The organism is Bradyrhizobium sp. R2.2-H (assembly GCF_004346455.1).
Classification (GTDB): Bacteria; Pseudomonadota; Alphaproteobacteria; order Rhizobiales; family Xanthobacteraceae; genus Bradyrhizobium; species Bradyrhizobium diversitatis.
This window is the reverse complement of sequence record NZ_SMBR01000005.1, coordinates 395,858-451,284: the sequence shown is the minus strand read 5'-3', so window position 1 is coordinate 451,284 and position 55,427 is coordinate 395,858. Positions and strand designations below refer to the sequence as shown.

General features: G+C 64.7%; 55 protein-coding genes (1 of these 55 cut by a window edge). 29 read left to right on the top strand and 26 right to left on the bottom strand.

Annotated elements, in window-relative coordinates; genetic code table 11:
- On the top strand, positions 1-406 hold the 3' portion of the coding sequence (locus EDE08_RS16260; RefSeq protein ID WP_165935972.1) for a GNAT family N-acetyltransferase. The gene continues 92 nt to the left of window position 1, outside the view; the window shows 406 of its 498 coding nt (coding positions 93-498); its start codon lies beyond the left edge, outside the window; it ends in the stop codon at positions 404-406.
- Positions 407-499: 93 nt separating this feature from the next.
- On the opposite strand, the gene EDE08_RS16255 is transcribed toward EDE08_RS16260, so the two are convergent.
- The 5 genes from EDE08_RS16255 to soxC form a co-directional block, all read right to left on the bottom strand.
- Entirely contained in the window at positions 500-985 is a 486-nt protein-coding gene (locus tag EDE08_RS16255) for a YkgB family protein (RefSeq protein ID WP_131869796.1), read from the bottom strand.
- A 236-nt stretch (positions 986-1,221) separates the two neighbouring features.
- Positions 1,222-1,539 carry a hypothetical protein gene (locus tag EDE08_RS16250; RefSeq protein ID WP_131869795.1) on the bottom strand — a complete coding sequence of 106 codons (318 nt, stop codon included), beginning with the start codon at positions 1,537-1,539 and terminating at the stop codon, positions 1,222-1,224.
- 15 nt (positions 1,540-1,554) lie between these two features.
- Positions 1,555-2,025 (bottom strand): DUF302 domain-containing protein, encoded by a 471-nt coding sequence (locus EDE08_RS16245; RefSeq protein WP_131869794.1) that lies wholly within the window; start codon positions 2,023-2,025, stop codon positions 1,555-1,557.
- 6 nt (positions 2,026-2,031) lie between these two features.
- Positions 2,032-2,580 (bottom strand): c-type cytochrome, encoded by a 549-nt coding sequence (locus tag EDE08_RS16240; protein WP_131869793.1) that lies wholly within the window; start codon positions 2,578-2,580, stop codon positions 2,032-2,034.
- The gene (gene soxC / locus EDE08_RS16235; protein WP_131869792.1) at positions 2,567-3,835 is read right to left on the bottom strand and encodes a sulfite dehydrogenase; all 1,269 of its coding nucleotides are present in this window, start codon (positions 3,833-3,835) and stop codon (positions 2,567-2,569) included. The genes EDE08_RS16240 and soxC overlap by 14 nt, the downstream gene beginning before the upstream one ends.
- A 226-nt stretch (positions 3,836-4,061) precedes the next feature.
- Here soxC and EDE08_RS16230 point away from each other — a divergent pair, with 226 nt between their 5' ends.
- From EDE08_RS16230 to EDE08_RS16220, 3 genes are all read left to right on the top strand, one after another.
- The gene (locus EDE08_RS16230; protein ID WP_131869791.1) at positions 4,062-5,030 is read left to right on the top strand and encodes an AraC family transcriptional regulator; all 969 of its coding nucleotides are present in this window, start codon (positions 4,062-4,064) and stop codon (positions 5,028-5,030) included.
- Positions 5,031-5,456: 426 nt separating this feature from the next.
- A complete protein-coding gene (locus tag EDE08_RS16225; RefSeq protein WP_131869790.1) occupies positions 5,457-6,968 on the top strand; it encodes an ATPase domain-containing protein in 1,512 nt (503 codons plus the stop codon).
- On the top strand, positions 6,968-8,686 hold the full coding sequence (locus tag EDE08_RS16220) for an ATP-binding protein (protein WP_131869789.1): 1,719 nt from the start codon (positions 6,968-6,970) through the stop codon (positions 8,684-8,686). Before EDE08_RS16225 ends, EDE08_RS16220 begins: the two co-directional genes overlap by 1 nt.
- A gap of 32 nt (positions 8,687-8,718) precedes the next feature.
- Here EDE08_RS16220 and EDE08_RS16215 read toward each other — a convergent pair whose 3' ends face one another.
- The 4 genes from EDE08_RS16215 to EDE08_RS16200 all read right to left on the bottom strand — a co-directional run bounded on the left by EDE08_RS16215 (position 8,719) and on the right by EDE08_RS16200 (position 15,623).
- Positions 8,719-8,961: a hypothetical protein gene (locus EDE08_RS16215; protein ID WP_131869788.1), complete on the bottom strand. Its 243-nt coding sequence runs from the start codon at positions 8,959-8,961 to the stop codon at positions 8,719-8,721.
- Positions 8,962-9,108: 147 nt separating this feature from the next.
- Entirely contained in the window at positions 9,109-10,233 is a 1,125-nt protein-coding gene (locus tag EDE08_RS16210) for a DUF2336 domain-containing protein (protein ID WP_131869787.1), read from the bottom strand.
- Between the two features lie 356 nt (positions 10,234-10,589).
- Positions 10,590-14,261, bottom strand: coding sequence for an AsmA family protein (locus EDE08_RS16205; protein ID WP_131869786.1), 3,672 nt, complete (start codon positions 14,259-14,261; stop codon positions 10,590-10,592).
- A gap of 132 nt (positions 14,262-14,393) precedes the next feature.
- A complete protein-coding gene (locus EDE08_RS16200) occupies positions 14,394-15,623 on the bottom strand; it encodes a cytochrome P450 (RefSeq protein ID WP_165935934.1) in 1,230 nt (409 codons plus the stop codon).
- Between the two features lie 130 nt (positions 15,624-15,753).
- Between EDE08_RS16200 and EDE08_RS16195 the strand changes: the two genes are divergently transcribed.
- Together EDE08_RS16195 and EDE08_RS16190 are read left to right on the top strand one after the other, a co-directional pair.
- The gene (locus EDE08_RS16195) at positions 15,754-16,392 is read left to right on the top strand and encodes a TetR/AcrR family transcriptional regulator (protein ID WP_061879333.1); all 639 of its coding nucleotides are present in this window, start codon (positions 15,754-15,756) and stop codon (positions 16,390-16,392) included.
- Positions 16,393-16,626: 234 nt separating this feature from the next.
- Positions 16,627-17,406, top strand: coding sequence for a CPBP family intramembrane glutamic endopeptidase (locus tag EDE08_RS16190; protein WP_131869784.1), 780 nt, complete (start codon positions 16,627-16,629; stop codon positions 17,404-17,406).
- A 173-nt stretch (positions 17,407-17,579) separates the two neighbouring features.
- Here EDE08_RS16190 and EDE08_RS16185 read toward each other — a convergent pair whose 3' ends face one another.
- Positions 17,580-18,530 (bottom strand): LysR family transcriptional regulator, encoded by a 951-nt coding sequence (locus EDE08_RS16185; RefSeq protein WP_131869783.1) that lies wholly within the window; start codon positions 18,528-18,530, stop codon positions 17,580-17,582.
- A 139-nt stretch (positions 18,531-18,669) separates the two neighbouring features.
- Here EDE08_RS16185 and EDE08_RS16180 point away from each other — a divergent pair, with 139 nt between their 5' ends.
- Positions 18,670-19,650 carry a tripartite tricarboxylate transporter substrate-binding protein gene (locus EDE08_RS16180; RefSeq protein ID WP_131869782.1) on the top strand — a complete coding sequence of 327 codons (981 nt, stop codon included), beginning with the start codon at positions 18,670-18,672 and terminating at the stop codon, positions 19,648-19,650.
- A gap of 99 nt (positions 19,651-19,749) precedes the next feature.
- Here EDE08_RS16180 and EDE08_RS16175 read toward each other — a convergent pair whose 3' ends face one another.
- The gene (locus EDE08_RS16175; protein ID WP_131869781.1) at positions 19,750-20,280 is read right to left on the bottom strand and encodes a DUF2380 domain-containing protein; all 531 of its coding nucleotides are present in this window, start codon (positions 20,278-20,280) and stop codon (positions 19,750-19,752) included.
- 517 nt (positions 20,281-20,797) lie between these two features.
- On the opposite strand from EDE08_RS16175, the gene EDE08_RS16170 reads away from it, so the two are divergent.
- A complete protein-coding gene (locus EDE08_RS16170) occupies positions 20,798-21,721 on the top strand; it encodes a catalase (RefSeq protein ID WP_131869888.1) in 924 nt (307 codons plus the stop codon).
- Between the two features lie 9 nt (positions 21,722-21,730).
- Here EDE08_RS16170 and EDE08_RS16165 read toward each other — a convergent pair whose 3' ends face one another.
- On the bottom strand, positions 21,731-22,663 hold the full coding sequence (locus tag EDE08_RS16165; RefSeq protein WP_131869780.1) for an AraC family transcriptional regulator: 933 nt from the start codon (positions 22,661-22,663) through the stop codon (positions 21,731-21,733).
- 422 nt (positions 22,664-23,085) lie between these two features.
- On the bottom strand, positions 23,086-23,412 hold the full coding sequence (locus EDE08_RS16160) for a hypothetical protein (protein ID WP_131869779.1): 327 nt from the start codon (positions 23,410-23,412) through the stop codon (positions 23,086-23,088).
- A gap of 367 nt (positions 23,413-23,779) precedes the next feature.
- Here EDE08_RS16160 and EDE08_RS16155 point away from each other — a divergent pair, with 367 nt between their 5' ends.
- The 3 genes from EDE08_RS16155 to EDE08_RS16145 all read left to right on the top strand — a co-directional run bounded on the left by EDE08_RS16155 (position 23,780) and on the right by EDE08_RS16145 (position 24,750).
- Positions 23,780-24,046, top strand: a complete 267-nt coding sequence (locus EDE08_RS16155; protein ID WP_131869778.1) for a hypothetical protein — start codon at positions 23,780-23,782, stop codon at positions 24,044-24,046.
- Positions 24,039-24,335: a hypothetical protein gene (locus EDE08_RS16150; RefSeq protein WP_061877616.1), complete on the top strand. Its 297-nt coding sequence runs from the start codon at positions 24,039-24,041 to the stop codon at positions 24,333-24,335. Before EDE08_RS16155 ends, EDE08_RS16150 begins: the two co-directional genes overlap by 8 nt.
- 124 nt (positions 24,336-24,459) lie before the next feature.
- Positions 24,460-24,750: a DUF1488 family protein gene (locus tag EDE08_RS16145; RefSeq protein WP_061877615.1), complete on the top strand. Its 291-nt coding sequence runs from the start codon at positions 24,460-24,462 to the stop codon at positions 24,748-24,750.
- An 88-nt stretch (positions 24,751-24,838) separates the two neighbouring features.
- Here EDE08_RS16145 and rpsU read toward each other — a convergent pair whose 3' ends face one another.
- Positions 24,839-25,114 (bottom strand): 30S ribosomal protein S21, encoded by a 276-nt coding sequence (rpsU, locus tag EDE08_RS16140; RefSeq protein ID WP_025038058.1) that lies wholly within the window; start codon positions 25,112-25,114, stop codon positions 24,839-24,841.
- Positions 25,115-25,554: 440 nt separating this feature from the next.
- Here rpsU and EDE08_RS16135 point away from each other — a divergent pair, with 440 nt between their 5' ends.
- The 3 genes from EDE08_RS16135 to EDE08_RS16125 all read left to right on the top strand — a co-directional run bounded on the left by EDE08_RS16135 (position 25,555) and on the right by EDE08_RS16125 (position 26,377).
- Complete coding sequence (locus EDE08_RS16135; RefSeq protein WP_028181638.1) at positions 25,555-25,764, top strand: cold-shock protein; 210 nt, start codon at positions 25,555-25,557, stop codon at positions 25,762-25,764.
- Between the two features lie 96 nt (positions 25,765-25,860).
- Positions 25,861-26,103: a transcriptional regulator gene (locus EDE08_RS39110; RefSeq protein WP_131869777.1), complete on the top strand. Its 243-nt coding sequence runs from the start codon at positions 25,861-25,863 to the stop codon at positions 26,101-26,103.
- 52 nt (positions 26,104-26,155) lie between these two features.
- Entirely contained in the window at positions 26,156-26,377 is a 222-nt protein-coding gene (locus tag EDE08_RS16125) for a hypothetical protein (RefSeq protein WP_028181636.1), read from the top strand.
- A 75-nt stretch (positions 26,378-26,452) separates the two neighbouring features.
- Here the strand turns inward: EDE08_RS16125 and EDE08_RS16120 are convergent, their stop codons facing one another.
- The 4 genes from EDE08_RS16120 to EDE08_RS16105 form a co-directional block, all read right to left on the bottom strand.
- Positions 26,453-26,638, bottom strand: coding sequence for a hypothetical protein (locus EDE08_RS16120; RefSeq protein WP_131869776.1), 186 nt, complete (start codon positions 26,636-26,638; stop codon positions 26,453-26,455).
- 519 nt (positions 26,639-27,157) lie between these two features.
- The gene (locus EDE08_RS16115; RefSeq protein WP_131869775.1) at positions 27,158-29,743 is read right to left on the bottom strand and encodes an EAL domain-containing protein; all 2,586 of its coding nucleotides are present in this window, start codon (positions 29,741-29,743) and stop codon (positions 27,158-27,160) included.
- A gap of 158 nt (positions 29,744-29,901) precedes the next feature.
- A complete protein-coding gene (locus EDE08_RS16110) occupies positions 29,902-31,200 on the bottom strand; it encodes an MFS transporter (RefSeq protein WP_131869774.1) in 1,299 nt (432 codons plus the stop codon).
- Positions 31,201-31,352: 152 nt separating this feature from the next.
- Positions 31,353-33,746, bottom strand: a complete 2,394-nt coding sequence (locus EDE08_RS16105) for a bifunctional diguanylate cyclase/phosphodiesterase (RefSeq protein WP_165935935.1) — start codon at positions 33,744-33,746, stop codon at positions 31,353-31,355.
- A gap of 326 nt (positions 33,747-34,072) precedes the next feature.
- On the opposite strand from EDE08_RS16105, the gene EDE08_RS16100 reads away from it, so the two are divergent.
- Positions 34,073-35,239: an ABC transporter substrate-binding protein gene (locus EDE08_RS16100; RefSeq protein WP_131869772.1), complete on the top strand. Its 1,167-nt coding sequence runs from the start codon at positions 34,073-34,075 to the stop codon at positions 35,237-35,239.
- 245 nt (positions 35,240-35,484) lie between these two features.
- Here EDE08_RS16100 and EDE08_RS16095 read toward each other — a convergent pair whose 3' ends face one another.
- Positions 35,485-35,928 carry a DoxX family protein gene (locus EDE08_RS16095; RefSeq protein WP_061877608.1) on the bottom strand — a complete coding sequence of 148 codons (444 nt, stop codon included), beginning with the start codon at positions 35,926-35,928 and terminating at the stop codon, positions 35,485-35,487.
- A gap of 95 nt (positions 35,929-36,023) precedes the next feature.
- Here EDE08_RS16095 and EDE08_RS16090 point away from each other — a divergent pair, with 95 nt between their 5' ends.
- Together EDE08_RS16090 and EDE08_RS16085 are read left to right on the top strand one after the other, a co-directional pair.
- Complete coding sequence (locus tag EDE08_RS16090) at positions 36,024-36,944, top strand: LysR family transcriptional regulator (RefSeq protein ID WP_131869771.1); 921 nt, start codon at positions 36,024-36,026, stop codon at positions 36,942-36,944.
- Positions 36,945-37,089: 145 nt separating this feature from the next.
- Positions 37,090-38,559, top strand: coding sequence for a caspase family protein (locus EDE08_RS16085; RefSeq protein WP_131869770.1), 1,470 nt, complete (start codon positions 37,090-37,092; stop codon positions 38,557-38,559).
- 126 nt (positions 38,560-38,685) lie between these two features.
- Here EDE08_RS16085 and EDE08_RS16080 read toward each other — a convergent pair whose 3' ends face one another.
- Entirely contained in the window at positions 38,686-40,110 is a 1,425-nt protein-coding gene (locus tag EDE08_RS16080; protein ID WP_131869769.1) for an FAD-binding oxidoreductase, read from the bottom strand.
- An 85-nt stretch (positions 40,111-40,195) separates the two neighbouring features.
- Here EDE08_RS16080 and EDE08_RS16075 point away from each other — a divergent pair, with 85 nt between their 5' ends.
- The gene (locus EDE08_RS16075; RefSeq protein WP_131869768.1) at positions 40,196-40,702 is read left to right on the top strand and encodes a thioesterase family protein; all 507 of its coding nucleotides are present in this window, start codon (positions 40,196-40,198) and stop codon (positions 40,700-40,702) included.
- Positions 40,703-40,705: 3 nt separating this feature from the next.
- Here the strand turns inward: EDE08_RS16075 and EDE08_RS16070 are convergent, their stop codons facing one another.
- Positions 40,706-40,879 (bottom strand): DUF1328 domain-containing protein, encoded by a 174-nt coding sequence (locus EDE08_RS16070; protein ID WP_131869767.1) that lies wholly within the window; start codon positions 40,877-40,879, stop codon positions 40,706-40,708.
- A 237-nt stretch (positions 40,880-41,116) separates the two neighbouring features.
- On the opposite strand from EDE08_RS16070, the gene EDE08_RS16065 reads away from it, so the two are divergent.
- The 9 genes from EDE08_RS16065 to EDE08_RS16025 all read left to right on the top strand — a co-directional run bounded on the left by EDE08_RS16065 (position 41,117) and on the right by EDE08_RS16025 (position 49,461).
- Positions 41,117-43,696, top strand: coding sequence for an ATP-dependent helicase (locus EDE08_RS16065; RefSeq protein WP_131869766.1), 2,580 nt, complete (start codon positions 41,117-41,119; stop codon positions 43,694-43,696).
- Positions 43,697-43,704: 8 nt separating this feature from the next.
- Positions 43,705-43,992: a type II toxin-antitoxin system HicB family antitoxin gene (locus EDE08_RS16060; RefSeq protein ID WP_131869765.1), complete on the top strand. Its 288-nt coding sequence runs from the start codon at positions 43,705-43,707 to the stop codon at positions 43,990-43,992.
- A gap of 88 nt (positions 43,993-44,080) precedes the next feature.
- Positions 44,081-44,497: a hypothetical protein gene (locus EDE08_RS16055; protein ID WP_061877602.1), complete on the top strand. Its 417-nt coding sequence runs from the start codon at positions 44,081-44,083 to the stop codon at positions 44,495-44,497.
- Complete coding sequence (locus EDE08_RS16050) at positions 44,497-45,162, top strand: OmpA family protein (protein ID WP_131869764.1); 666 nt, start codon at positions 44,497-44,499, stop codon at positions 45,160-45,162. Before EDE08_RS16055 ends, EDE08_RS16050 begins: the two co-directional genes overlap by 1 nt.
- Positions 45,163-45,334: 172 nt before the next feature.
- Positions 45,335-45,853 (top strand): Mpo1 family 2-hydroxy fatty acid dioxygenase, encoded by a 519-nt coding sequence (locus EDE08_RS16045; protein WP_165935973.1) that lies wholly within the window; start codon positions 45,335-45,337, stop codon positions 45,851-45,853.
- Positions 45,854-45,881: 28 nt separating this feature from the next.
- Positions 45,882-46,913, top strand: coding sequence for an NAD-dependent epimerase/dehydratase family protein (locus tag EDE08_RS16040; protein WP_131869762.1), 1,032 nt, complete (start codon positions 45,882-45,884; stop codon positions 46,911-46,913).
- A gap of 27 nt (positions 46,914-46,940) precedes the next feature.
- Entirely contained in the window at positions 46,941-47,567 is a 627-nt protein-coding gene (locus EDE08_RS16035; RefSeq protein ID WP_131869761.1) for a methyltransferase family protein, read from the top strand.
- 240 nt (positions 47,568-47,807) lie between these two features.
- A complete protein-coding gene (locus tag EDE08_RS16030) occupies positions 47,808-48,017 on the top strand; it encodes a hypothetical protein (protein ID WP_131869760.1) in 210 nt (69 codons plus the stop codon).
- Between the two features lie 139 nt (positions 48,018-48,156).
- Positions 48,157-49,461, top strand: a complete 1,305-nt coding sequence (locus EDE08_RS16025) for a PQQ-dependent sugar dehydrogenase (RefSeq protein WP_131869759.1) — start codon at positions 48,157-48,159, stop codon at positions 49,459-49,461.
- A 4-nt stretch (positions 49,462-49,465) separates the two neighbouring features.
- Here the strand turns inward: EDE08_RS16025 and EDE08_RS16020 are convergent, their stop codons facing one another.
- Positions 49,466-50,290, bottom strand: a complete 825-nt coding sequence (locus EDE08_RS16020) for an aspartate dehydrogenase (RefSeq protein ID WP_131869758.1) — start codon at positions 50,288-50,290, stop codon at positions 49,466-49,468.
- A 148-nt stretch (positions 50,291-50,438) separates the two neighbouring features.
- Between EDE08_RS16020 and EDE08_RS16015 the strand changes: the two genes are divergently transcribed.
- A complete protein-coding gene (locus tag EDE08_RS16015; protein ID WP_131869757.1) occupies positions 50,439-51,512 on the top strand; it encodes a tartrate dehydrogenase in 1,074 nt (357 codons plus the stop codon).
- Between the two features lie 216 nt (positions 51,513-51,728).
- On the opposite strand, the gene EDE08_RS16010 is transcribed toward EDE08_RS16015, so the two are convergent.
- The 3 genes from EDE08_RS16010 to EDE08_RS16000 form a co-directional block, all read right to left on the bottom strand.
- Positions 51,729-52,673 carry a LysM peptidoglycan-binding domain-containing protein gene (locus EDE08_RS16010; RefSeq protein WP_131869756.1) on the bottom strand — a complete coding sequence of 315 codons (945 nt, stop codon included), beginning with the start codon at positions 52,671-52,673 and terminating at the stop codon, positions 51,729-51,731.
- A 134-nt stretch (positions 52,674-52,807) separates the two neighbouring features.
- Positions 52,808-53,173: a hypothetical protein gene (locus tag EDE08_RS16005; protein ID WP_131869755.1), complete on the bottom strand. Its 366-nt coding sequence runs from the start codon at positions 53,171-53,173 to the stop codon at positions 52,808-52,810.
- A 9-nt stretch (positions 53,174-53,182) separates the two neighbouring features.
- Positions 53,183-53,428, bottom strand: a complete 246-nt coding sequence (locus EDE08_RS16000; RefSeq protein WP_131869754.1) for a hypothetical protein — start codon at positions 53,426-53,428, stop codon at positions 53,183-53,185.
- A 316-nt stretch (positions 53,429-53,744) separates the two neighbouring features.
- Between EDE08_RS16000 and EDE08_RS15995 the strand changes: the two genes are divergently transcribed.
- Positions 53,745-54,407: a TetR/AcrR family transcriptional regulator gene (locus tag EDE08_RS15995; protein ID WP_131869753.1), complete on the top strand. Its 663-nt coding sequence runs from the start codon at positions 53,745-53,747 to the stop codon at positions 54,405-54,407.
- Between the two features lie 166 nt (positions 54,408-54,573).
- On the opposite strand, the gene EDE08_RS15985 is transcribed toward EDE08_RS15995, so the two are convergent.
- On the bottom strand, positions 54,574-55,293 hold the full coding sequence (locus EDE08_RS15985) for a hypothetical protein (RefSeq protein ID WP_131869752.1): 720 nt from the start codon (positions 55,291-55,293) through the stop codon (positions 54,574-54,576).
- Positions 55,294-55,427 lie beyond the last annotated feature (134 nt).

Here is a 55,427-nt window from a genome sequence, read left to right as displayed (position 1 = left end):
GTCCCGTCATCTCGGCGGCGTGCGCTCGGCCGAGACAACGAAGGAATATCTCGACGTCAACATGGCGCATTGGGACCGGTATGGCTTTGGGCTGTGGGCGCTGCGAACGAGCGACGGGGCGTTTGCAGGGCGGGCGGGCCTCCGGCACATCCTGGTGGATGACATCGACGAGATCGAGATCGCCTACGCATTCACGCGCAACCTCTGGGGCCGGGGACTTGCCGGTGAGATCGCGACCGCGATGACGCGCATCGGACTGGCACAGCTCGCGCTGACGTCCGTCGTCGGCATCGTCCATGTCGGGAACGGTGCATCCCGCCGCGTGCTGGAGAAATCGAACTACCTTCTCGAGCGGAGCACGAACCGCCACGGCGAGGATGTCGTGATTTACAGCATCCGGCGGTGAGGGCTCCCAGGGGGCTGGAAACCGATACGATTGCCATTCTCGAAGCTGAGCCCGGGCAACGGCCCGCTTCGCAAAAGACCTCGACGGCCTGACTCAGCCGGTGCGCAGCCGAACGAGCGATCGCGGCAGCGAGGTGAGAAACAGCACGACGCAAACACACAGCAGGACGATGTCCTTGAACAGGAACTCGCCGGTCAAATTCCACGCCATCGGATCGGATGACAGGCTCCAAGTCACGACCCCGGGCGTCGTGAAGAAGAACGACCATGTTATTGCGAAGGTCACGATACCCATGAACGAGCCGAGGGCAGACAGGATCGGGCTGAACGCGCCGGCTGCGAGCAGCGCCGCAATCACGAACTCGGAAACACCGAGAAAATAGGCCTCTCCCCTCAAGCCGAACACCGACAGCCAGGAGATGAACGGACTGTTCGTGATGAACTGGGCGATGCCCTGCGCCGATTGCAGCGTGAACTTCTGCATTCCGAACGACACGAAGATGATCACCATGACCCAGCGAAGAATGGCAAGAGGACGATAAGAACCCTCGCCATTCTCGGCGACGTTGAACCCGTTCATGTGACGATTTCTCCCGGCTACGCGTTCTTTGACTTGCGAACGAAATGTCCGCTGTAGGCTGTACGGCGGGGGAACCTGCCGCGTTACCGGCGGCATGGAGTTCCGCCGATCACAGCCGCGTGCAATGCGCGTACCCGCGTCGAAAATCCTGCCGCGCAAGATGAGCTTGATCCGACCCGTCCATGGAATCTAAACAGGAGCACGATGGGTATCGTCGCTCTCCCGGGCCCGGCCAGTCACTGCGGGTCACTGCGTCCATTCTCCGATTCGCTCTCCGGCTCCGGGATCAGCACCGCCGGTTCGTCATAGCCTTTGCGGCTGCTGTAGAACACCAGCGTCATCAGGCCGATTCCGACGACCAGCGAAAACATGACGCCGAGCACCAGCGCGAGGTAGCCTGCCGCCGGCACCTCGATATCCGTGCTGACCCAGCCGAGATAGCCGAGCACGACGGCGCCAACGAGCATCGCGCACAGCACCACGATGACCAGCCATCTGCCGAGCTTGCTCTGTTGCGGGCCGGACGGCGCCGGTTGCCCGTCTGTGTTGGTCATGGATCTCTCGTGAAGCTACGGCGCGGTTGCCTTGGTTGCGATCGCGTGCAGGGCCCCGGTCATTGCGGTGACGGCGGCCTTCGCCGGCTCGCCGACGCCGTGACGCCCCGCGAGATAGGCCGGATCGTTGTATGACAGCCAGGTCGCACCTTGCTCGTCCTGCCAGACCAGCGCCTTCAGCGGCAGGTCAATGCCGATGGTCTGCGCCTGCTGCATCAACAGGGTGCCGCCCTTGGCGTTGCCGAAGATGATGAGATCGGTCGGGCGCAGCGGCAGGCCGACCGCGGCGGCGCCCGCGGCGTGGTCGACATGGGCGAACACGGTGAGACCCTTCGCTCTCACTTCGGCCTCCAGCCGCTTCATGGTGTCTTCAGGCCCGAAACTGCTCCTGATGTTGATGAGTCCTTCTGCGGCCATTGCCTGTGTCTCCCATGAACATATCGCTACGATCAGAGCGAGGATCCTGATCAGTGCCGAAAGCTTCATGCCCGCTCACTTCCTGCGGAACAGCTTGGCGGGATCGAATTCTGGCTCCGGAGTGAAGCCGTCGCGGTTGGGCATCCTGATCTTCGGCAAGCTCTCCTTGTCGACCTTGCCGTCCGCCGGAACGATGCCATTGAGGCTCAGGATGTAGGCGGTGACGGCATAGGTCTCGTCGGTGCTGAGCGAGCCCGGCGTCGGGTATGGCATCGCGCGATGAATGTAGTCGTACAACGTCGTCGCATAGGGCCAGAAGCTGCCGACGGTCTTGACCGGCATGTTGGACGCGAGCGTCCCCTGGCCTCCGGCGAGGCGATCCTTGATGCCGCCCTGGCCGTTGTCGCCATGACAGGCAGCACAATAGCTGGCGAAGATCTGCTTGCCCTGCGCAACTGTGCCGCTGCCATCAGGCAGGCCTCTGCCATTGGGATCGACGTCGATGTCCCACAACTTGATCTCGGCCGGCGTTGCCGGACGGCCGAAATCGAACGCCGATGCGGGCGCGGAGAGCACGCCGGCGGTGAGGATGCCGGCCAGAAACAGCTTGTTACGCGAGGACATTGCGGACCCTCCCGGCCTCATCGATGCTCCAGGTCTGCTGGGCGTTGTAGTGAAACAGCGCATTGGTTCCCATCGCGGCGATGAAAGACTGCCGGTCCGGCTGAACGTTCCCCTGCTCGTCGGTGGAGCGGCTGACGATCTTGGTCGGCTTGCCGTCCCATACCCAATCCATCTGGAAGCGCACCTGGGCCTTCGACAGCACCGGCTGACTCAATTGGGCCTGCTTCCAGGACTTGGCGCCATCGGTCGAGATCTCGACCTTGGCGATCTTGCCATGACCGCTCCAGGCGAGACCCGAGATGCGGTTGTAGCCGGGCTGGATCTGCATCATGCCGGAGGGATGGGTAATGACGGAGTTGGTTTCCATCCGCAGCTGAAATTGCCGCGCCTTGCCGCTTGCAAGCAACTGTGTGTAGCGCGCCGTCTCCCAACGCGTCATCCAGGGCGCCGTGCCGAACTTGAGGCGACGCAGCCATTTGATGTTGAGGTTGCCTTCGAAGCCCGGCATCACCAGCCGCATCGGAAAGCCGTGGGCGGGCCGGAGCGGCTCGCCGTTCTGCCCGTAGGCGACGAAAGCCTCGTTCACGATCTCCTCGGTGAGGGGGATACTGCGGTCGACGCCTGCGCCGTCGCCGCCCTCCGCAAGCATCCAGTGCGCGCCCTTGTCCTTGGTCACGAGGTCGATCAGGAACTTGAGCGGCACGCCGGTCCATTCATTGGTGCTGACGAGGCCATGCGTGTTCTGCACCGTCACGTCAGGGTCCGCCTTTTTCCAGTTCTCCCATCCATTGCCGGTGCATTCGATGAACACGACGCGCGTGACCGACGGCATCCGCTTCAGGTCTTCGACGCTGAAGACCAGCGGCTTCTGCACCATGCCGTGGACCAGCAGGCGATGCTGCGCGGGATCGATATCGGGCACGCCCGAATGGCTGCGCTCGTAATGCAAATCGGTCGGCGTGATGTTGCCGACCAGCTTCTGGTGCGGTGTCTTGGAATTGATGGCATCGCTCGGGTCGACGTTGCGTTTGCCTGGCGTGGCCTCAGGGATGCGATCGAGCTTGACGAAGCGGGACCGCTCGCTGTGCGCGCCGAGATCGGCGCCGGGCCCGCGATCGGGGACGTCGGCCAGCGACTCTGCTCGGGCTGGCTCGCTCGCGGCGGCCAGGATGCCTGCGGACAAGCCTCCGACGAAGCCGCGGCGGGAAACGTCCGCGGGTCGTGGCAACGATTCGATCTTCGTGTCGGACGTCATACGATCTCCCGTCGGTAATCGTGCATTCCGGAAATCCCGCCGCTTTCATTCGGTGACATTGACCGGGAACTGGAAAAATTGCTCGTTAGGTTGTGTTAGAAGCCATGAGCATTGGTCGCTTCGTTCGCGCGATGACTCGATGATTGGATTGCAATTTAGAGACGCTTGCCGCTCCGCATATGGCCAGGCGGATCGACGTCATGTCCACGCGGATCAGGAGTGCCGAATGTCGGGAGCCGAGACAGACGAGCTGTTGAAGGCGATGGTGCCGCTGTTGAGAATCCGGCCCGTGATCGATGACTCCTGTCGCTTTGGCGGAAGCTGGGAGTCGCTACACGCGCCGAATGGCCGGGGATGGGCACAATTCCACATGGTCACGCGGGGCTCCTGCCTGGTCGAGAGGCCGGGTCTGAGGCCGGAGCGGCTGGACGCCGGCGACATTCTGCTTTTGCCGCACGGCGACAGCCACGTGGTGCGAAGTCAGGCCGACGGCATCGCAACGAGGATCGCGAGCGAAATCAGGAACGGCATTCGCCAGCGCAGGACTGTCGACGCCCAGGCCGACACCGAATTCCTGTGTGGCCGGTTCCTGTTCGAGATGTCGGACGAGAACCCCTTGATTGCAGTCCTCCCCGATGAAATCGTCCTGCGCACGGCAGGAGAGCCGCTCCTGGAGCGGTTTCGGCACCTATTGATCGACATCCGAGAAGAGCTGGATGCGGGACGGGTTGGGGCGGAGATAGTCGCGGGCGATCTCGCAAGGGCCCTGTTCGTCATGATGCTCCGCGAGCATCTCGCAGATGCTGGCTCCGGAAACAATGCGGTTTCGCTGTTGCGGGACCGCGCGACTGCGCGTGTGGTGTTGGCGATCCTCAACGATCTAGCCCGGGACTGGACGCTCGAGGAGATGGCGGCGGTCGCTATCTCTTCGCGGGCAACGCTGGTACGCACCTTTCGAAAACGCGCAGGGGTCGCTCCCATGACGTTCCTCTCCGATCTGAGATTGGCAGTCGCACGTCAGCGGCTGGCCGGCACCTCCGATCCGATCGCAAAGATCGCGAGCGAGGTCGGGTATGCGTCCGAAAGCGCCTTGAGCAAGGCCATCATGCGCAGATACGGCATGCGACCCGGCGCGCTGAGAGTGGGGGAACCGAGGCACGACAACGCTCAAGGCCACCGCCTGCGCGCCGGCTGACCCGTTGAAAGCAACGGACATTCAACAGCGTCAGGCTGGGATTACAAATCCTGGAGCCGTCATCTGCTGCCATGGGTCACTTCAGTACCGTTCGACTGACCGCCTGAACGAAAAACGGAGCGTTCGCCGGACGGTCTACGCGTTCAAACGCGACGTGTTGGGCCAGGGTTTTGCAAGTCATGCCGCATCGCGGCGTGTGCTTGAAAAGTCGAACTAGCCGTTCGGGGGGAGCACGAACCATCTGGGCGAAGACGTCGCGATCTCCCGCATCCGTCGGCGCATGCTGCCAACGGCCTCACCTGTCAGCCAAGCGAACTTCTGGAAGCGGGAACTCGATGCCGGCCCATGAGTTCCTTTCCCGGGCCGTCGGCCTGCGGGAGGCTTGGACACCAGCCTGCCCGGAGCGAAGAAGCGTAAGGGATTTCAATGACCGGTACGTCCTCGGGCGCTGCAGACGGTAGCCCCACAGATTTGCCACGAGTTTCCACCGGCAGCGACGGCCTGGACGACATTCTGGGCGGCGGCTTCGACGCCAATCGGATGTATCTGTACGAGGGGCGGCCGGGCACGGGCAAAACCACGATTGCGCTGCAATTCCTTCTCAGCGGCGTGCGTGATGGCGAACGCGTGCTCTATATCTCCCTGTCCGAGACCAAGCGGGAGCTGACGGTCGTAGCCCAACGGCACGGCTGGTCCCTGCAAGGCGTGGACATCTTCGAACTGGTCCCGCCCGAGACCACGCTCGATCCGGACCGGGAGCTCACAGTCTTCCATCCCGCCGAGATGGAGTTAAGCGAAACGACCGGTCTGATCTTCAAGGAGGTCGAGCGGATCAACCCTACGCGCGTCGTGCTCGACAGCCTCTCCGAACTGCGTCTGCTTGCCCAGAACCCGCTTCGTTACAGGCGCCAGGTGCTGGCCTTGAAGCATTTCTTCACCAACCGCAATTGCACCGTCGTGCTCCTCGACGATCTCTCGTCCTCCCAGGATGATCTGCAACTGCATTCGATCGCGCACGGCGTCGTCATGCTCGAACAGCTCGCGATCGACTACGGGGCAGAGCGACGGCGGATCCGCGTGATCAAGATGCGCGGCATTCGATTCCGCGGCGGCTTCCACGACTTTACGATTGCAAAGGGCGGCTTGCGGATCTTCCCGCGCCTCGTGGCGGCCGAGCATCACAAACCGTTTCCCGGCGAGTTCACGCCCAGCGGCAATCCCGAGCTGGACCAACTGCTCGGAGGCGGGCTCGAGCGCGGCACCAACGCGCTGTTCATCGGCGCTGCCGGAGTGGGTAAATCCTCGCTCGCGCTCACATATGCGATAGCGGCCGCGGAACGCGGCGAGCACGCTGCGTTTTTTGCCTTCGATGAAGGCCGCGGCACCGTGGAAGCTCGCGCCCGGACGCTCGGCCTGCCGCTCGAAAAGTACGTCGAGTCCGGCCTTATCCGTTTTCAACAGATCGATCCAGCCGAGCTGTCGCCGGGCGAGTTCGCGGCGACCCTGCGCCGGAGCGCGGAAATTGACAACGCCCGCGTGGTCATCATCGATAGCCTGAACGGCTACCTGAACGCGATGCCGGACGAGCGGTTTCTCATCCTGCAAATGCACGAACTGCTGACCTACCTGGCGCAGCAGGGAGTGCTCACCATCCTGATCCTCGCTCAACATGGGCTGGTCGGTCCGATGGATACACCGCTCGACATCAGCTATTTGAGCGACGCGGTGCTCATGCTGCGCTATTTCGAGGCCGGCGGATCGGTGCGGCGCGCCTTGTCTGTCGTCAAGAAGCGCAGCGGCAACCACGAGCACACCATCCGCGAGTTTCGGCTCGGCAGCACCGGTGTCAAGCTCGGCCCGCCTCTCACCGACTTCATGGGCATCTTTTCGGGCAATCCGCGTTATACCGGCACGGACATCCCGGAAGGATCGGCCTGATGAGCGCCGACCGCGGACACCGCGTTCTCATCTTCGCTCCGATCGGCCGCGACGGGCCGGCGTCGGCCGAGCTTTTCCGCAGTGCGAGCCTCGAAGCGGTCAACTGCCGAAGTCTGCCCGAACTCGTCAGCGAGATGGGTGCCGGCGTGGGCGCGGTCTTCCTTGCCGAGGAAGGACTGTTCGGGAAAGACACGGCGCCGCTCGCTGAATGGATCGCGAGCCAACCGCCATGGTCCGACCTCCCCTTCGTCGTTCTCACCAGCCATCGAGAGCAGCCCGCGGTCGTCGCCTGGCGCCGCAATATCGTCGCCCTGCTTCGCAACGTTTCGCTGCTCGAACGTCCGGTCCAGCCGATCACACTGACCAGCGCGGTTCAATCGGCGATGCGGGCACGGCGGCGTCAATATGAGATCCGGGCCCTGATCGCAGCGCGCGAGCAGACTGCGCAGGAGCTCGAAAAACTGGTGGTCGAGCGCACGCGAGAGCTGGAGGAGGCCAATGAGCAACTGCGTCTCGAAATGAACGAGCGCGCTCGCGTCGAGGAAACGCTTCGCCAGGCGCAGAAAATCGAAGCTATCGGCCAGCTCACCGGCGGGGTCGCGCACGACTTCAACAATCTGCTGATGGTGATTTCCGGAGGCCTCGACATGCTGGACCGCCAGACAGATCCAAACCGGCGCCGGCGTCTGATGGACGGGATGATCCAGGCCGCACAGCGCGGCGCCAGCCTGACCAAGCAGCTGCTGGCGTTCTCACGCCGGCAGAGGCTGCGCCCGGAAGCCGTCGACGTCGCCATGCAGATCGGCGGTATGCGCGAGCTGCTCGATCGAAGCCTGCGAGGCGACGTCCACGTCGAGTTCGATTTCCCGGATGCTCTTTGGCCGGTCGAGGTCGATCCCGGCGAGCTCGAGCTGGTCATCCTCAATCTGGCCGTCAATGCCCGGGATGCGATGCCCAACGGCGGCACCATCGTCGTCCGCGGCGAGAATCTGCCCGATCTGAATGACGGGGAGATCGCCGGCGACTATGTCAGGCTGTCGGTCATCGATACGGGCGTCGGCATGCCTCCGGAGATCCTGTCGCGGGTCTTCGAGCCGTTCTTCACGACCAAGGACGTCGGCAAGGGGTCCGGACTGGGGCTCGCGCAGGTCCACGGGTTTGCGACCCAGTCACGCGGGACCGTCCGCATCAAATCGCAAGTCGATCAGGGCACCAGCATCGAGCTCTACATGCCTCGCTCGTTGAATCTCGCTTCCAAGCAACGACACTTGATCGATTTCAACAGGGCGGTACGGCCGAAGAAGAATGACCAGGGCCAAATCCTGCTGGTCGAAGATGACGACGAGGTGGCCGCACTCGTTGGTGAGATGCTTGGTCAGCTCGGCTACGAAGTCACGCGGGCCGCCAGCGCCGCAGCTGCTCTCGGTGCTCTGGCCGATGGTCGTTCCGTCGATCTCATCTTTTCGGACATCATGATGCCGGGCGGCATGAATGGCGTGGAACTCGCGCGGGAGATCAGGAGACGGCGTAGCGACATACCCGTACTGCTGACCAGCGGATACGCCGAGGCCGCGATCCATGAAGCCGAAACGGCGGGCATCCAGATATTAGCCAAGCCGTATCACATCGACGAGCTGGCCGCGGCGCTGAATGCCGCGAAATCGACCCTTCAAGTTGATACGCAATCCAAACGCTCCAGCTCTTTGCTGAACTCTTGAGGTTCGGCGCGTCAGACAGGATTGACTCGTGCCTACCGGAAATATCCCAGCACGAGGTCGATATCCGCGCTGCCTGCGACCGCGCCGTTCAACTCCGCGTCGATGACGCGACGGCAAGCATCGACGGCGGCGTGGTCGCCGAGATCGTTGGCGGCTTCCAGCACGAGCCAGGCGGCGTCGACCGACGCCTTGTCCGGTGCGCCGCCGCCGAGATCGGCGGTGACGGCATTGCCGAGGTTCTTCTTGCGAACGGCGGTGCCGAATTGAGGCAACATTGCAAATACTCCCCTTCGATTCCGGGATGATGCTCAGTGCACCCGACTGAAGCGCGATGCGATCAGGACGAATCGTCGTCGCGCTTCAGGTTGTTGTTTAAGCATGATCTTTTCGGAAAACCGCTGCGCACTTTTCCGGATCATGCTCTAGTGGACCTGGAACTCGGGCTGACGGCCCGTAACGGCCTCGGCACCCGCGCCATTCTTGCGCGACTGGTAGAACTTCAGAATGCTGCGCGAGGTCTCGATCTTGAGCCGGCCGTACTCGCGCTCGTTGTCCTGGAGCTCGCGCGCCGTGATCAGATGATCCTTGGCGCCGAGGAACAGGAGCGACATCGTCGTGTCCCAGGAGAAGTCGAGCGCCTTGCACAACACCAGGATCATCTCGCGGTTGCGGTCCATCAGCGCGCGCTCGATCACGTCGACAGGCAGCGACGAGAGCAGCGACAGGCCGATCTGCACCTCGTCGAAGCGGTGCTGGCGCGCATAGTTCGAGATGGAGTCCTGGTTGAGGTTGCCCTGCCGGTACTGCGTCGTGACCACGCGCTTGGCGACGAAATAGCTGCGCGAGGACGGGCCGAACTTGGACTGGAGATCGCCGGTGAGCTCGGTCACCGAGCTCTGGATCTGCGCCATCATCTCGGGCCGCTCGGTCTCGAGGCGACGGCGCACGTCTTCCGACGCCTTCGAGATGAGCTGCTGGAAGATGTGGCGCGGCACGTCCTTGCGCAGGCCAAGCTGTTCGGCGAGAATCGAATCGCCCTCGGCGCGGCGGACCATGTGCAGCAGGCCGGACCCGGAGAAGCGCGCGCCGTCGTTCCTGGCAACCGAGGTCACGACCTCCTGGTTGCCGCGCTTGACCAGCACGTCGGTCACGGCTTCGCCGATCGACTTGCGCTGGGCGATCGCGAGCAGGTGCGACTGGCTCTTGGTCAGGGCGCTCTCGACCAGCATCTTCTCGTCGAGACGATTGGACTCGCGCAGCACGGGACCGGCGACCTCGATCTCGTCGTCGAGCGCGAGCTTTTCGATGACGTTCAGCGGCGCGTGATCGCAGGCCGCCATCAGTTCCGAGAGCTGCGCCCGCGCGGCGACCTCGATCTCCTCGGCGAGCCGGCCGATCACCTCGCCGAACGTGGAGATCTCGTCGTCGCTGTAGCGGCCCGTGATCAGGATATCGGTCGCGTGCCACAACGCCTTCGCCCGGCTTTCGTCGGTACCGCGCGCGATCGCGTCGTCCAGATCCTGTAGAAGCGATTTCGCCCCGTTCATCTCGATCACCCCAGTTCTTGGTAGCCGTTCGGCAAGCCGTCCCGCCGCTCTTGGCGCGACGCCGAATTCCTCTGGGAACCGACGCTAGAGATGAAACGCGAGAATTCAGTAAAATCCGCAAATCAGTTTTGCCGACGAAATTTCGTTCAAATGCGAGGGAATGGGTTAAGGGGCGGGCAACGGAGACGGTGCGCCCCCTCTCCCGCTTGCGGGAGAGGGTTGGGGAGAAAGTGTGTCCGCAACGGGATAGTCCCCCAGAGGAGAGAGCGCTCACCCGGCGCTTCGCGCCGACCTCTCCCGCAAGCGGGAGAGGCTAAACGAGCCCGCGGCTCCGTCTCTCCAAACCGACTTCGCGCTCACGGATTTTGCGGCGTCAGCACCAGCGGCGGCTTTGGCCTGGGCTTGGCGGGCGGCGGGCCAGGAGCCGGCTTCACCTCGATCGGCGGCGGCAGCGGTGCGGCCTGCTGGCTTGCGAGCGGCGGGCTTGTGAGTGGGGGGCTTGTGAGTGGGGGGCTTGGCGCAGCGGGAGCCGCCTGCGGCGCCCGCGGCGTCGGCGCGGGCCTCGACTCCGCCTTGGGCTTTGCCTGCATGCGGCGCGGGTCCTGACCCGGCAGCGGCACATGGGCCGGCGCCTGCTCAGGCGCTGCATCTGGAGACACCAGCGTCGGCAGCGCAGCGGTGGCCGGCGGCGGCTCGCCGCGTTCGATGGCATCCAGCCGACGCGTCTCGCGATCGATCGTGCGCACCGCAAGCCACGAGGACAGCGGCGTGAGGTCGATGGTGCGGCTCAGCTTGTCGGGGGGCCCTGCCGCGAACAGCTGGATCTCCGGCGGGGCGCCGGAGAGGCCGGTCATGATCGGCGTCAGGCTGGCGCGGATGTCGGCCTGGTCGGCGGGAATGTCGTAGCCGCCGGAAACGATGGCGCGGGCGTTCTTGGCCTCCAGCGACGTCGCGCCGACGCGCAGCCGGCCGTCGCGGATCGTGAACGGGATCTGTGCCGAGGCGATCGTAATGGGAGCCGCCGACAGCGCGGGCTCGACGAGCTGCCGCAGACGGTTGTCATCGGCGACCTGGCCGCCGTCGCTGGCGCGGATCGCGATCTCGAACGCACGCGGATTGAGGCCGCTGATTTCCGCGGATTCGAGCGTCACCGTGCCGTTGCCGGCGAGCGCACCGGTCAAAGCCGCGACGCTGCGGCCCTGGCTGGTCAGCGCCATCTGCACCGAGGCGCGCCCCTTGGACAGCGCGAGGTCGCGATAGCGCAGCGTCGCCGCATCGACATTGCCGAGTTCGATGCGCGCGTTCAGCGCAAGACCATTCGCGCCGTTGCGCGCGTCGAGGCTCGCGGACATCTCGCCGCCACCGAGGCCGCCCTTGAGCGCATCGAGTGCGAGCGACTGCCCGTCGCTCCGGATCGTGCCGCCGAAGGGGCGCAGCTCGATGCCGCCCGGCAGCGATCCACGCAGCGCCTGGAAGGCGATGCGGCCGCGCCACCCGCCGACGAGCCCCGGACTTAAGGGCTCGCCGGACTCATGTCCGGCCGCGCCGATCGCGATTGCGAGCGCCGGCGCAAGATCGAGCGAGTCGAGGCCGACCTCGCCGTCGACGCTCTTCTCCTGATCGAGCATCACCGAAAGATGCCCGCGCAGATGCGAGCCTGCTGCATTGCCGTCGAGATCGTCGAAGGTCAGGCGATTGCCTGACAGCGTGAGGCGGGAAGACAGGCTGACGTTCTGCGCCGATTTGTCGGCCGGGCCGGTGCCGAGCAGCGGCGCCAGATTGACGTTGCGCACGCGCAGGTTCACGCTCGCCTTGGGTTCGGACGATTTGGGCTCCGACAGTTCGACGCTGCCTTGCGCATCCGCATCGAGCCCGCCGCCGCTGAGCTTGGCGTTCAATTGCAGCGGTCGGCGCCAGGCGCCGCTCACGCGGCCTTCGAATTGCGAGGCGCCCTCGCCCGCGGCCACGACGCGATCGAGCCCGAGCAGCGCCAGCAGCGCGCCGGCCTGCGATGCCGAGCCCTTCGTGTCCAGCGTGAAGTCGCTGTTGCGCAACCTTTCGAGGTCGATCCCTCCGATGGCCGCCGCCGGCGTCTGCGCGACCAGGGTCGTGGTCGCCTTGAGCTGCGGCGCGTCGAGGTCGAGCACGATCCGGGCATTGCTGCGATCGGCGTGCTCGGTGTTCCTGTCAAGGCTGAGATCGAGCTTGAGACGGGCCGCGCCTGATAATGACGGCAGCGCATCGAAGCGCGCGCGCACCGCGGGCGCAAACGGCTCGATCAGCGCGGTGAGCTCGCGCAGCGAATTGGCCGAGGATTTCACCGCGAGCTTGCCGGTGGCCTTGGTGCGGTCGAAGCTGCCGCTCGCCTCCGTGGTCAGGCCGCTGGCCTGGCCGAAGCGCAACTGCTCCAGCGACAGCGATGCGGGGCTGTAGGCGAGCCTGGCTGCGAACGGCCGCAGCTCCTGCCCGGCGGAGATCGCGCGGCCGATATCCAGTGAGAGCTTCGCCTCTTCCGGCCACTCGCCCTGCGGTCCCGCGAGCGCACGGACAAAACTCGCGGCGGCATCGAGGTCGAGCCGGTCGGCCTTGAGCTCCGCGTCGATCCGCGAGCCCTTGCTCGCGCCCGTTTGCACGAAGGCGATGCGACCTTCGACGGCGCCGCCGTCGATGTCGGCCTTCAGCCTTTCGATGGCGAGGTGATTGGCGGCGATGGTCACGTCGCCGGCGAGGCGCAGCGGCCGCGTGCTGCGCCGGTTGACCTCGCTGCGGCCCTGAAGCCAGGCCACCAGCGTGTCCGGATCGGACGATTCGACGCTGAGCCGGCCGCTGAAGCTGTCCGCGCCGGGGGTCGCGCCGTTGAGCGAAAGCTGCGTCGTGCCGGGCGCACGCAATTCGAGCCGCTGGAAGGTCCATGACCTGCCGTCGGTCTGAAGCTCGGCCGCGATGTTCTGAAGCGGACGGCCGCCGAGCATGATCTGGTCGGCATTGAATTCGATCTGCGCCGGGATTGGCGTCTGCGGGATCGCCGCAAGGCCCGCCCGCAGCGCCGGCAGGACGCGCTGCGGATCGGCATCGTCCCTGGCCGTCAGCCTGTCGGCATCGACTTGCCGCGCCGACAGCACCGCGCGGAGCAGCGGCGAGGCGCCGAACCTGATATCACCGACGCCGCCGAGCTTCAGCGCGGTGTCCTCCGTGCCGAAGCTGGCGTCGATCTGCTCGAATTTCGCGCCGGCCGGATTTGCCTTGAGCCTGGTCGCGAGCTTCCAGGGCGTCGGCCCCGCCTCGCCCGCCTTCTTAATCGCGGGCACGGCAAGCGTCAGCGCGCCCTCGAATTTCGGCTGGCGGTTGTCGAAGGCGAGCACACCTTCGAGATCGGCAAGGATGGCGCGCTCGCCGGGATCGATGTTGAGGTGGAGACGGGTCGCGCTGCCGTCGGCGCTCGGGCCGGAGGAGACGCGGAACGGGTAGCGCACCCCGGCAGCGCTGAAACTGCCGTCGCCCCGCACCGAGCCCGCGAGGGAGCGCACGTCGCCGGAGAAGGTGATGTCGTTCAATTCCAGCGTCGAGCGGCTGGCGGCATCGTGCAGGGCGATGCGGCCGGTGAGATTGAGCCGTTCGATGGCGAGGGACGCCAGATCGAAGGCGCCGCTCGCGATCGAGGGCAGGTCGACCCGCCCGTGCGTGTCCAGGCCGAGATCCAGCGCCATGCCGCCCACCGAAAGCTCGGTGGCGCGCCATTGGCCGCGCATCAGGGAGCCGAGGCTGAACTCGACGTCGAGCTTGTCGGCGCGCAGGCGGCCAAGATCGTTGTTGCCGCCGAAGGTGACGCCGCGCAGCCGCAGGGTCGGCGCCGGCAGCAGCCGCGCGTCGAGCTCGCCCGCGACCCGCACCGGCACGCCGATGATCTTGCCGGCCTCCGCCTCGAACTGGGGCCTGAACTGGTTCCAGTCGACGTAGTAAGGCCCGATCAGCGCGGCCAGCAGCGCAATAATGAAGGCAATCGCCAATCCGAGCAGCGTCGTCTGCACGGGTCTCCCCTCGGCCAAACCGGCCCGGGCCGAACCTGAGGGCCTCAGGCGCGCCGGAACAGCCCCTTATATAGAGGGAAGTGTGGCGAAGTCACAGCGACTGTTGCGCGCGGAGGTTAACGCCGGCGCGCCTCACCAGCTCGCCGGCAACCGCTTCAGGCCACGCAGGACGAAGGTCGGCCGCCATTCCGGATTTTCGACGTCGTCGATGCGCAAGTCGGGCAGCCGCCGCAGCAGCGTGGCGATGGCGATCTCGGCCTCGATGCGTGCCAGCTGGGCACCGAGGCAGAAATGGATGCCGCCGCCGAACGACAGCGGCTTGACGTTCGCCCGGGTGACGTCCAGCCGGTCGGGCCTGTCAGGATAGACCGCGGGATCCCGGTTGGCCGAGCCGAGCAGGCACAGCACGCTCTCGCCCTTGGGAATCTTCACGCCGCCGAGGTCGACATCCTCCAGCGCGACGCGCCCGGTCATCTGCACCGAGGAATCGTAGCGCAGGAATTCCTCGATCGCACCCTCCATCAGCTCGGGCCGCGCCTTGAGCAGCGCCAGCTGATCCGGATTGCGGTGGAGCGCGAGCAGGCCGTTGCCGATCAGGTTGACCGTGGTCTCGTGGCCTGCGCCGAACAAGAGGATGATGTTGGCGGTCAGTTCCTCGTTGGTGAGCTTGTTGCCGTCCTCCTCGGCCTGCACCAGCTGGGTGATGAGATCATCCCCGGGATTGCGACGGCGCAGCTCGAACAGCTGCTGGAAATACATCTGCGCCATCAGGTTGCCGGCGTTGCCCTGTTTGATCTCCTCCGCAGACAAGGGCACGGGATCGAGCAGCCGCCCGCCGTCGCGCGAGCTCTTGTAGAAGACTTCGCGATGCTCCTCGGGGATGCCGAGCATGTCGCAGATGATGGTGACGGGCAGGCGGAAGGCGAAATCCTCGATCAGGTCCATGTGGCCGCGCTCGATCACGGCGTCGATGGCCTCATCGACGATCTCTTGGATTCGCGGCCGCATGTCCTCGACCCGGCGGGCGGTGAAGGCCTTCACCACGAGGCCGCGCAGGCGGGTGTGGTCCGGCGGATCGGCCTGCAGCATCCAGTAGCTCATGCTGCGAAACACCGGCTCGCTCATGATCTCGGGACCGTAGCGGCGCGTGCTGCGCTCGACGAAATCCTTGCCGAAGCGCTTGTCGCGCAGCACGAGGCTGACGTCGGCATGGCGGCTGGTAACGAACTGGCCGAACGGCGTCACGTGGATCGGATCGAGCCTGCGCAGCCGGTCGTAATGCGGATAGGGATCGCGGATGAAGTCGGGCGAGAGCGGGTTGAACAGCGGTCCGCCGCCGGCGCCTTGCACGTGCTCGTTCATGGTGACCTCAGACCGGTTGCCGCATGAATCGAATACGCCGGGCAGCCCCTCATGCGCAGCGTAACCATCCCTGAATGATCGAACTCGATACATTATTGTATCGAATTGCAGTTTGCCCTAACCTGTGCCGATGTCAAGGGTGAGAACGAGACCGACCAGGGACGACACGCGCGACAGGCTGTTCGAGGCGGCCGCGCGCGTGTTCGAACAGGACGGCATCGGCGGCGCCAGCATCGAGGCGATCGCGGCGGCGGCGGGCTTTAGCCGCGGGGCGTTCTATTCGAACTTCAAGAGCAAGGACGAATTGATCATCGCCATGCTCGAGGACCATGTCGAGCAGTCGATCCGGCGCAACATGGACATCCTCGCGCAGCACGACAATCTCGACGATTTCATCGCGGCGCTGAAGACGATGGATCGCAGCCGGCAGGATCCGCTCGGCCGCTCGCCCCTCCTCCACATGGAGATGATCCTGTTCGTCGCACGCGCCGAGAAGCGCCGCCCGGAGCTTGCCAAGCGCCTGCGCGCGCGGCGCAAGCTGGTCGCCGACATCGTCGAGGCGACATTGAAGAGCAACGGGCGCAACGACAATCTGAACCCGCCATGGATGGCCTCCGTCGTGCTCGCGCTGGAGGACGGCTTTCGCCTGCACCGGCTGATCGATCCGGAGACGACGCCGGCCGACAGTTTCCTGCGCGCGATCACGGATCTCAGGCGCAGGACGGGATTGGCGTCCGACCACGTCGAAGTGGTCCGCGTCGAGCCCTGATCAGGCCTCGTCGGGACCGACCGGCTTCACGGGCCATCCAAAATACGAACGGTAGCATCCGGCTCTCTGCCGAGAGCCATGCAACGGTGACGACATTATCGAGAGCTATGACCGAACCGACCGCAGCTTCCAGAGAGATCGGACCTTCTGGCTCCCTTGATGGTGCAGGACCACTAGAGAACCCGCAAAGGTTGTTTTACGATCAGGCGCACAGAGCGAGGGGTGATTGATCGCATGTCGCAAACCGAGGGGCCGCCCACCGGCCTGAACGTCACTTCGCGCGACGGTTTCGAATGGCGTCGGAGCATCATAACTTTGATGCTGGTTCTTGCCCCTATGGCGCTTGCGGTCATCGTGATGACCATTGGTCTTGCCGCCCGGGCGATGTGGCTCTTCATGCACGGCGCTCCCGCCGAGCTGCCCGCGCCACCCAGCTTCAGGCTCTATGGCCTGCTGTCGTACGCAATCAGCAGTTGGCTTGCCGTAGCCTTGGCATTGGTCTGGACAACGCGTCAGACCTTGCGCTCGGACGTCTTCAGATTTCGCAGACTAACCCTCCCCGCCGTCGCCGCGAGCCTCATTGGCTTCGGGATCGTCACGGCCGGCGTCCCCATCGTGACACATTGGTTGGCTAGCGTAACTGGACATCGAAGCCAGGATGTTCGGATCGATTTTCATGACGCGAAGGCAATCGCAATTGTGATCTTTCTTTTCGTCGTGACAACGCCGGTGACCGAAGAAATCCTCTACCGTGGCCTCTTGGTTTCCTGGCTACGTCGAATTGGATGGCACGATTCCAACATCTTGGCCTTTGGCACCGTGATCTTTGCTGCCAATCATATTATTCCGCTCGGTCTCGTTTGGGCTGCAGCGATGATCTTGCTGGGCCTCGTGACCTACGCACTGCGCCTGCGCTACGAATCGCTTTCTCCAGCTTGGCTCGCTCACACTCTTTTCAACGCGCAACTGACACTGTCCTATCCGTTGATCGCTTGGATCGCGCAAGCCACCTAATTGTTCGAGCGGTTTAGACGGCAATGCGGCACGCGACCCGTCGCATACTTTTGCCAGCGGCCGTTGCGACAAATTCCGGCCGACCTCCAAGTGTCGGTCGTGAGGTGTAAACCGGACGCCACTTTGACCGGGCCAAACCGACTCGATTGACCGAAGCCGACACTTGCGTGCGCTCAGGGCATTTTGCCCTTGCTCTCGAGTTTCGCTGTTTGGCGCACGCACTCGATAAAGAGCTTTGCCGCGGGACTGAGAGCGCGGCTCTTGAGCGTCAGAATCGCGACAGGCCGCGGCTGCGCCGGAAGTTGAACGGGAAGTATCTTTAGAGACCGGTCATGGTTGCCATAGCGAAGAATCGATGCCGGAAGCATCGTCACAAACTGTGTGTTGGCAACTAGTCGGCAACACAGATGCATTGAGAGTGTCGTGATCGGCCTCCGCGGCAACTCTGTGCTGCTCGCGCGGAACAATTCAGCGGTGAGTGACCCATGCATCGTATCCGCGGGAGGCAGAATCCAACGCTCGCCGATGAGGTCGGCGAGCTTGAGCCTGCGCAGTCGCGCCCATTTGCTTTGACGGCCCGCCACCACGACCACCTGATCGTCATACACGACCTCCGCCTTTAGATCGCTTTCCTTGAATGGCGTCGGAATGCGGCCGAGCATGAGATCGATACTCCGCTCGCGCAACTCACGATAATGCAGCTTGCTAATGACGGCTTGCGCGACGTTCAAATGAACTCGAGGCTGCTCGCGCGAGAAGCGCTCGATGACTGCCGGCAAAAGGCCGGCCGCAATACTCTCGGTACTGCCGATGTGCAACTCTCCCACCGACGGGTCCGCGAGAAATGCGATTTCGTCGACGCCCTGCCTGAGTTCATCTAAGATAACTTGGCCCCGCGCGACCAAAGCGCGGCCGTACGCCGTCGGCTCGATCCCGCCCCGGCCACGCTCGAGCAAACGAATACCGAACGTATGCTCCAAATCGGTGATCGCCTTCGATACGGCAGGCTGAGAGATCGCTAGCTCGGCGGCGGCCTTCGCCATGCTACCGCGCTCAACGACAGTGAGCAGAATCTGGAGATCACGCAGCTTTAGGCGGCGTCCAATACGATCGGCCCATTGCATGACCAAACCTGTCAATTTGGTTATGGATCCATCAAATAACAGAATTCGACAGACATGTCTTCGGGGATGCACACTCTGGTTGACGAGGGTCAGGGGGCGAATGATTGGCCGTTGTGGCCGTGAACCCCGGAGGCGGCTTATGAGGACGCGTCGTGACTTTCTCAGAGTGTCGGCGGCCAGTGCCGCGTTCTCCGTTGCAGGTCCGGTATCGCAAATCATGGCCGAACCGCGTGTCAAAACGGCTCATATTCTAACAGGATTCACGGCGGGGCTGCCCGATGCTGTCGCGCGGCTCCTTGCGGACGAAATGAAGCCTTATGCGACATCGATTGTCGTCGAACCTCGACCGGGCGCGAGCGGTCGTGTCGCCGTGGAGGCCGTGAAAGCCGCTCCCCCGGATGGATCGGTCATTCTGTTCGCGCCGACCGGTTTCCTCACCCTCTTTCCTCACACCCACAAGACACTGCGATACGAGCCGCGGGACTTTGTCCCAGTATCAACCGTTGCCTCGTTCGCTGCCGCGTTGACAATCGGGCCGCGAGTGCCAGGAGAGGTAAGGACGCTCGCCGATTTTGTCTTGTGGTGCCGTGCTAACGCAAAGGATGCGACCTATGGTACGCCAGGAATTGGAACCAGTTTGCACTTGACCGGCGCAGCCTTGGGGCGCGCAGCAGGCTTCGAGTTTCTTCACGTACCATATCAAGGTCGGGCGGCAATCCAAGATCTCCTCAAGGGTGAAATTGCATCTGCCATAATGCCAATCGACAGTTCTTTAGGTCTGGTTCAATCTGGCAAATTGCGCGCGGTGGCGACCACCGGTTCAACCCGGAGTCCTTTTCTCCCCGATGTGCCGACGTTATTGGAAGCCGGGTATCCCCTGCTCAAGGACGTCACATGGTTTGGGTTCTTCGTTCCAGCGAAGACTCCGCCGGACGTCGTCGAAGACCTTAATGGGGCTATTCAGGCGGCTCTGAGAACAAGCCGGATGGAGTCCAGCCTCGCAAAGCTGTCGGTCGAGATCGACGCGATCGCAATGGACAAGTTCGCACAGCTACTCGCGTCTGAGTCAGCACGTTGGAGAGGCATCGTGCAAGCAACAGAGTATAGCCCGCAAGATTGAAGAGTAGGCCTTTCGCGACGAGCAACCCTTCTGGAGCGAACGGGAAATTCGCGGCGGAGGGCCAAACCGATGCTCTCAAGCCCTGCAAACGCGCGCGGCCTATTGCGGCGATCTACTTTCAAGCAGCCGGTCTCGGACCTCCTCCCATACAAAGCGTTCCGCCCGCCGCCATGCCTCGTCATTATCGCCGCGGAACGTGAAGAACTTCCGGAACACGACATGCTGCGATGTCGTATCGACGGCGACGGCCCACACCACCTGCACCAGCGTACTCCTTTTGTGAACGATGCCGATGATTAGCACCTGCGCGCCCGCCTCCGACGCTGTGCGCAGCCGATCGCCTAACGCCGGTCCCATGATCGGACAATTCGTGGTGCAAGAGCAGCGCACGAGTTCAAATCGGCGGTCCGCCGTGACATCGTCCCGAAGCGCGGCCATAAAAGCCTTCAATCGCCTTTCATGCGCGGCCGTTTGATCGGTCGGCTCATTCGACGAGTCGATATATTTGAAATCGTCGACCGAGACAGCCAATACGCGGTCGATGGTTGCGGCGGATACAACCGAGATGAGGCCGGATCCGAGCAACAGCCAGGCTGTAGTAAATGCATGCAGCGTGGAAGAGCGGCTCATTTCGATGCTCTCTTCGTGGTCGACCAACGTGACGGCTACAATCTTTGCATTCCCTATCGGTGATACGGCACCGTCGTTCAGACCAAGTGACGTTAATGTCAAAGCGGATCAACCCGGACTTTAAAGCTTGCCAGCGGGAGGTCAGCTTACAGGTTGGTCATCCAAGGCTGCAGCAATCGTTGCTCTAGCAAGAACGCCATCAGTTTGCTTCATCGTTCTCAGAAGTCGAAGACCAAGCTTCTGGCCCATCCGAGCCGCTCCAACTCCGATGCCGTGGAGGACCAGCCCCCTCGAAACGGCCTTCATCGACGCCATTGCCTCAGAGCCGATATAGGGCGAGTTCTGTTGATGCACGCTAGCCATGCCCTAGTCGTGTCTTGAGCGAGCGGCGCGACCCGAGCCCAACGAGTTGCGAGATTCGTCGCAGGATCCGACAAGGCATGTCCGCTTTGGGAAAGATTTTTCGGCGCACCCTGCGCCACAAACAAGCCCGTCGCTCGAATCCAAAGGTTCCGTTCTGACTCAGCTCCCGAACGGCACAGCCACACCGATGTCCGTTGTCGATGTCCTGAGGGCGGTCGCAGGTCTTCCGCCCAAGGCGCGCGCGAGCTTTTGCTGGGGCCGATGCGTTCGCGGCACCTATGCCCCCTCGGATCAGGCCAAGGAGATCACCAGGTCCCGCAGCTTCACCATGCCCTCCCGGGTGCTGGCGCGCTTCTCGGCGGACGACGTCCCCGCAAACGCGGTCGATACGGACGGTCGCTCGCTGCGCGGCTTCAGCTTCCGGCTCGGCAACGGCGATCAGCGCTCCGAAATCGTCACCCAGAGCGTCCCGGTTCATTTCGCCAGAACGCTCGACCAGATGCTGGCCTTCCTGCAAGCGCGCATGCCGGGACCGGACGGCAAGCCGGACATGACCCGAGTCGAGGCATTCTCCTCCGCCAATCCCGAGACGCTGCATCAGGCAAGCTACCTTGCCGCGAGTCCACCGCCGGCAAGCCTCGCCCGCACGACCTATTGGGGCGTGCACGCCTTTCCCGCAACGAACGCGAGGGGTGAGACACGGTTCGTCAAGTTCAAGGTCGCGCCGGTCGGCGACGAACGCAGGCCGAGCGAGGACGTGGCCACCGCCAAGTCCACCGGCTTGCTGCGCGATCTCGATTCCCGGATCGCGGCGCGCGATGTCAGGTTCAGCGTGATGGCGCTGCTGGACCGTCCCGGCGATCCCGTCATGGACGTGACCATCCGTTGGCCCGACGAGGATGGACGCGAAGCGGTGCGCCTCGGAACGATCGTGATAACGGGCACTGAACCAAACGGAGCGTGCGAGGCGTCGGTGTTCAATCCAGCCAATCTTGCCGAAGGCATCGGCCATCCGCCGGACGAGATATTTGCGGCGCGGCGCGACGCCTACGCCATCTCCCAGACAGAGCGCCGCTGAACGGAGGGATCACGTTTCGCCGTCCGGCACGCCCTGCGCCTCACGGCGCCACATTCCCGGGCTGATGCCGACCACCGAGGAGAACACCCGGGTGAAGTGGCTTTGATTGGCGAAGCCGGCCGATATCGCGATCTCCGCCAGCGACAGGTCGCGCACCGTCATCAACTGCTTGGCCGTGTCCACGCGCTGGCGCAGCAGCCATTGATGCGGCGGCAGGCCGGTCGAGACGCGAAATGCGCGCGAAAAATGACTGACCGAGAGATCGAACTCGGCTGCGATCTTCTCCAGCGAAAGCTTTCCGCGGAGATCGGACTCCAGCCTTTCACAAGCCCGCTTCACCTGCCAGGGGGCGAGGCCGCCGCGCGCCGGCTCGGCGGCGTGCCGCAATCCGCCGTAGGTCGTCGCAACATGTGCGGTGAGCGCGAGCATCATGTGGTCGATGAAGAGCCGGTTGGCCTCTTCAGGCTGCCGCAACGCCGCCAGGAACGACGCGCCGAGATGACGGATCGTCATATCGTCCTGGCCGACGCCGGGCTGATAGGCGAGCTCACCGATCCGCGGCGCGCCGCTTTGCCTCGCCATGTCGTCCAACGCCGAACGGGGCAGATGGAAAAACAGAGAATGGAAGGGCTTGTCGATCACGTAGCGCGGATCACGCTTCAGGTCGTACAGATAAGTGGCGCCGGCGCGGATATCGCGCTTGATCACGCACCGGCCGCGCTCCCAGCACTCACAACCTGCGAAATCACGGAATTTGAGGCTGACGAGATAGGCGTCCTCCGAGGGCATCGACTCGGAGAGACGCGGAATCGGATGGTCATCCCGTGTCTCGGTGACCGCGAGCTCGGCGCTGCGCAGCGAACGCGTGACCAGCGTCGGCGGCGCATCCTTCAAATGCAAGAACCGTTCGAATTTCTGCGCGAAAGCGTGCGCCTGTGCCATGGCGTGTGTCTCAACAATGCGAGGAGCCTGGGGAACGCAGGCGCCACACCAGATCCACGCAATTATCCGACATTGGTAACCGACGGTCCAGATTTGCGCGTTGGAACGCCAGCCGTGTGACTGCTCGCCGCAGCCATCGTTCACAAGAGGTTTTCACATGAAATTTCAACGGATTTTGATGCCTCTCGTGCGATCTCCGTTCAGTGCCTCGACAACTCGTCGTCCGCCCATCGTGCATTTGTGAAAGCGTGCGCCTGCTTGCAGCATCCGTGACCGGCCGATCGATGCCGGCCGATCGATGCCGGCCGACAGCTTCTTGCGCGCGATCACGGTTGCGGCGTCGGACGGGATCGGCGTCGCACCAGAACCTGTGCCTTCAATCGCCGCGCGGCCTGGTGCCGCGCTCAAATGCGGCCCCCTCGCTACTTCTTCTTTGCAGGTCCGAAATCCGGCTGCCAGGCGGCTTCCTTGCGGGACGGCGCCGCGGCAATCACCTTGGCTTTGTCCTTCTTCGGCTTCTTGACTTCGCGGTTGCCGCGTTGTTGGCCCTTTGCCATGTCGCTCTCCTGTGCTGGTTTGAGTTCGTCGAATTCACTCGGCTGCAGGACCCGGCCGCGCGGGGTACAGACCCTGACGTCCATGTAGCCCTCGCGCAGCAGTTTTTCCGCAAGACGCAGCGCGACCGCCGCAGTTCCCCGGCCGAGATTGGAGCTGCCGTATTCGTTGGTTCCACAGACCAGATACGGCACGCGTATTGTCCTAGCCATTGAGGACCACGGCTCCGCACACGAGAAGCAGAAGAAACAGCGGAACGATCACCGGCGGCACGATCCATTCCGAAATGCGATCACCCGACATCGAACGCTCCAGCGCAGCCTTCGGCGGGAGCACATTTGCCCACAGTCACCGGTCGAAGCCGTCGAGACGCGCGGTGATGGCAGCGAGCCTACGCCCGCGCCGAACCAATAGCGAGCGTTAAGTGCCTCTTGTCGTCGCACCGCGACGTGACCGTTTGCCCGTACGGACACGATAGTGCTGGCTATTGCCGTGCCGAAGGCGCATGCTCACAGCAGCCGGCACCGGTTGGGGCTTCACTTGCGAAAGGCAGGCGTACGCATGACCATCCGCTCGCGGCGAGAGACCGTCACCTTCAGGCATCCGTTCCACATCCGCGGCATCGAGCGCATCTTGCCGGCCGGCGCCTATGAGGTCGTCACCGACGAGGAGACGATCGAAGGCCTGACCTTCGCCGCCTATCGCCGGGTCGCCACGATGATCACCGTGCCCGCCGAAGGTGGGGGCGGTACCATGGAGATGCTGTCGATCGGCTCTGTCGATCTTGCGAATGCGCAAGCTGCGGACGCGAGCATCGCCAATGACTGACCAGCCGGTCGATCTCGACAAGCGCCGTGGCATGGCCGCGCAAAAGGCCACCGACCTGCGCCGCGCGCTGGCGGAGGTCGAGGCCCATGTCAGGGAGCTGCGCGAGCGGGAGGCCGATCTCGAACACCGCATGATGACGGTTCCCGCTGCGTCCTGGCCGGAGGCCGCTGTGAAGGCGCGCCATCTGCTCAACCTCTATGCTGCGGGCCTGCCGGCCGAGGACACGCGCCATCGCGCGCTCGTCTCGGCGCTGTTCGACGATTTCGCCCGGCTGTCCGGAGAGGGCTGAGCGAGGGCCACCTGCCTTCTCGACACGTTCATGCTCGGCGGGAGCCGGGACGCGGGCGCGCGGTACCGCTCAATGATTGGATGGCGCGAACTCGCAAGGAAGCCAACACGTAACGGAGTGAGCCATGACACTGACCAGCACACTGACCAGCGGCCGCTTTATCGACCACGAATACGACAGGATGATCGTCCGGTTCTCGATGCATGACGGCGCCCGGGAGATCCCTTGCGCGATCTCGACCTCAGCGATGGATGATCTCGAGCACGGCGCACACGTCAAGCCCGAGCAGCGGGAAGCCCAATTCGCCCGTCTACGCGATCGCATCGAAGCATGCGCCGAGAGCAAATATCGCGCCACCGAGTTCGAAGGCACGCCGCCGGGCATCGTGCTTCGAGGCATCGATTTCAGGCCATAAGGAAGACAGCAGCCGGGACAGCCAGGCCCGGCTTTTCTGCGACCTCAGCGGTGGCGCGCCATCATGATGTCCGGAATCAAGATCGCTTCTACTCCGGCCTTGCTTTGATCTCCGGCAGGGGCGGCTTGCGCTCGAAGGGTTTCTTCTTCGGTGGCGCGGGCAGCAATCCTTCCCTGATCGCCTGCTTCCGGGCGAGCTTGCGGGCGCGGCGAATGGCCTCGGACTTCTCGCGGGTCTTTCTCTCGGACGGCTTTTCATAGGAACGGCGCTGCTTCATTTCCCGGAAGACGCCCTCGCGCTGCATCTTCTTCTTGAGAACACGGAGTGCCTGCTCAACGTTGTTGTCTCTAACGAGTACGTGCAATTTGTTCCTCCTGGCCCGGGCTGCGAATGCGACACGTCCTGCAGGGCAGCCAATTGCGCAGGAGCTTCATTGCGAATTTTTGAGGATAGTGATGGCGACATCGTCGCGGCTTCGGACGAGCCGATCTGCCTGTCACGGCGAGCACCTTGGTGACGTCAACGTGACCACTGTCGCGCAGCGCTGTCAATCGATAACGTCCTGCTTGAAGCTCGACGGACACACGCAAAGAGCCTCGATCGGAACAGAAGAACCGGCTCCCAGAAAACAAACTGGCTGCGCTCCTTGCAGAATCGTGAAAGCCGTGTATATTGTACGTCGTTCGATTAGCCGCTGTGCCTTGTTGAATGCGCCCGCGGGCTCCTTTTCCAAAGACATCGACGAAGTTGAAGATAGCTGCGTGATTGTCGCGCGGAATGCGCTTGCGCGCTTTGGAGAAGAGAATGACGACAGGTACAGTCAAGTGGTTCAATGGCCAAAAGGGCTTCGGTTTCATCCAGCCGAGCGATGGCGGCAACGATGTGTTCGTTCACATCAGCGCGGTTGAACGAGCTGGTCTTGCTGGTCTCGGCGAGGGCCAAAAGGTCAATTTCGAGATCAAGACCGACAAGATGCGAGGCAAAGTCAGCGCTGAGAACCTCTCGCTGGCTTGATATCGTGGCGCCGTTTCACGGATGTACTGAAACGGTTGCTTCGCCCGCTCAATCCCGGGATTGAGCGGGTTTGGCCGTTGCGGATCCGGGTGAACGATGAGCACCAAGAAACCGGCAGAACCGTCACCCGAAAGCATTGCGCGTTCCGATCGCAAGCGCCTCGCCGCTGAAGAGGGAGCCCGGGCATTGGCAGACGTCGAAAGACAAGCCATCGAGGTTCGCAAGAACATGGCGCGGCTTCGAGAGGTGCGCGAGGCGAAGGAAGCGGCTGACGACGCGCTCCGAACAGCTTTGCCGGCGCCTACGCTGAAGAGGCGTTCAAGGAAACCGGCGCGATAGTCGACTTCGACGCCGCCGGCCAAACTTGAAGTGCCGATCTCATTGCCGGAGAGTGCAGATCGTGCCGAGAATCAAACCAGACCACGGAACCATCACCTTCTTCCTCGCATCCGGCGCAAACCGCCAGCTGTGCCGGCTTGCCACGACATTCAACACCCAGAAGCAGGCCTTCAGCTATCTGCAGAAGCATCGAACGGAGTTCGAGCGTATGGCGCGGGCGCGCCTTGCTTCAGGGGAGCTCGAAGACGGGATTGTCGTGCTTCCGATGCTCTAAAGCATGATCGGGAAAAGTGCGCGGCGGTTTTTCCGAGGTTTCACCCTCCCAGATGTCAAAGTAGAACAGCGACACTCAATTCGTCTTCTCGGATTGGCTTCGTCGTTCAGCTTCCCTCGCCAACCGTTCAGCCTTGAGCCGTTCGCGATTTGCGTGGAAGGTCTGTTCCGCCTTCTCGTAATCGGTCGCGGGCTTCGTCACGGTCTGCTTGAAGAGACTGTTCGCCTCCTTCGCCGCATGCGTTTGGGAATACCGTCTCATTGCTTGTCCTCCATATCGCTGGTGTTCGAACTGCTTCGGGATCGGCGACGTCCTGGTGCCCAGCCTATTCTCGGATCGGCTTGCTGCATCTGGACCGATCAATGCGCACGCGATCGAACCCCCTGGGTCCATCGAGCAGATCCCGCTTGCGGATTGCCCTGTCCTCCGCCGTCGTCGTGTCGCCCATGCGATCGATCGCATCACCGGCCAATTTGCGCGCGCTGCTTCTGGCGATCTGGATCAGTGTACACCGCAAGCCCCAGTTCCACCAGGCGACTTATCGCCTCGGACAGGCTGGGCGCGTCACCCTGACAAACCATCCATGCCATGATGCCTTGAGCTGCGGTGTCGAAGGTCGAAAGCCTGCCGCTCGGGCAGTGGCGCCGTTTTCCCGTCGTTTCATTGGGCTCATGCGGTTTGCAGGCAGGACAAGGCCTGGCGCCCCTCGGGGAGACCTCGAAGACCAAACCGCTGATGCTTGATGCGTTCCTAGCGACCGGAAATATCGCTCGAAGGCAGCTACGCCGACCGCTGCACCGCATCCCCGCCCGCCGGCGCAAGGTCGAGCCGGCCCAGCATGGTCCTTGCTTGCTCGGCGCAGTGGTCGATCAGCCAGCGCTCGAAGGCGACAGGAGCCAACGCGGGTGAATAGAGGAAGCCCTGGACGATGTCGCAGCCGAGCTCGGCCAGCGTCCTGCGCTGCCCCTCGGTCTCGACGCCCTCGGCGACCACGGTCATGCCGAGGCCCTGGCCGACGCGGACCACCGCGGTGGCGATGGCGAGCGCGCCCGCGTCTTTCTCGATGTCGCGCATGAAACTGCGGTCGATCTTCAATTCGCGGATCGGCAGATGCGCGAGCCGGCTCAGGCTGGAATAGCCGGTGCCGAAATCGTCCACCGAGAGGCCGACGCCGAGCTCGCGGATCGCGTTCATCGTCTCCAGCGCTGCGACGCCGTCCTGCATGAACGCGCCTTCGGTGATCTCCAGCATGAGCACGTCCGGCGGCAGATCGTATTCGGCCAGGATGTCCTTGAGCCGCGCCGCCAGCGTGACGTTGCGGAAATTGATCGGCGACAGGTTCACCGAGACGCAGGGAATGTTGAGCCCGGCGTGGCGCCAGCTCGCCATCTGGCGGCAGGCCTCGCGCACGGACCACAGGCCGATCTGCTCGATGAGCCCGCATTCCTCGGCGAGCGGGATGAACTTGGCCGGCGAGACGTCGCCGAGCGCGGCATCGCGCCAGCGCGCCAGCGCTTCGACGCCATGGATCGCGCCGTCGCAGCTGCGGATCTGCGGCTGGTAGCTGAGACTCAGTGCGCCCTCCGCGATCGCGCGGCGCAGCGCCGCGATCAGGGCCAGCCGCTGCTCGGCGAGCACGTTCATCTCGGCGCTGAAGATGCGATGGGTCGAGCGTCCGGCCTGCTTGGCCATGTACATGGCGGCGTCCGCCTGCTGCATCAGGGTGTCGATATCGGTGGCGTGATCGGGGTAGAGGCTGATGCCGATGCTGGCGGACATCGGCATCAGCTTCGATCCGAGCCGGAGCGGCCGCGCCAGCGCTTCGGCGAGATCGGCCGCGACGCGCTCGGCGCTCTCGGCGTTGCGTTGCGGCAGCAGGACGACGAACTCGTCGCCGCCGAGCCGACCCAGCATGTCGCCGGGGCCGATATGCTCGCGCAGGCGCTGCGCGAGCTGGACCAGGAGCTCGTCGCCGGCGGCGTGACCGAGCGTGTCGTTGACGTCCTTGAAATGATCGACGTCGAGGAAGGCCAGCGCGACATGGCTGCCGGTCGGGCAGGCGTCGATGGCCGTGGTGATCAGGTGCCGCAACTGAGCTCGATTCGGCAGGCCGGTAAGGATGTCGTGATAGGCGAGCCGTGCGATCTCGGCGCGCGCCTCCTTGCGCTCGATCGCGAAGGCGCCGAGATCGACGCAGGCCTCGACGATGCGCCGGTGCCAATTGCTCGGCTCACGCGGCTCGCGATAATAAAAGGCGAAGGTCGCGATGACGCGGCCGTCCTTGGCCTTGACCGGGGTCGACCAACAGGCGCGCAGGCCGATCGCGAGCGGCATCGCCTTGTAAGGCTGCCAGCGCGGATCGGTGTCGAGATCGGCCGCCAGAACCGGCGTACCGTAGAAGGCCGCGGTGCCGCAGGAGCCGACATTGGGGCCGATCGCGATGCCGTCCAGCGCGCGGGAATAGTCCTCAGGCAGGCTGGGACCACCGAGCGGATGGATCAGGCCGGCGGCATCGACGTGCAGCAGCGAACAGACGGCGTCGGGCGCGATCTCCTCGACGCGGCGGCACAGCCGGTCGGCGATCTCGCCGATCGGCACCTCGTCGGCGAGCGCGCTCATGATGAGTTGCTGAAGCGAGCGCAGCTGCCTGGTCTCGGTGATGTCCTCGAGCAGCGCGAAGATATGCTTGACCCGGCCCTTGCCGTCGCGGAAGGCGTCTATCCGCGCGGAGACCCAGATCTCCTCGCCGTCCTTGTCGTAGACGAGGACCTCGGCCTCTCCACGCTGGCCGCCACGCATCAGGCGCGTGACGAGCTTCGCGAGGGCCCTACGATCGGTGTGACGACCGGCAACGAGCTCGGCGACGCGGCGACCTGCGGCCTCCTCGCTGGCATAGCCGAACAGCGCCGTGAACGCCGAATTGACGTAGACGATGTTCTGCCCGACGTCGGTGACGATCACCGCACGGTTGGTCTGGTCGGAGACGGCGTGGAGAAGCCCGATCCTGACGCGCCGCTCCGCATCGAGAGTGACGTCGCGAGCGAACACGATGCGATGGGTCGCGCCGCCAATCGTCGTCGATGACATCGACACCAGCGCCTTGATGCGGCTGCCGTCGCGCCGCACGAGGCTGATCTCCTCGCGGAACTCCGCGGTCGCGCCGGCCTCGAGACATTTGAGGGTGAGCACTGCGGCGTTGCGGCCGAGCACTTCGGTCGCAGCGAGCTTCCAGATCCGCTCCGCGGCAGGGTTGAAGTGCGTGATGCGATGCGCGTCATCAACGATGACGACGCCGTCCTCGGCGCGTGCGAGTGCCGCGCGCAGCACGTCCGGCATTTCGGTCGCGGGACAATCGGAGGCAGACATCGTTGGAACCGGACGGCATCGGGAAGAAGTGGCACTGAGCGGACGCTAGCGCTCCGATGGTGTCCAAGACGTTCTTGCGGCGCCATGGCGTCAGGCCAAGACGCGATATGCTTAACGTTCTCCGAAGACGAAACGAACAATCCGATGCTTGAGACAACCTACCTCGCAATACCGCCGGGGAGCTTGTGCAGCCGGCCGGCGACGGCCCGCACATTGCGCGGCGCGGCCCGCCAGATCGAGAGCGCCGACAATCCGCTCATGACGATCGCGATGGCAAAGGCAAGCGTGTAGTCGCCGGCACGATCATAGAGGAAGCCCGTCACCCACGGTCCTGCCGCACCACCGGCCAGCGCCGCCAGCATGATCGTGCCGAAGATGCTGCCCTGGTGCCGGCCCTGGAAAATCTCGAACACCACCGCCCCCATGATCGAGGTGAGTCCGTAGCCGAGCGCGCCTTGCGTGAGGACCATCAGGTAAACCAGCCACAGCGACGGCTGGAACTTCAACGCCATCAGCGCCGCAAAACAGATCGCAAAGCCCGCGCAGCTGATCGCCCACACCCATTCCCGCCCGATCCGGTCAGAGACATGGCCGAGCAGGATCTGGCCGGGAATTCCGAGCAGGCTGACGATGCCGAGTGCCCACACCGCAACATTGGCGCTGAAGCCGATGTCGAGCAGGAATTTGGTCTGATGCACCTGCACCGCGTACCAGATGTAAAGGCCGCAGAAATAGCCGAGCGCGATCCACCAGAAACGCGCGGTCGCGACGGCGCGTTTCAGCGTCCAGTCGGTACTGACCCAGACGGGATCGACGATGTTGGAGACCGGTTGGGCCGCGCCCGGCGCCGGGGCGGCGTCGCCGTCCGGCTCAAGGCCGATGTCCTGCGGGCGCTTGTGCAAGAGCAGATTTATCGGCGCCAGCACCACCAGGATGAGCAGGCCCATCGCCGTGCAGGCGGTGCGCCAGCCGGTCTGCTCGATCATGTGCTGCACCCATGGCAGCAGCGTCACCGAGCCGATGCCGACGCCGGCGAAAGCGATGCCGATGGCGAAGCCGCGCTTGCGGATGAACCAGTTCGGCAGGAACAGCGACTGGCCGGAATAGCCGAGGCACACCGAGCCGGCACCGACCATGACGCCGATGGTGACATAGAGATGCCACGGCGCGCTGGTCAGCGGTGCCAGCAGCAGCCCGCCGCCCATCAGCACGACGCCGAGCTCCATCACCGCGCGCGGACCGGCGCGATCCATCAGGCGGCCGATCAGCGGGCTGACCACGCCCGACACCACGAAGCCGAAGGAGAAGGCGCCCGCCGTGACGCCGCGCTCCCAGCCGAACTCGGAGATGATGGGCGGAAAGAACAACGAGAAGGCGGTACGCGCGTTGACGCCGATGGCCATGGTGACGAAGGTCACGGCGACCACCACCCAGCCGTAGAAGAACGGAAGCCGCATGTTGTGCTTGTTTCATCCCTAGACGTTCCTTCGGATCATCCGGGGATGCTCTGGTCAAGCGCTTTTCGCGCATGCCCGCTGGGCGAGGACAGGGCTTCCGCAGCGTCCGATCCGGGCATCGTCCCGGCCATCCACGCCTCGTCGAGCCGCGTTCAGGCGGCGTCGCGCCGCGACGGCTTGGCCTGCTCGTCGAACTGGATCCCTTCGATCGGTTGCGGCCTGCCCAACAGATAGCCTTGCGCAAAATTGACGCCGAGCACCTTCAGCCGCTCGAACTCTTCGCACGTCTCGACGCCCTCGGCCGTGACCGACATGTCCAGCCCGCGCGCCAGTGTCACGATCGCGGAGATGATGGCGGAGCTGCGCGGCTGATGCGTGAGGTTGCGGATGAACGACTTGTCGATCTTGATCTTGTCGAACGGGAACGCGGTCAGGTAGCTGAGCGACGAATAGCCGGTGCCGAAATCGTCGAGCGCCAGCTCGATCCCGATGCTCTTCAGCCGCTCCATGAAGGCGTGGTTCTCGACCGCGCGCTCCAGCAGCACGGATTCCGTGATCTCGATCTCCAGCCTCTGCGGCGGCAGGCCGGAATCGGCGAGCGCCGCGCAGATCATGTCGAACAGCTCGGCCTCCTTGAACTGGATCGGCGACAAGTTGACGGCGACCATGAGATCGGAAGGCCAGCCGGCGGCGTCAGCGCAGGCGCGCCGCAGCACGAATTCACCGAGCGGCACGATCAGGCCGGTCTCTTCCGCAAGCGAGATGAACTGGTCCGGCGGGATCAGCCCGCGCGTCGGATGCCGCCAGCGCACCAGCGCCTCGAAGCCGCGCCGTACGCCGCTGAGGGCGTCGACGAACGGCTGGTAGTGCACCTCCAGCTGGCACTGTGCGATGGCATCGCGCAGATCTCCTTCCAGCGTGTTGCGGGCCTCCAGCTCGGCCGACATCGCCTCGTCGTAGATGGTGAAGCAGTTGCGGCCCGCCGATTTCGAACGATAAAGCGCAAGATCGGCTTTCTTCAGGAGCTGCTCCTGATCGCTGCCGTGATCCGGCGAGATCGCGATGCCGATGCTGGTGCCGATCTCGACGCGGTGTCCCGGCAGCAGGAAAGGTTTGCTCACGAGCTTGGCGATCTGCGCCGCCAACTCGGTCGAGCAGGCACGCTGGTCCTCGCAGGCTTCCTGGATGATGGCGAATTCGTCGCCGCCGAGCCGCGCCAGCACGTCGTTCGCGCGCATCGCGGATTTCAACCGCTGCGCCACCTGACGCAGCAACGCATCGCCGGCTGCGTGGCCGAGGGAGTCGTTGACGTTCTTGAAGCGGTCGAGGTCGAGCATCAGGATCGCGAAGGGCGGACCCGTCACGCCGGATTGCCGGTGCATCTCGTCGAGCCGGGTGAGGAAATAGGCGCGGTTCGGCAGTCCGGTGAGTATGTCGGTCTGGGCGAGTTCGAGCACCCGCCGGTTCGCCTGCGACAGCCGCCGCGAATTGCGGCTCGCGAGCATCAGATAGGTCGACAGCGACATCGTCAGCAGCATGCCGACGATCAGCACCGCGCCCGCGCGATCGTAAGTCGTCGCCAGCGGACCGCCGGCGGTTGGAACCGCCCGCACCTGCCAGTCGGTATCGCCGATCTTGAGAGTGCCCGACCAGTGCACGGCCTGTGCGATGTCCCGCATCGAATGCGGCGCGGTGGCGGCCGACGAGTAGTCCGGCAGCGCTTCCTCTTCGTTGGCGACCTGCGCCGCGAAGGGCGGGTAGACGTTCATGCTGACTGCCGGGCTTGCTCCGGTGGTCACGCGAATGGACTGGATCAGCAGCGGCAGGTCGAAGATGCCGACGACGAAACCGGCGAGATTGCGGCGCCGGTCCGCGATCTCCTCGCGCGACGTGCCCTTGGCGTAGACGGGAATGGCGACGAGAACGTCGGGCACCCGGCTGCCCCCCTGCTTCGGCTCGAAGAGGCGCGTGCGAATGGCTGCGACGCGATCGTTGTCGCGCGCGCGCTGCAGCAGCGCCCGGCGCTCCGGAACGGTCGCGTAGTCCATGCCGTAGACCGACGAGGTCTTCGGCTGAGTCGAGTAGAACACCGGAAAATATTCGTCGCCCTGTGTCGCGGTGACGAATCTCTCACCCTGCAGCGACTTGATCCGATAGCCGGACACGCCGTCGGCGATCGCCGCGGCCTCGTACTCGGCGCGCTCCTTGCTGTTGACGCGCGGCAACCAGGCAAGGCGCAGCATGCCGGGATGGCGCTCGAACAGGCGGGCGCTGAAGGTCTCGAATTCGCTGCGAGTGACTTCGTCACTGGTCGATTCGAACAGCGTGCGCAGCGCGAGAAGCCGTGAGATATACTCGTTCATGCCATTCTGCATGACGATCGACTGGGTCTCGGCCGCGTTCTCGAACTCGCCCCGGTTGACGCGATCCTCCCACCGCGCCACGGCGGCAGCACCCACGATCGAGAACAGCAGGCCGATGCCGACCGCCACGAGCGCAGGGCGATAAAGGCCGAGCAGCGGCGCGGCACGCCACCATCCGCTCATATGCCTCCGATCCTGATCGTTCTGATCGCGACCGCCCATCTTGATCTGCAAGTCCCCATCGGTACGGCGGCACGAACTTCTGGTTGAGCCGCCGGCGCGACTATCGGACCAGGATCGGGGTTAAGAACTGCCCAATTTCGCAAACCGCACCGACGCGCATCGCGCGGCTTAGTTAACGATTGCCCAGAAAGTTCCGGCAGAGTGGCAGTAACTTGCCGATTTTGCCCGGAGTCTTACGGACCGTCGCCCCGGCACAAATTAGCGTCCTGTTCAGCCCGCAGGATTTATCGTCTCCGCAACCCGTCCTGTATTCGGCAAGCATCCTCATGTCACGATCGCCGTTCGCGACCTACGTCGGCTTGACCATCGCATTGTTGGCCGCAGCGACGCTTTCCGCCAAAGGCGACGAAGTCGGCGTCGGCGAGGACGCGATCCTGTTCGGTCAGGCGGCCGCGCTCGAGGGCCCCTCCTCCGCGCTCGGACAGCGCATGCGGCAAGGCATCGTCGCGGCCTTCACCGAGATCAACGCCAAGGGCGGCGTCCACGGCCGCAAGCTCCAGCTCATCAGCCGCGATGACGGCTACGACCCCGATCGTTCGGTGACGCAGACGCTGCGCCTGATCAAGGACGACAAGGTGTTCGCGCTGATCGGCGCGGTCGGCACGCCGACCGCCATCGCGACAATTCCGATCACCAGCACCAGGAACATTCCCTTCATCGGTCCCTTCACCGGCGCCGAATTTCTCCGTGACCTCGAGCTTCCCAACGTCGTCAACATCCGCGCGAGCTACGGCGCGGAGGCCGAGGCCTGGGTCAAGCACCTCACCGAGGATCGCCGCTTCACCCGCGTCGGCATCTTCTACCAGGACGATTCGTTCGGCCGCGACGGCCTCCTCGGCGTCAAGCGGGCGCTTGCGAGGCGCGGCCTCGAACTCGCCGCCGAGGGCACTTTCGAGCGCAACACCCGCGCGGTCGCCTCGGCCTTGCGGATGATCAAGCGCGCCGAGCCCGAAGCCGTCGTCATGGTCGGGACCTACGGCCCGTGCGCGGAATTCATCAAGCTCGCGCGCCGCAGCGGCTTCTCTCCGACCTTCGTCAACGTCTCCTTCGTCGGCGCCAACGCGCTCGCCGGGGAGCTTGGCCCGGACGGCGAAGGCGTCGTCGTCTCGCAGGTCGTGCCTTTTCCCTGGGACCGCTCGCTCAAGCTCGTCGCCGACTACCAGAGGGCGCAGCAGGCGTTCGATCCGACGCTGACACCGGACTTCGTGTCGCTCGAAGGCTATATCTCCGGTCGCCTCGCGGCCGCGGCGCTGGAAAGGGCCGGACCGCAGCCGACGCGCGCGAGCCTATTGCGCACCATCAACGATATCGGCCGTTTCGACATCAGCGGCACCATCGTCACCGTCGGCCCGCGCATGATCGACGCGCCGCCGAAGGTGTTCCTGACGGTGATCCAGAAGGACGGGACGTTCAGGGCGGTGGACCGGCTGTAGGCCCGAGTGAGATTGAGGCTCCGCAAGCGCACCGACCGAGGTGCGTTCCCTTCTCCACAAGGCAGGGCAACCGCATATGGAGTGATTTCGCCCGTTGCCATCCTTCGAGACGCCCGCCGTTGGCGGGCCCTCTCCATGAACCACCTGTCAGACGACGTCTGGCAGGTGGTTCATGGAGGCAGACGACGAAGGAAAGCCGAGATCGTGATCCCACGGCTGGCAACATTTGAGCGAACGCAGTTATGTCAGCGCGAATGCGCGCCGCTGAGCTGGCCCCCCGCCGCGGCGACATCGCGCGAGGGACGCAGCGCGTAGGCGCCGTCGCCGAGCAGGGCCTGCGCTGCGAGCGCGATTGCCCAGAAGGCGGGAAATTCCCAGCCGCCCTTGGGATTGGTGAAGAAAAAGCCGGCCGCGCCGTGCACCGTGAAGATTGCGCCGAGCAGGATTGGGATTCCTGCCAGCGCCGCATAGCGGGTCCAGACGCCGAGGATCAGCGCGACACCGCTGAGCACTTCCACGGTCATAATGAGATAGGCGAGCTCGGGCGGAAAGCCGAGGCTACCGAAGAACTTTGCGGTACCAGCCGGCGTGAACACGAACAGCTTCAGGCTGGCATGGGCCAGGAACAACGCGCCCAGGGTCACGCGCAGCACCAGCGCGGCGTAAGGGGCGGTACGGGAATCGATCATCGCGGTCTCCTTTGCGCCTCAAGATGATCTATTCTCATATCGGTGATAATCTGGTATTTTCGAAGTATACTTCACACCAACAGAGTGAGATCGGCTTGCTCGACCGCCTGACCAGCCTGGAGGTCTTCGCGAAGGTTGCCGCGGCCGGCAGCCTCTCCGGCGCGGCCCGGGCCATGAGGCTGTCGCAGACCATGGTGACCAAGCATATCGCCTCGCTGGAGGCGCGGCTCGGCACAAAACTGTTCCACCGCACCACGCGGCGGCTCTCCATCACCGAAGCCGGACGGAGCTATCTGGAATCCGCCGAGCGCATTCTCGCCGACATGGAGGCCGCCGACTCGGCGATCTCGCGTGAACGCGTCGAGCCGCGCGGGCTGCTGCGGGTCAACGTCCCCGTCGTGTTCGGTACGAGGCAGATTGCGCCTGCAATCGCGGAGTTCTCGGCTGTCCATCCCGAGGTCACCGTCGAGCTCGGTCTCAACGATCGCCTCGTCGACCTCGCCGAGGAAGGCTGGGACCTCGCGATCCGCATCGGCAGCTTGCGCGACTCCAGCATGGTGGCCCGAAAGCTCGCGCCGAACCGCCTCGTGGTCTGTGCCGCACCTTCCTATCTTGCCAGGCACGGCACACCCCGCACCGTCGCCGACCTCGCCCGGCACAATTGCCTCGGCTATACGCTTTCGCAGCAGGCGAGCGCGGCGGAATGGCTGTTCGGCGTCGAGGGCGAGATCCGCGTTCAGGTCAGCGGCACCTTGCGTGCCAACAATGGCGATGCGCTGCGCGCGGCGACGCTGGCCGGCCTCGGCCTTGCGCGACAACCCACCTTCATCATCGCCGACGATTTGCGCTCAGGCGCGCTCGTCGCGCTCCCGCTCGACCAGCCAGAGATCCAGACGTCGGCCGTGCATGCGGTCTATCTGCCCGATCGCCGTCCGCCGGCCAAGGTGCGCGCCTTCATCGACTTTCTCGCCGCGCGCTTTGCGCCGGTGACGCCCTGGGACCGCGGACTGCCGTGACGGGGACGGCCGGACGCGCGCCAGCTCGGGCAGAGCCACTGCCGATTTTGTCGCACGTCCAACGTGAGCCAGCGCACAGACAGTGTCATGGCACAGACCTAGAAATAGTGACATCATCGCGCGCATTGCCGATGGAGTTGACATCATGCGCCGTCCAGTCTTTTGCAATTTGTTTCTTGCGTCCGGTCTTCTTGCGCTCCTGCAATTGATGACGCCGACCGGCGCCGCTGCCGAAACGCGGCTTGCGCTGGTGATCGGCCAATCCGCCTATCGCGCCGTGCCGGAGCTGCCCAACGCCGCCAACGATGCCAAAGGCATGACGGAGCTGCTCGGCAATGCGGGCTTCACCGTCACCACCGCGGCCAACCTTTCGCAGAACGAGATGCGCGCGACGATCTCGGATTTCGCCGGCAAGGTCGGTGCCAGCGGCGCCGATACCGTCGCACTGGTGTTCTATGCCGGCCATGGCCTGCAGATCGACGGCGAGAATTATCTGGTGCCGGTTGATCTCGACCCCAAGCGCGAGGCCGACATTCCGCTTCAGGGCGTGCGGCTGAACGACCTGCTCAACACGCTCGGTGCGCTGCCGACGCGGGCGCGCATCTTCATGCTCGATGCCTGCCGCAACAATCCGTTCCCCGCTCTCAGCGGCGCCGGCCACGGTCTCGCGATCGTCGACACCAAGGCCGGCGCGCCCGGCTCCTTCATCTCCTATTCGACCTCGCCCGGCGCCGAAGCCGAGGACGGCAACGGCATCGACAGCCCCTACACCGCAGCTGCGCTGACCATCGCCAAGCAGCCCAATTTGCCGATCGAGGAGGTGTTCAAGCGCATCCGCGTCGCCGTGGCGCAATCGACCGACGGCCGGCAGATCCCCTGGGAAAGCTCGTCGCTGACCACGGACTTCAGGTTCTTCGGCGAGAGCAGCGCCCAGACGTCCGCCCTTCCAGGCGCAGCTTCAATGGCGCTTGCGAGTGCCACGCGCAGCCTCGAGGACTGGCGCAAGGAATTGCAGGGCAAGACGGCCCCGGTCGCCTATGAACTCGTGATCACCGAGGACACGGTGCCCGCTTATCAGGCCTATATCGAACTCTACGCACAGGACGCCCGCACGCCGCGCCTGCGCACCGTGCTCGAGCGGCGGCGGCAGATGCTGGCCTGGGAGCGCGCGACCGCGATCAACACACGCGCCTCGTTCGAGGCCTATCTGCAGAACTGGGACAACAGCGATCTCGCGGCAACCGCGCGCCGGCTGCTGCTGCGCGTGCAGAATCGCAACTACGCCTTGCCCGTGGCCGCCGCGGCGACGCCCGTCGCGGTCGCGATGGCGCCGACCTGCCCGTGCTCGACGCCGGCAACGCCGGTCAATCCGAGCATCGCGCCCGCGATCAAGAAGCGTGTCGACAAGACCCCGCCGAAGCGCAAGGTGGTCGAGACGCCGCCGAAGCCGCGCCGCCCGCCCCCGCCCGACGAAGTGGTTGTCTACGAGCGTGCCCCGCCGCCGCCCCCGCCCGCAGCCGTGGGTGTCGGCATCGGGATCGGAATCGGCATGGGCCGCGGCGGCTACGGCGGTGGCTATGGCGGCCCGGCACGCGGCGACTACCGCAGGTATTGAGCCGATCCGGCATGAACTCGCCCCGGCCCGCGCCCATCGCGCGGGCCGCATCTATTGCGCCAGCGCCGAACAATCGCGCTGAACGGCTTCCCGCATCCAGCCGGCCTGGATCGCGCGGACTGTGCGCTATGCTTCCGGGACGATCTTGCCGGGGTTGAGGATATTGAGCGGATCGAGCGCCTTCTTCAACGCCCGCATCGCGTCGAGCGCTTCGGGGCCGAGCTCCGCCTCGAGGTATTTCTGCTTGCCCTGGCCGATGCCGTGCTCGCCGGTGCAGGTGCCGTCCATCGCCTGCGCGCGCTCGACCAGGCGATGCATGAACTCCTCGCCGCGTGCCATCTCGTCGGCATCATTGGTATCGCAGACCAGCGAGCAGTGGAAATTTCCGTCGCCGACATGGCCGACGATCGGCGACAGCAAATTGAGGCGCTCGAGATCCTGCTCGGTCTCGCTGACACAATCGGCGAGCCGCGAGATCGGGACGCAGACGTCGGTCGCGACCACGCCGATGCTGTCGCCGGGCCGCAGCGCCTTCACCGACCAATAGGCGTCGTGCCGCGCCTGCCAGAGCTTCGTGCGGTCCTCCGGCTTGGTGGTCCAGGAGAAATCGCCGCCGCCGCACTCCCTTGCGATCTCGCCGAATGCCTTGGACTGCTCGCCGACCTCGATCTCGCTACCGTGGAATTCCATCAGCAGCAGCGGCGTCTCCGGCAGCGTCAGCTTGGAATAGGCGTTGCAGGCCTTCACCTGCGCGGCATTGAGCAGCTCGATGCGCGCGACGGGAATGCCGGTCTGGATCGCCAGGATCACGGCCTGACAGGCCCCGTGCACGGTCTCGAACGACACCGCACCCGCCGCGATGGTCTCGGGGATGCCGCGCAGGCGAATGGTCAATTCCGAGATGATGCCGAGCGTGCCTTCGGCGCCGACGAACAGATGCGTGAGGTCGTAGCCCGCGGACGATTTCTTGGCGCGCGTGCCCGTGGTGATGATCTCGCCGTCGCCGCGCACCACTTTCAGCGCCAGCACGCTGTCGCGCATGGTACCGTAGCGCACCGCATTGGTGCCGGAGGCGCGAGTCGAGGCCATGCCGCCGAGCGAAGCATCCGCGCCGGGATCGATCGGGAAGAACAGGCCCTGGTCGCGCAGATGCTCGTTCAGTGCCTTGCGGGTGACGCCGGGCTGGATCACGCAGTCGAGGTCCTCGGCATGCACCGCCAGCACCTTGTTCATGTCGCGCAGGTCGATCGAGATGCCGCCCGCGGGCGCGTTGACCTGGCCCTCCAGTGAGGTGCCGGTGCCAAAGGCAATGACCGGCACGCGGTTTTTCGCGCAGATCCGCACCACGTCCTGGATGTCGGCGGTCTCCTGCGCCATCACCACGCCATCCGGCGGCTGGTTGGGGATCCATGTGGTGGTATGGCCGTGCTGCTCGCGCACGGCCTGCGAGGTGATGAGGCGGTTGCCGAAGCGTGCGGCAAGCTGCTCCAGCGTGCTCGCGAGGGCTTTCGGCGCCGGCCGCGGCGGATTATTGGTGATGGTCGTACCCACGGAATTCCTCCCGAAAGAAGAACCGTGGCAAAGGACATAAAGCCGGTCAAGTCAAGCGACCGGACGCATAGCTTGGGAAGGAAACATGCCGGAGACTGCCGCCTCAAGGCCTGACGCCGCACCGTTCCGCGCCTCGATCATGCAGATCGAGCCGCAATGGATCGACTATAACGGCCATCTCAACATGGCCTATTACAACGTGATGTTCGACCGGGCGATCGACCAGCTCTGGGCCGAGATCGGCATCGGGCCGGGCTATATGAAGGAGCGCGGCGGCTCGACCTTTACCGCCGAATGCCACGTGCGCTATCTGCGCGAGATCCATCTCGGCGATCCCGTGCAGGTCTTCGTCTGGCTGCTCGAGGCCGACGACAAGCGGCTGCACACCTTCGAGGAGATGCGGCACGCAAGCGAGGGCTGGCTGTCGGCGACGTCCGAGAACATGTCGCTGCATATGGACATGAGTGCACGCCGCGTCGCGCCGTTTCCGCCCGACATCCGCGAACGTATCGCCGGGATCACCAAGGCCCACGGCGTCGTGTCGCGGCCTGAGGGCATCGGCCGCAGCGTGGCGATGCCCTCAAAGCGCTGAGCGCTATATCCTGTTGCGGCCGCGGGCGAGGCCGACCACGGCCGAGACCAGGAACAGAACGATCGCGATGAAGAAGATGATCTTGGCGATCTCGATCGAAGCGCCGGCAATGCCGCCAAAGCCCAGGATGCCGGCGATCAGTGCGATAACCAGAAACGTCACAACCCAGCCTAGCATGGTCAAACCCTCGTCTTGATGTTGTCTGCGATCGACGCGGCTGGCCGCGCCACCTGTCCTGACAATCTCGACGCGGGAACGATGGTTCCGGTCCCGGCAGGGGCGAAATTCGCGGCCGGCGCTGGAACAAATCGGCCTGCCGCGCACGTGGAAAACCTGTCGCCGGCGCCCCATATAGGCACCAATCCCTGTTAAGAAGGCTCCCTTCCGTCACCCCGCGGTGCCATCGTGGGGCCAATGATTCGCATGACCGAGCCGAGCAAGATCACGTCCCAGAATGTCCCCGACCACCAGCCCGCAGCCGGCGGCATCGCCGCGCGTGCGCGCGCCTCGGTGGGTCCGAAATACCTCTCCGGGCTCAATCCCGAACAGCGTGAGGCCGTGGAGACGCTGGACGGCCCGGTTCTCGTGCTGGCCGGCGCCGGCACCGGCAAGACCCGCGTCCTGACCACGCGCATCGCCCACATCCTGAGCCAGGGCCGCGCCCGCCCCGCCGAGATCCTGTCGGTGACCTTCACCAACAAGGCCGCGCGCGAGATGAAGCACCGGCTCGGCCAGATGCTCGGCCATGCCGTCGAGGGCATGCCGTGGCTCGGCACCTTCCACTCCATCGGCGGCCGCATTCTGCGCTTCCATGCCGAGCTGGCGCAGCTCAAGTCGAACTTCACCGTGCTCGACGTCGACGACCAGGTCCGGCTGCTCAAGCAGCTGCTGCAGGCCGAGAACATCGACGACAAGCGCTGGCCGGCACGGATGCTGGCGGGCCTGATCGACGGCTGGAAGAACCGCGGCCTGATGCCGTCGCAGGTGCCCTCCGGCGAGGCCGCCGTCTTCGCCAATGGCAAGGGCGGCAAGCTCTATGCGAGCTATCAGGAGCGGTTGAAGATCCTGAACGCGGCAGATTTCGGCGATCTCCTGCTGGAGAACATCCGGATCTTCCGCGAGCACCCTGACATCCTCAGGCAGTATCAGCAGCGCTTCAAATACATCCTGGTCGACGAGTACCAGGACACCAACGTCGCGCAATATCTGTGGCTGCGGCTCTTGTCGCAGGCGCCTTCTTTCACCTCTCCCCGCCTGCGGGGAGAGGTCGCATCGCGAAGCGCTGCGGGTGAGGGGGACTCTCCGAGCACTGAGCTCGTGGAGAGAGCCCCTCACCCCGACCCTCTCCCCGTGAAGGACGGGGAGAGGGAGAAGTCCCATGTCAAAAACATCTGCTGCGTCGGCGACGACGACCAGTCGATCTATGGCTGGCGCGGCGCCGAGGTCGACAACATCCTGCGCTTCGAGCACGATTTCCCGGGTGCCAAGGTGATCCGCCTCGAGCGCAACTACCGCTCGACCGGCCATATCCTCGCCGCTGCCTCGCATCTGATCGCGCACAATGAAGGCCGGCTCGGCAAGACCCTGCGCACCGAAGACGTCGAAGGCGAGAAGGTCACGGTGACCGGCTCCTGGGATTCGGAAGAGGAAGCCCGCGGCATCGGCGAGGAGATCGAGCAGCTGCAGCGCCAGGGCGAGAAGCTCAACGAGATCGCGATCCTGGTGCGCGCCTCCTACCAGATGCGCGAGTTCGAAGACCGCTTCGTCACGCTCGGCCTGCCCTACCGCGTCATCGGCGGCCCGCGCTTCTACGAGCGCGCCGAAATCCGCGACGCGCTGGCGTATTTGCGCGTCATCAATTCGCCGGCCGACGACCTCGCCTTCGAACGCATCGTCAATACGCCCAAGCGCGGCCTGGGCGATGCCACCGTGCAGATGCTGCACGACCATGCCCGCAAGCGCCGCATTCCCCTGTTCGAGGCGGCGCGCGCCGTGGTCGAGACCGACGAGCTGAAGCCGAAGGCGCGCGGCTCGCTTCGCGATCTCATCGCCCAGTTCGACCGCTGGCGCGCCCAGCGCGAGGTCACCGCGCATACCGACCTCGCCCAGATCGTGCTCGACGAGAGCGGCTATACCGAGATGTGGCAGAAGGACCGCTCGGCGGACGCCGCGGGCCGGCTGGAGAACCTGAAAGAGCTGGTGCGCTCGATGGAGGAGTTCGAGAACCTGCAAGGGTTCCTGGAGCACATCTCGCTGGTGATGGACCGCGAGGGCGGCGCCGAGGACGACGCGGTGTCGCTGATGACGCTGCATTCGGCCAAGGGCCTCGAATTCGACAACGTATTCCTGCCCGGCTGGGAGGAAGGCCTGTTCCCGAGCCAGCGCACGCTGGACGAACAGGGCCGCGCCGGCCTCGAGGAGGAGCGCAGGCTCGGCCATGTCGGCCTCACCCGCGCGCGCCGCCGTGCAAAGATATACTTCGCGACCAACCGGCGGATCCACGGCACCTGGTCGACCACGATCCCGTCGCGCTTCCTCGACGAATTGCCGGCGGCCAATGTCGAGATCACGGAATCCAAGGGCGGCTCGGCCTGGGGCGGCACCGGCGGCTACGGCGCCTCGCGCTTCGACGACATGGAGGCGTTCGGCTCCAGCTATTCGACGCCGGGCTGGCAGCGCGCGCAGGCCAACCGAAATCGTGGCGGCGGCAGAAGCGGCGGCTTCGAGGAAGAAGCCGCGACGTTCTCATCCTCCTCATCGGCCGGCCCCGATTTCGGCAGCTTCTCCTCGCGCCGCCGCGGTCCCCTGACCATCGAGGGCGAGCTGGTCGCCAAATCGACCGGCACCACCTCGGAATTCTCGCTGTCCGACCGCGTCTTCCACCAGAAGTTCGGCTACGGCCGCGTCACCAAGATCGACGGTAACAAGCTCACCATCGCCTTCGACAAGGCCGGCGAGAAGAAGGTCGTGGACAGTTTTGTGCAGCGGGCGTGAGGCCCGATATGGCTCAATACGTTGCCATCATCGAGGATGCCGATCCGGACGAGATCGTCGGCGTGTGGTTTCCGGACCTGCCCGGCTGCATCTCCGGCGGCGACGATGTCGACGAAGCCCTGGAGAATGCGCCCGAGGCGCTCGCGCTCTATGCGCAGGAGCTGATCGCGGACGGTCGCCAGCTTCCCCCGCCGCGGACATTGGACCAGCTCAAGGCCGATCCTGATGTGGCCGATGACCTCAGGAACTATACCGTTGCCCTGATCGACTGGCCGCCCCTCCCTGCCGCCGAGTGAGGACTGTTCGCCGCACTCGCCGGACTCTCGACGGTTCTCCCCCGAACAGCCCTTGACCATCGCGAACTTCCCCGTATCAGATAAACCCATGTTCCGGGGCTCCATCACATTGATCGTGCTTGCATTGGGGATGCCGTCGCTTGCGGCGGCGGAGACCATGAGCTTTGGCGATTCGATCGGAAAGCTGGCGGCGAGCTGCGGCGCGGAAATCGTCGCCAATTGCCGCGGCGTCAACCCGGATTCGAACCGGCTGAAGGAGTGCCTGTCGCGCAACCGCGACGTGCTTTCACCGCAATGCACGAGCGACTATTTCGGCGTGTTCGACGCCATCCAGAAGCGCGTCGCCGCGCGCGTCACGGTGGCGAACGCCTGCCAGCGCGAGATCGTCAAGGTCTGCGGCGGCTCGACCAAGGAGACCAGCAAGTCGGTCCCCTGCCTGGTCTCGACGCCCAAGGGCATCAGCAACAACTGCCTGAAGGCCATCGACGACGCGGGGTATCGCTGATGCGCGCGACGGGGCTCGCCATCGCACGAACAGGCATCGCGCTGGGCTTCGTCCTGCTCGCGGGCACTGCCGGCGCGCAAACGGCTGCGCCGACCCGCGACGACATCGTCAGCAAGCTGAATCATTTCGAAGAGGCCGCCGAGGTCGATCTGCCCGCGCTGAAGCAGCAGGTGATGGAGCGCGCCAAGACCAGGATCAGGAACGATCCGGGACCCGTGAACCGGCCGCTGATCGCGCCCGACCTCGCCAAGCTGCCGGCCTTCAATGCGCAGATCCAGTTCGACACCGACACGCCGATCATCCAGCCGGCGTCCTACCAGACCGTCGGCCGGATCGCGGATGCACTGGTGCATGCCTCGCTGCTGCCCTACACGTTCCTGATCGTCGGCCACGTCGAATCCAATTCGAAGACGCGCGAGGCCAACGCGATCCTGAGCCAGCGGCGGGCAGACGCGATCCGCGACGTGCTGGTGAACACGTTCAAGATCTCGACCAAGCGGCTGCATCCGATCGGCCTCGGCGAGGAGCAATTTCTCGACCGGGCGAAGCCGACCTCGGCGGTCAACGGGCAGCTGCAGATCCTGACCTATGCCAAGCTGCCGGAGGAGCCGCGTCCGGCTGCGGCCCCTGCGCCTGCGGCGAAAAAACCCGCCAAGAAGCGCTGAGCGAACGCGGTTCCGCGGCGAGCGGAACCCTTTGTAGCGCTGGCGTTTTGCAGCCTGTCTCGGGGCGCATCAGCACGGCTTGGCGCGACAAAAAGCGCCGGTTTGTGCACCGTCGGGTCCGGTGCTATAGCCTCTGTTCGCCCTTCCTGACCCCGTGCAGCATGAGACCAAAATGGGTGGCTTTTTTCAGCGCCAACTTGCCGTTTACGTTGAGTACCATCGCGATCCCCGGAACACGGCGATGCATGTGGTCGGCATTTTGTTGCTGTTCACCGGCGCCGTGCTGCCTCTGACGCTGGTCAAGCTTCCGCTGTTCGGTTTCAACGTCAGCCTGGCGGTGATCCTGGCCTTGCCGGTATTGGTCTATTGGCTGCTGCTCGACATGTCGCTCGGGCTCGGCATTCTGGCCGTCTCCGTCGTGCTATTTTCGGTTGCGACGACGACCGCAGCGCAAGTCAGCACTGCGGCCATGTGGGCAATTTTCGCCACGCTGGTGGTGCTAGGCCTCGCCGCGCAGACCATCGGCCACAAGGTTTTCGAGGGCCGCGAGGCCTCCTTGTTCACTTTTCCTTCGCATCTTTTGCTTGGACCGATGTTCGTGATGGCAAAATTGTTCATTGCCTTGGGCTTCCGTCGCGACCTTGCCGCGATTCTGGCGCCTCTTCCGGCCAATTCCCTTTCGACCCGATAACTCCAAAAGCGAAACAGCAACCTTCTGCATGGCTCTCGTCCTGGTTACCGGTGGCAGTGGCTTCATCGGACATCATCTCGTCGAAGCGCTCCGCGCCCGCGGGCAGCGAGTCCGTGTTCTCGATGTCCGGGTGCCGGCCGCAGCGAATGCCGACGTTGAACACGTCCACGGCTCGGTGCTGGACGGCGCCGCGGTCGATGCTGCGATCGCCGGTGTCGATCAGGTCTATCACCTCGCCGGCCTGCCCGGCATGTGGGTCGCCAACAAGCAGGACTTTCACGACGTGAATTGCCGCGGCACCGAGATCGTGCTCACGGCTGCCATGAAGCGCGGTGTCTCGCGCTTCCTGCACTGCTCGACCGAATCGATCCTGTTCCCCTATTCCGACCTCAAGGGCGTTCCCGCCGAAGAGGCGCTGCAACCGGCCGATGCGATGCCCGGCGCCTATACGAGATCGAAGTCGCTCGCCGAGCATCATGCCGCAAAGGCAGCGGCCGCGGGCTTCCCGCTCGTGATCGGCACGCCGACCATGCCGATCGGCGCTGCCGACCACAATCTGACGCCGCCGACCGCGATGCTGTGGTACTTCCTCCAGAAGAAGGTGCAGCCGCATCTCGACTTCCTGGTCAACCTGGTCGACGTCCGCGACGTCGCGATGGGCCTCGTGCTGACCATGGAACGCGGCCGCCTCGGCCAGCGCTACATTCTCGGCGGCGATTGCGTTCCGCTCGGTCGCATCCTGCGCATGATGTCGGCGATGAGCGGCCGCCGGCAGTTTCCGGTCGTCGTGCCCGGCAAGATCGCCGAGCTCTCCGCGATCATGCTCGAATTCATCGCCGATCACGTCACGCGCCGGCCGCCCAACGGCACCGCCGAGGGCGTGCGCATCGCGCTCGCCGCGAGCGACCTCTCGATCGGCAAGGCGCGCACCGAGCTCGGCTATTCGCCGCGTCCGATCGAACCGGTCTTGCGCGAAACCATCACCCATCTGCTCGCCCGCAACGGCCAGCAGCCCTCCGGCGCCATCGAGCATCACGCGCTCTCCTCGCGCGCGAGCTGATCGCTCCGCCCAACGCAAAGAACCTTCATGTCCTTCGATTTCAGCAAGATTCTCTCTGTCGCCTGGAGTGGCTGGACCACGACTTGGCCGACCGAACTTCTGGCTCTGCTTTGGCTTGCCTTTCTCGCCAGCTGGGTCGGCGCCTCGTTCTGGCAGGGGCGGACCAAGAAGCAGGTCATGACGCTGGAGTCGCAGCGCTATCGGCTGCCGATCCTGGTCGGCGGCATCCTGTACACGCCGTGGGTTGCGGAGATCATGGGCTGGAAGCCGCTCTGGGTACTCGACAACACAGGCATCGCCGTCGCAGCGGTCCTCTCGGCCGCTGGCATTGCCTTCGCCTGGTGGGGCCGGCTGCATCTCGGGAAATTCTGGTCCAACACCATCACCCACAAGGAAGACCACCGCGTCATCGACACTGGTCCCTACGGCATCGTGCGCCACCCCATCTACACGGGGCTGATCTTCGGCATGCTGGTGACCGGCGTTGCGATCGGCTTGGTGACGACGATGCTCGGCGCGATCCTGATCTCGCTCGGCATGTGGCAGAAGGGCCGGATGGAAGAGGTGTTCCTGTCCAAGGAGCTCGGCGAAGACGCCTACGGCGCCTATTGCCGCCGCGTTCCGATGATCATTCCGTTCCTGTCGCCGCGGTGAGGGCTCACGCTCGTGTCCCGGACGCGCTGCAACGCCCTTAGCGTTGCGGCGCAGAGCCGGGACCCAACAGATTGCGAGGCATCGCATGGCGGTGAAATGGGCCCCGGCTCTGCAGCGCACCACGAAGACGCGCTGCGCTGCGTCCGGGGTACGAGCGCACGATCCGAGGCGCTGAGGAACCGCCGCTTCCTGCGCCCGTTACCCTCTCGACACCTGCTACCAGCCGCAGAGCATCGAGCCATGTCGGACGCCTACGATTATTTCCGCGCGCACGCGATTGCCGCCGTCCGCAAGGCGCGGGCGCTGCCGCCAGGGCGGACCAAGCAGAAGCAGCGCACGGTCGCGCGGGTGTATCATCTCTTGTCGAGAGAAGCCGCGCTGGCGCCAAACATCCAGCACCTGGATGACTTTCGCGCGGCACGGCGGCTGGAGCGGCAGATCGGCCGCTGATCTCCGGCGCAAACGCCGCGCCTGTCCCATGCAAATTCGATCGGCTGCCATTCCATGGGAATTGACCCCGGTGGTGCGCTGCGCAGGTTGACGTATGCCCCATCAGCCAGTTGGATGCGCGCGCACACAGGGGCTTCTCATGACGTTTTCCAGCATCTTCGCGCAGTTCGTCGCGTTCATCGGCGGCATCGCGCTGCAATGGCGAAAGCTGTCGGGCACGGAGCCAACACCTGCCTGGGGCGAGAAGCCGGCCATTCCCGAGGCGAAGCCGCAAGGCGCGATCCCGACCTTGAAGATGCCGACCGCGCGCGGCTGGCGCGAGGGCCAAAAGCCGACCGTCGCGCCCGGGCTCAAGGTCAATGCGTTCGCGACCGGCCTCGACCACCCGCGCTGGATCGAGGTGCTGCCCAATGGCGACGTGCTGATCGCGGAAGCAACGCAGATCGCGGGCCCCCCGCGCACCGTGTTCCACTATGCGATGCAGGCGACGATGCGGCGTGCCGCGGCGCTTGGCGTTTCCGCCAACCGCATCACGCTGCTGCGCGACAAGGACGGCGACGGCATCGCTGAAGTTCGCGGCGCCTTCATGGAGAACCTCAGCCAGCCCTTCGGCATGGCGCTGGTCGGCGACACCTTCTATGTCGGCAACACCGACGGCGTGATGGCCTTTCCCTACGCCGCGAACGCCGACCGCATCACCGCCCCGGGCAAGCGGCTCACCACGTTCAAGCCGGGCGGACACTGGACGCGCAGTCTTCTGGCAAGCCCCGACGGCAAGAAGCTCTATGCCGGCGTCGGCTCGCTCAGCAACATCGCCGAGATGGGCATGGAGGTCGAGGAAGGCCGCGCCGCGGTCTACGAGCTCGACCTCGTCGCCGGCGCGCATCGGATTTTTGGTGCCGGCCTGCGCAACCCGGTTGGATTGGCATGGGAGCCGAACACGAATGTGCTCTGGACCGTCGTCAATGAGCGCGACGGCCTCGGCGACGAGACCCCGCCGGATTATCTCACGTCGGTGCGCGACGGCGGCTTCTATGGCTGGCCCTATTGCTATTGGGGCAGGACGGTGGACGACCGCGTGCCGCAGGATCCGGCGATGGTCGCCAAGGCGATTCAGCCGGACTATGCGCTCGGCGGCCACACGGCTTCGCTCGGCCTGTGCTGGATGCCCGCGGGCACCCTGCCCGGCTTCGGAGACGGCATGGTGATCGGCCAGCACGGCTCGTGGAATCGCAGCAAGCTGTCCGGCTACAAGCTGGTGTTCATCCCGTTCGCGAACGGCAAGCCCTTCGGCCCCTCGCGCGACATCCTGTCGGGCTTCCTGTCCCCGGACGAGAAAGAATCCTACGGCCGCCCGGTCGGCGTCGCGATCGGTCCCGACAAGAAATCGCTGCTGATGGCCGACGACGTCGGCAACGTGATCTGGCGCGTGACGGGGGCGTAGGAGCTCACGTCCCCACGCACAGCGTGGCGCGCTGCTTGCGGAGCAGCGCGATCACCGATAGCGCCGTGATCAGGCCGGTCTTGGGATTCTCGGACGGGATGTTCTCGATGCCCATCGAGAAGCGCGCCGAATCCGCCTCGACCTCGATGCGGTGAACGTTGCGCGTCACGGTCGGGTCGGCCCAAACCTGGATTTGGGTGCGATCAGGCCCGATGCCTGCCAGCGACAGCGCAACAGCGACATTGACGTTGGCCGGAAAGCCCTTTGCGGCTTCGCGTGCGCTACCCTCGAACAGCTTCAGCGGCTCGCGCAGATTGTCGATGTCGATCCTGTTCTGAACGATGAATGGCGCGCCCTTCAGCCCGTCGATCGGCTTGCGCGTGACCATCTTCACCGAATGGATCGTGCCGATCGCGGCGGCGTTGACGGCGTCGAGGCCGATCAGCGCGCCGGTCGGCACGAGGATGCGGCCGCCATTGGCGCGGGCGAGATCGACGAGATCGAAATTGTCGAGCAGGCCACCGACGCTGACCACGACCGCAGCCTTGCCGCGCTTCACCGCCGGCTCGACGATCGCGCGCAGCTGGCTGCTCGGCGCGCATTCGACGACGAGGTCGGCGGCCTCGCCGAGCTGGTCGAGAGACAGAACCTGCGGCGGACGCTTCAGGCCGTCAAGGAAAGCCTGATGCTTGGCGGGATCACGCACAGCGACGGCGGACAGCGCCAGTCCTTCGATGCCGTGGTCGAGCGCGGTCGCGATCTTGGTGCCGATCGAGCCCAGCCCTGCAATGGCAACCCGCAACTCACTCTGGCCCCTCTGATCGGTCATCGCATCCCACTTTCCCACCGGATTGATGTCATAGCGTATCATTTTCGGTATAAGCCAGCGTCAATTGAATTGGCCCTGCGGCCGGCAAGGACTCGCTGCGGCCCGGACCGTGATTCTCGCCGCAATCTCACTGATACGGAGCACTCCCATGCGCACCCATTCGATCGCAGCCATCCCCGCCGACGGCATCGGGCCCGAGGTGATCTCGGCCGGTGTCCGCGTGCTGGAGGCTCTGGCAAAGCGCAGTGGCGATCTCGCCTTCAACGTCACCACGTTCGACTGGGGCTCGGACTATTACAGGAAGCACGGCGTGATGATGCCGGCCGACGGCCTCACCGAGCTGAAGAAGTTCGACGCGATCTATTTCGGCGCGGTCGGCGCCCCTGATGTGCCCGACCACATCACGCTGTGGGGCCTGCGGTTGCCGATCTGCCAGGGCTTCGACCAATACGCCAATGTACGGCCGACAAAAATCCTGCCGGGCGTCGCCTCGCCGCTGCGCAATGTCGGCGTCGGCGATCTCGACTGGGTGATCGTGCGCGAGAACTCGGAAGGCGAATATGCCGGCATGGGCGGCCGCGCCCACAAGGGCCTGCCGGAGGAGGTCGGCACGGAAGTGGCGGTTTTCACCCGCGTCGGCGTGACGCGGATCATGCGCTACGCATTCCAGCTCGCGCAGTCGCGTCCGCGCAAGCTGCTGACCGTCGTGACCAAGTCGAACGCGCAGCGCCATGGCATGGTGATGTGGGACGAGATCGCGGCGGAGGTTGCCGGTGAATTTCCCGACGTCAGTTGGGACAAGATGCTGGTCGACGCCATGACCGTGCGCATGACGCTGCATCCGAAGAGCCTCGACACCATCGTGGCGACCAACCTCCACGCCGACATCCTCTCCGATCTCGCCGGCGCGCTCGCCGGGAGCCTCGGCGTCGCGCCGACCGGCAACATCGATCCGCAGCGCCGCTTCCCCTCGATGTTCGAGCCCATCCACGGCTCGGCCTTCGACATCACCGGCAAGGGCATCGCCAACCCGGTCGCGACGTTCTGGACCGGCGCGCAGATGCTCGAGCATCTCGGCGAGAAGGATGCCGCCTCGAGGCTGATGGCGGCCGTCGAACGCGTCTGCGCGGCCGGCGTGCTGACGCCGGATGTCGGCGGCAAGGCGACGACGAAGGAGGTCACGGACGCCGTGATCGACGCGATCCACGGATCGAACGTCTAGTCTTATCGGATCGAGTGTGGCCAGGACTCGCTGCACCTCTCCCGCTTGCGCTTGCGGGGGAGGTCGACGCGCTCGGCAGCGCAATTGCGCGCCAGAGCGCGGCGGGTGGGGGCTCCCTCCTCTCGGGGGTTCTCGATCGTGGAGAGACCCCCTCCCCAACCCTCCCCCGCAAGCGGGAGAGGGAGCGCACGGCCTTCTGCGGCAAGATAACGGTCCCTACCTCCGCGCCGTCGGTACCGCCGGCGGCGTAGCCATCGCGGCGGTCGGCTCCGGCGGCGTCAGGTGACGCGGCACGATGATGGTTTGCCCCGGGGTGAGCTGCGCGTTCTCCGGCAATGAATTACTCTGCGCGAGCGTCCACAGCGGCACGCGATTGGCTGCGGCGATGCTCTCCATGGTGTCGCCGCGGCGCACCGGCACCCGCACGCCGCTGTCCCACAATTCGACCAGCGTGTCCGCCGGCACCAGATAGCGCAGCGGCACAGCATCGGCCTGGGCTTGCGGCGGGATGCGCGGGAGCTGCGTCACCATCTCGATGATCTGGCGGTGGATGTCGTCGGACTTCTCGATGTTGATGTGGCTGACGCGCGAATTTTCCTTCAGGTCATAGCTGGCATAATGGCCGCGAAAGCCGGGCACGGCCACGACATCGCCGCCGCCGAGCACGCTGTCGGACAGGAAGATGTTGATGAAGCGCTCGACGTTGAGCGGCACGTCGCCGGTCGCATGCGCAGGATCGATGACGATGACGAGACTGATCGGGATGTTCTCCTTGGCCGCCATCTCGGAGATGACGATCGAGCACAGGCCGCCCATGGAGTGGCCGATCAGCACGATCGGCGCCGGCGATTCCTTGTAGCTGGAGATGGCGCGATCGCCGATCCACCGGCAGATGGTGAATTCGTAGACGTTGGCCGAGAAGCCAGCCTTGGTCAGTTTCTCTTCGAGCCGATCCATGCCGGTCGAGAAGATCGGACCCATGGCGCCGCGGAACAGGTAGATTTTTGGCGGCGGCAATGGCTCGAACGGCGGAGGCGGCGGCGGCGCGGCGGGGGCGGCCGCGGTGGTCTTGGACTTGGCTGGTGCGGCAGCGGCCGTGCCGGCGCCGAAGGCGAGCAGCGCAATCGCTGCCAGCGCGATAATTCGCCTTGGATCAAGCATCAGTCCAGCAGTCCCACTACAGGAGGCAGAGCTCCCCCACCGCGCTTAGTGACCGCCGATTGGGTGGAATTTGGGGCACGGAACCGGGACCGTGACGCCCGCCGCGGCATCGTGGCATCATTGGAGTCAACCATCTAATTGAAGGGTGTCCATACCTCGGCTTCGCAGGCCTCGAGAATCACCGAAGTCTGGACACCCTTATAGGTGTCGTCGTCGAAAAAGACCGAATAGGCGGGGCGCCTGCCGGCTGATGGGCCACTCTGCCTCAGGCAGACGAAATACGATCCCGGCCCGTGGTCGGAATGGCGGACGGCGGATGTCTCCAATCCCCCGCTCAGCTTGGCTTCGGCAGCCGCTTTCGTGACGCCGTCTTTCACCGCCTTGGCACTGGGCGGCTGCGGAGGTTGATACGCCGGAGGAAGATCGACGCTCGACCCGCAGCCCGCCAGCAACAGTGTCAAGACCGCGGACAAGGCCGCCGCGCTCGATACGCGCCTCATCCCAGGGCCTCATCCCTGGGTCAGAAAGAGATAGAAGCAGCCCGCGACCGTGGGCAGGAACGCGACCACGGTCGCCATCCAGAAGCCGGATTCCAGGATCGAATCCTGGTCGTCCGTCTCGTCGGCCGAACGACGATCCGCGTCGGTTCGGCCCCACACCTCATCGGCCGTGAACAGGGGCGCGCTCGTCGCGCACACACGCGCATCGGCGCGCGCTGCATCTTGGCGCAAGGGACGGATCGTTGCTTGGGTCATGTCATCTACTCTGGTCGGCCACGAAAGTTGTTGAAGTCGGGCGCGACGGCAACCGCATCCGGATCATTGCGTGAGCGTCTGCTCTGAATTCGCCTGGGTTGCCGGGGCCGGATTCCCGGCCGGGGATGCTGTCCATCGGAGGCAGCGAACGCGCATGGTCCCGCTCAGCCCCGAACCATTTACCAGAGAGATCACTCTATGAATTATTCCCAGCGGTTGCCGCCCGTCAACATAAATAGACGGAACTCTCTAATTTTGATTTTCTCGTGACGGACCGGCATGCTAAATCGGGCCCTCACGAAAAGGAGAACGGTCCTTGAGGAAGGTGGACCCCGTCAAGCATGAGCGGAAGCGCCGGGAGATCCTCGACGCGGCGATCTGCTGCTTCACCAGGGACGGCTTCCGCGGCGCCAGCACGACCGACATCTGCACCGAGGCCGGGATCAGTCCGGGGCACCTCTATCACTACTTTCCAAGCAAGATCGCGATCATCGAGGCGATGATCGATTTGGGTCTGTGCCGTTCGGCGGAGCGTTTCGAAAAGATTCTCACGGCCGCGGACGTGATCGAGGCGCTGCTCGCCGACATCGAGGAAACCAGCCTGCGGTTTCGTCCTGCCCAGATCCTCAATCTGGATGGCCTCGCGGAGGCCGCACGCAATCCGGAATTCGCCAAGATCATCGAACGGCACACCGAAGCGGTTCGCCGCATGTGGACCGACTTCCTGCGCCAGGCGCAAAGCCAGGGGCGGGTGGATCCGGGACTGGACCCGGAAGCCACGGCGAACATCCTGATCGCGATCATCGACGGATCGCGCGCAATGCCGATCCGCAATCCGAAGCTGGATATCAAGCAGAGCACTGCGCATCTGAAGACGATGCTCATCCGCTTCCTGAGCCCGCCCGAAGCCGGGAGCGCCGCGAGCAAGCCCCGCGATCAAAGGGCCAGCCGTCCCCTCACGCTGGTCAGGAAGCGATAGGGCGTCCGCTTCTGATAAGCCCTCTATCCCGCCTTCCAGGACTATTTCTGCAAGCACACGCCGCCGTTCCCTGCGGTCTGGGCAAGAACGATCCGTTCTTCCCGACCGCGCTGTTCCCGCGATCGCCGAAGGGTGGCTGCGCGACGAGTCCGTCGCGCAAGGAAGCTCAGTTCCTGGCGGGAGCGGCGGCCGCCGCCGAGCGTGCCCGTCGCGGCGTACCGGGTTCGGCGACCGGCGCGGCCGGTGCGCGCGACCGCATGATGGCGGCATCGATCTCGGCAATGACACGACGCTGGATCGCCTCGTTCTTGTCGATCGAGATGTGGCCGACGCCGGTGCCGCGGACGTCGACATTGTCAAGCTTGCCGCGAAAACCCGCTGCGGCCCGCACCGGCTCGCCGGGACCATCGCCGATATAGATGTTGATGTAACGCTCCGCGCCGGTCGAGAGCTTTGTCTTGAACACGGAATCGAGGCCGATCGCGAGCTTCACGGGCACGCCGAGCTGATTGAGCTTGGCGATCATGTCCGGCAGCGCCGTCGCGCCGGAGGAATGGCCGACCAGGACGATGGTCTTGAGCCGGCCGGCCCTGTAGGCGGCCGCCGCTTCATCTGCGAGCGAGGACCAGGACACGAAGTTGGCGACGGTCACCGGGATGCCCTGCGCCTGGAGCCGGGCGCCGATCGTGTCGAGCCCGAGCGAGAAAATGTTGAGCACGCCACGGAGCAGGTAGACATGCGTGGTTGCCACAGCAGCCTGGCTCGGCGCGGCCTTGACGGTGGTCGGGCTGATGGCAACAGCTGACAGCAGGAGCAGGCCCATCGCCCACACACGCAGTGTGGACAATTGGCGGGCGCCGGCGGTGTGACGGCCGTTCGGTCTCATCGATTTTTTCCCTGGAGACAATACGCTTGGCGATTGGCCGGAATCGTAGCCACGGCCCGCTCGCAGACGCAACAAAGAGACGCGTGAGCGACAATCTTCGCAGCAAGCCGTGGCCATCGCGCAACACCTGCCCG

What these genes read in the sequence shown, in the direction of transcription:
- EDE08_RS16255 (WP_131869796.1), bottom strand. Translation starts at nt 985, where the DNA reads ATGAACGGGTTCAACGTCGCCGAGAATGGCGAGGGTTCTTATCGTCCT.
- EDE08_RS16250 (WP_131869795.1), bottom strand. Translation starts at nt 1,539, where the DNA reads ATGACCAACACAGACGGGCAACCGGCGCCGTCCGGCCCGCAACAGAGC.
- EDE08_RS16245 (WP_131869794.1), bottom strand. Translation starts at nt 2,025, where the DNA reads ATGAAGCTTTCGGCACTGATCAGGATCCTCGCTCTGATCGTAGCGATA.
- EDE08_RS16240 (WP_131869793.1), bottom strand. Translation starts at nt 2,580, where the DNA reads ATGTCCTCGCGTAACAAGCTGTTTCTGGCCGGCATCCTCACCGCCGGC.
- soxC (WP_131869792.1), bottom strand. Translation starts at nt 3,835, where the DNA reads ATGACGTCCGACACGAAGATCGAATCGTTGCCACGACCCGCGGACGTT.
- EDE08_RS16230 (WP_131869791.1), top strand. Translation starts at nt 4,062, where the DNA reads ATGTCGGGAGCCGAGACAGACGAGCTGTTGAAGGCGATGGTGCCGCTG.
- EDE08_RS16225 (WP_131869790.1), top strand. Translation starts at nt 5,457, where the DNA reads ATGACCGGTACGTCCTCGGGCGCTGCAGACGGTAGCCCCACAGATTTG.
- EDE08_RS16220 (WP_131869789.1), top strand. Translation starts at nt 6,968, where the DNA reads ATGAGCGCCGACCGCGGACACCGCGTTCTCATCTTCGCTCCGATCGGC.
- EDE08_RS16215 (WP_131869788.1), bottom strand. Translation starts at nt 8,961, where the DNA reads ATGTTGCCTCAATTCGGCACCGCCGTTCGCAAGAAGAACCTCGGCAAT.
- EDE08_RS16210 (WP_131869787.1), bottom strand. Translation starts at nt 10,233, where the DNA reads ATGAACGGGGCGAAATCGCTTCTACAGGATCTGGACGACGCGATCGCG.
- EDE08_RS16200 (WP_165935934.1), bottom strand. Translation starts at nt 15,623, where the DNA reads ATGAACGAGCACGTGCAAGGCGCCGGCGGCGGACCGCTGTTCAACCCG.
- EDE08_RS16195 (WP_061879333.1), top strand. Translation starts at nt 15,754, where the DNA reads ATGTCAAGGGTGAGAACGAGACCGACCAGGGACGACACGCGCGACAGG.
- EDE08_RS16190 (WP_131869784.1), top strand. Translation starts at nt 16,627, where the DNA reads ATGTCGCAAACCGAGGGGCCGCCCACCGGCCTGAACGTCACTTCGCGC.
- EDE08_RS16185 (WP_131869783.1), bottom strand. Translation starts at nt 18,530, where the DNA reads ATGCAATGGGCCGATCGTATTGGACGCCGCCTAAAGCTGCGTGATCTC.
- EDE08_RS16180 (WP_131869782.1), top strand. Translation starts at nt 18,670, where the DNA reads ATGAGGACGCGTCGTGACTTTCTCAGAGTGTCGGCGGCCAGTGCCGCG.
- EDE08_RS16175 (WP_131869781.1), bottom strand. Translation starts at nt 20,280, where the DNA reads ATGAGCCGCTCTTCCACGCTGCATGCATTTACTACAGCCTGGCTGTTG.
- EDE08_RS16165 (WP_131869780.1), bottom strand. Translation starts at nt 22,663, where the DNA reads ATGGCACAGGCGCACGCTTTCGCGCAGAAATTCGAACGGTTCTTGCAT.
- EDE08_RS16155 (WP_131869778.1), top strand. Translation starts at nt 23,780, where the DNA reads ATGACCATCCGCTCGCGGCGAGAGACCGTCACCTTCAGGCATCCGTTC.
- EDE08_RS16150 (WP_061877616.1), top strand. Translation starts at nt 24,039, where the DNA reads ATGACTGACCAGCCGGTCGATCTCGACAAGCGCCGTGGCATGGCCGCG.
- EDE08_RS16145 (WP_061877615.1), top strand. Translation starts at nt 24,460, where the DNA reads ATGACACTGACCAGCACACTGACCAGCGGCCGCTTTATCGACCACGAA.
- EDE08_RS16135 (WP_028181638.1), top strand. Translation starts at nt 25,555, where the DNA reads ATGACGACAGGTACAGTCAAGTGGTTCAATGGCCAAAAGGGCTTCGGT.
- EDE08_RS39110 (WP_131869777.1), top strand. Translation starts at nt 25,861, where the DNA reads ATGAGCACCAAGAAACCGGCAGAACCGTCACCCGAAAGCATTGCGCGT.
- EDE08_RS16120 (WP_131869776.1), bottom strand. Translation starts at nt 26,638, where the DNA reads ATGAGACGGTATTCCCAAACGCATGCGGCGAAGGAGGCGAACAGTCTC.
- EDE08_RS16115 (WP_131869775.1), bottom strand. Translation starts at nt 29,743, where the DNA reads ATGTCTGCCTCCGATTGTCCCGCGACCGAAATGCCGGACGTGCTGCGC.
- EDE08_RS16110 (WP_131869774.1), bottom strand. Translation starts at nt 31,200, where the DNA reads ATGCGGCTTCCGTTCTTCTACGGCTGGGTGGTGGTCGCCGTGACCTTC.
- EDE08_RS16105 (WP_165935935.1), bottom strand. Translation starts at nt 33,746, where the DNA reads ATGAGCGGATGGTGGCGTGCCGCGCCGCTGCTCGGCCTTTATCGCCCT.
- EDE08_RS16100 (WP_131869772.1), top strand. Translation starts at nt 34,073, where the DNA reads ATGTCACGATCGCCGTTCGCGACCTACGTCGGCTTGACCATCGCATTG.
- EDE08_RS16095 (WP_061877608.1), bottom strand. Translation starts at nt 35,928, where the DNA reads ATGATCGATTCCCGTACCGCCCCTTACGCCGCGCTGGTGCTGCGCGTG.
- EDE08_RS16085 (WP_131869770.1), top strand. Translation starts at nt 37,090, where the DNA reads ATGCGCCGTCCAGTCTTTTGCAATTTGTTTCTTGCGTCCGGTCTTCTT.
- EDE08_RS16075 (WP_131869768.1), top strand. Translation starts at nt 40,196, where the DNA reads ATGCCGGAGACTGCCGCCTCAAGGCCTGACGCCGCACCGTTCCGCGCC.
- EDE08_RS16070 (WP_131869767.1), bottom strand. Translation starts at nt 40,879, where the DNA reads ATGCTAGGCTGGGTTGTGACGTTTCTGGTTATCGCACTGATCGCCGGC.
- EDE08_RS16065 (WP_131869766.1), top strand. Translation starts at nt 41,117, where the DNA reads ATGATTCGCATGACCGAGCCGAGCAAGATCACGTCCCAGAATGTCCCC.
- EDE08_RS16060 (WP_131869765.1), top strand. Translation starts at nt 43,705, where the DNA reads ATGGCTCAATACGTTGCCATCATCGAGGATGCCGATCCGGACGAGATC.
- EDE08_RS16055 (WP_061877602.1), top strand. Translation starts at nt 44,081, where the DNA reads ATGTTCCGGGGCTCCATCACATTGATCGTGCTTGCATTGGGGATGCCG.
- EDE08_RS16050 (WP_131869764.1), top strand. Translation starts at nt 44,497, where the DNA reads ATGCGCGCGACGGGGCTCGCCATCGCACGAACAGGCATCGCGCTGGGC.
- EDE08_RS16045 (WP_165935973.1), top strand. Translation starts at nt 45,335, where the DNA reads ATGGGTGGCTTTTTTCAGCGCCAACTTGCCGTTTACGTTGAGTACCAT.
- EDE08_RS16040 (WP_131869762.1), top strand. Translation starts at nt 45,882, where the DNA reads ATGGCTCTCGTCCTGGTTACCGGTGGCAGTGGCTTCATCGGACATCAT.
- EDE08_RS16035 (WP_131869761.1), top strand. Translation starts at nt 46,941, where the DNA reads ATGTCCTTCGATTTCAGCAAGATTCTCTCTGTCGCCTGGAGTGGCTGG.
- EDE08_RS16030 (WP_131869760.1), top strand. Translation starts at nt 47,808, where the DNA reads ATGTCGGACGCCTACGATTATTTCCGCGCGCACGCGATTGCCGCCGTC.
- EDE08_RS16025 (WP_131869759.1), top strand. Translation starts at nt 48,157, where the DNA reads ATGACGTTTTCCAGCATCTTCGCGCAGTTCGTCGCGTTCATCGGCGGC.
- EDE08_RS16020 (WP_131869758.1), bottom strand. Translation starts at nt 50,290, where the DNA reads ATGACCGATCAGAGGGGCCAGAGTGAGTTGCGGGTTGCCATTGCAGGG.
- EDE08_RS16015 (WP_131869757.1), top strand. Translation starts at nt 50,439, where the DNA reads ATGCGCACCCATTCGATCGCAGCCATCCCCGCCGACGGCATCGGGCCC.
- EDE08_RS16010 (WP_131869756.1), bottom strand. Translation starts at nt 52,673, where the DNA reads ATGCTTGATCCAAGGCGAATTATCGCGCTGGCAGCGATTGCGCTGCTC.
- EDE08_RS16005 (WP_131869755.1), bottom strand. Translation starts at nt 53,173, where the DNA reads ATGAGGCGCGTATCGAGCGCGGCGGCCTTGTCCGCGGTCTTGACACTG.
- EDE08_RS16000 (WP_131869754.1), bottom strand. Translation starts at nt 53,428, where the DNA reads ATGACCCAAGCAACGATCCGTCCCTTGCGCCAAGATGCAGCGCGCGCC.
- EDE08_RS15985 (WP_131869752.1), bottom strand. Translation starts at nt 55,293, where the DNA reads ATGAGACCGAACGGCCGTCACACCGCCGGCGCCCGCCAATTGTCCACA.